The following is a 53,068-nucleotide window of genomic DNA, read 5'->3' as shown; positions in this document are numbered from 1 at the left end:
GATCTGGCGCGCGAACGCGGCCGCGACTTCCGGTGCCGCCTCGGGGTGATTCAACACGCGGCCGGCGTAACGGTCGTCGCTCAGCAGCGCGATGCGCACGGCCGGCCCGGCCGGCTGCGCCAGCTGCCACACGCCGTAGGCCAGCGCCGCAAGCGCGGGCACCGACCATGCGAGGGTCCCGGACAGGTCGCGCGGCTTCACGTACAGGACGGCGAGCCCGGCGGGAATGACGGCCGCAAGGAAGGAGAGGCCGGCCACGCCGGCCAGCGATGCCGTCTGCAGCAGCGGCGCGACGTCGACCAGCGTGTAGCCGAGGGCGAAGAAGCTGCCGTTCGGCGACACGAGGCTGTGCAGGTAATCGATGGCGGCGAGCATCGCGGCGAATCCGAGCGGGGCCGCGCCGGCCGGAAAGCGCCGATACAGGGCGCGCATGAACAGGGCCGCGAGCATGAACACGAGCGCCTGGGCGACCGCGAGGCCATACACCATCGGCAGGAGCCGGCCATAGAACCACATGGGACCCGCCTCGGCCATCCATGCGGGCACGAACAGCAGGAGGGCGACGTCCCGTGGGCGCGGCGCGCGCAGGGCCATCACCAGCAGCGGCACGAACGCCGCGAGCGCCAGCCAGCCGAACTGTCCCGTGTCGCGGCTGATTGCCAGCACGGCGCCGCACAGCAGCGCGGTAAGGATGTGCCATCGTGTCATTCCTGTCCTCCCTTCAGGTAGATGCGCGCCGCCGAGCGCAGGCACAGCGCCGTGAATTCGGTCCGCGACAGGTTGAACCGTCCGGAGCGGTGCAGGTCCACGAGTCCCTGCAGCACGCCCCACACGCCCATCGCCAGTTCCAGCGGCGGCCCGGCGCGCACGAGTCCCGCCGCCTGGCCCTCCGCGAGGCGCTGCGCGAAGCCGCCGATGACCGGCGAGCGTCCCGCTTCGAAGTCTTCCGGGTAGATGCGTTCGGCGCGTGTCTTGAGCACGAAGGCGGCGTCGAACAGCGCCGGTTCGTCCAGCGCGAAATCGACGAAGGCCGTCGCGAGGGCGTCGAATCCGGCCAGCAGCGGCAGGCCGGCGAACATCTGGACACGGCGTTGCCACATCTCGAGCGCATGCGCGCCCACGGCCTGCAACAGGGCGGCCTTGTCCGCGAAGTGGCGGTACACGGCCATCGGCGTGATGCCGGCTTTCTGGCCGACGGCGCGCAGGCTCAAGCCGTCCAGTCCCTTTGCTTCGAGTTCGCTGATGGCGATGGCCAAGATGCGTTCTTTAGTAGTCATGTATACACTGTATACATTCTTTTACCGCAACGCAAGGGATAGGACGTCACCGGTTTACCCACGAAAACCGGAAGGGTTCCCACGACGGGACCGGGACCTTGTCGATCGTGGCCGCCACGAAATGGCATTTGCGCGCAGTGGCCAGCGCGGTCCGGTCGAGGATGGGTTCACCGCTCGAGCGGGCGATGCGCGCATCCGTCACCCAGCCATCGACGTTGATCAGCACCGCCAGGATGACATCGCCGGCGACCCGGCGCTCTTCGGCGAACCGCGGCAGCCGCGGGCGTTCGCAGTTATCGGGATTGACGACGGCCCGCACCTTGACGGGGATGTGTCCGCCGCCACCGCCGGGGCCGTCAGGCTTGCCGCCGGCCAGTTCCACCGGCGTGGGAATAGCGACGATGGTGGCCGCCACTTCCGTGCGCGGCACGACCTCGATGTCGCGCGGCGGCGGCGCGGCGGTTTCCCGTGCCGGTGGCCGGGGCTTGTTCTTGCGCCGCGGCGGCAGCGGGGGAGATGGGGGCGGCTCGACGACCTGCGGCGCGACGTTGGACAGCAACATGACGGTGTACGGCGTCCGCGGAAGCACGATGCGATCGGCGGTCACGAAAACGAACAGGACCAGCGCGTGGAGGGCGGCGACGAAGGCAATCCGGGGCAGCGCGCGCCTCGCGCGGTCGAATGCGGTGGACGTTGGCACGAAATCCCCCTCTGCGACGGCGGCTGTCTATGTTATGGCAACAATGTCATGTTGCCAATGCGCTGGGCATGGAGTGGATCTGAAAAACCCTGGAAAACAAAAAGCCCACGGACCAGGCCGTGGGCTTTCTGAGTATTCGTGGTAGGCCGTGCTGGGCTCGAACCAGCGACCAACGGATTAAAAGTCCGCTGCTCTACCAACTGAGCTAACGACCCGAAGAGGCCGCATTATAGCGGCTCGGCCGCCGTCCGGCTAGCGTCCGCGCCGGTCCGGGCGTACGGGCGGCGTCGCGGCGGTGATCGCGAAGCTGCCCAGGACGAAGGCGGCGGCAAACGTGGCGGCAAGCAGGGTCGACAAGGTACGCATGATGGCTCCCGGCGAATGGCGGATGCGATGTTCGGTTTTCGTATTGACGCTACCAAGTATAGGTAGCCGGGGATGCCAATTGGTTGCTGAATGGCAACACGATGTTCTGAAAGGCAAAACAAAAACGCCAGCTCGTGAAAGCTGGCGTTTTCGCTGAATCTTGGTAGGCCGTGCTGGGCTCGAACCAGCGACCAACGGATTAAAATCTTTGAGTTGGTACGGACAACGCGGTGAATCAATGACTTGCAACGTTTGCCAGATACGATAACCAGCCACACCAAAAGGAGCCAGCCATACCAAAGGAGGGGCGGTAATTTATCAAGAGTTACGTTACAAGTGCGCCACATGGTGAACTGGAGGAACAGTTATCGAGTCCGTTCAGCCCACGCTGGCCCGGTGCGTGCCAATCAACTTGCATCCGCATTCCGTGACACAGCCTTCCACGGCTACCGCAATGCCTTCCACCGATAGAGTAGGGTGGGCAGTGACGATCTTGTTGACCCCGTGTGGTTTGCCGCCCGGATATTGCTGCGGGCAATCCACCGGGTCGCCAAGCCGCGCGATGGGCTTCCCGTCTACATCGTGCAGTGGAGAGCCGCTAATCACCTTGCCGCCGTGATCGGTGGAATCGCCTACGACGATGATATTCATTGACATGTTTCGTACACATCCCGTATTGATTTCACCATTTCGACCAAACCCCAAGCTCAATTCCGGAAGCGCAGACTGCTAAGAAGTTTGTCCCAGAGGGCCACAGCTTCGTCATCGGTTAGTGAGCTTTTTGTTGCGTACTTTGTGTTTGCAGCCACACCGGTATCGAGATTGATATCGACACTTGCGGGATGCCGCAAATCACCGGTCTTTCCGATAGCTTCCCACATGAACTCGTGGATCATTGCGCCATCTTTTCCATTGTGCCGCAACAAGACTTCTTCGCCATTCCAGCCATTAACGATATGCTTGCCGATGCGCAAACGTACCAGCTCCGAATCTATCGGAAAAACAACGCCTTGATCCCGCATGGCAGCCTCGTGGCGCGCGATGATGCCCACGCCATTTGGACCATCGGTGCTGGCGTTTTTATTTGACATCACGGAGAAACTTATATCTGGATGGCTTGGGAAATGAACTCCAGCCGAGAATATCTCCTGGAAGTTTCCGGTGGTTTCTGCAATGAACCCCGAGTCGATGCACACGCCAGGACCTTTCGGTACTTCCGAATTATCACGTGCGCGCAGGTTGCGTGCAATGTCAGCCGATTTTTTTATGATTTGATCGGCGCTCTCTTCATCTCCAGATCCCCAGCCAAACTCGAAAACATGGTTGCCTGCCCGGACGAAACTCCTAATCCCCTCGCTACCAACCGACTTCAGATAAGGACTTCCGAAATACCGCAGCAACATGCTGTTCTGAACCGGTCCTTCCACAACAGAGGTGAATTCCACTTCGGGGCGCCTAATTAGAGTCGCTTTGCGGAATGCGTTTATCAGCTCCTTTTCTTTTCCAGCAGCATCTTCATGGGTAATGATTTTTGCTGGAATTTCTTGATAGCCCAGAATAAGCTGTGCTTCTTCAGGGACGTCGAGCACATACCGACCGAAACAGACCGCTTTTGTTTTTGCAAACAATTTTTCCAATCGTGGAGATATTTCGGTTTGAGTTGGCACGCCAGTGTCCTTGTAAGAATAGGGCTGATGATGAAGAAAGAGATAGAAGCCTGCAGCGGCAATAATGCCAGTCCAGGTCATTAAGATAAACCGCTTTTTTAATTCCGGGCTTGAAGTGTGGCTAGTCATTTTTGACGATGATAAAATCACTCGAGCAGCGATTCCAAGATTCTATTCGGATTGCCGAATCAGAACTTTACTATGCAGTATGCAACATACGTATTAGGCCTTCCACCATTCGGCGGTGTTTGCAATTTTTATCATCGCATATAACATGGAGACACTTACTGAATCCGCCTTGTAGCTCCCTTGGTGGTCATATCCGCTCTGGGTGAAGTGCACAGTCGCTTTCACTTTCGCTGCTGAATACTCGGAAGGGACAGTGCCATCTCCCGCGTCCTGCGGAGGCAGGAGTTTTAATTTAAACTTACGTTGGTCGCTTAATGCAACAATCAAATCACCTTTGCCGTCCTCGCTTACTAGTTTCCACAGCAATGGCGACTCTTTTGCAGCTGCAAGTGCCGTGTTGACGTTAATGTCTTCATAGGATAAGGGCTCGATTTTATAAATTACGTTGCCATGTGTTGGATTTTTCACATCGGCTGAGTAACTGGCGTATGTATGGGGGTGAAACGTTTTTTTGATCTTGGCGTGAAATGCTTGAGCATCGGCAATCCTTTCGTTAACTGATTCCTTTGCAGATGAATCGTCGAAGGTCTTCCCTGCCGGGTTTGTCCACTGAGGATTAATCAAGCGCCACCAGTTTTCGGGTGCCTGAGTGTAAATATCGGCTATTGGTGCTCCACTCATCGTCACCGCTTTGGTTGCGGTAGAGGGTGCCGCCGACGCGCCTGCGTTTGCTGGCCATTGTGCTAGGATTTTTCCGTTGCGGTCTTGGACTTTCAACCAGTTTTGGCCATACTCTGGCGTTGGTAAGAGTTCAAGAGGACCTGGCGCGTTGGCAAATACCGCAGTGACGTCTTGGCCCGTATTTCCGATGATGGCCGCAGCAGGAGAATGGCCGTCTACTCCGCTACGGACTCGTTTGTATGCTGCCGCAGAACCGTACACCGGTTGTACGCTGTGATAGATGCCTAGAACGGAGTCATTCAAGCCACCCATTTCAGGATGGATTAGAGCGCGTGCCAGAATTCCCCCCATTGAATGAGTAACCAGAATTACTTTGTCGCACTTGTGGCCATGCGTTTGATATGTCTTGATGAGATCTCTGATACGGGTAGCCGTTTTCTTGGCGGACACAGCATTGCTTTGGAGCCAGTTATAACCCATTGCATGGACTGGATAGAGACAGTTGGCCACACGTAAAACTTCTTTCTCGTCAAGCACGGCCGCATTAGGTGCTCCCCATCGTTTCGGTGAGGCGCCTGTCACAGAGATAAGTTGGCCGTTAGGATTCTCATTTGAGATCCAGAACATATCCAGCTGATTGCGACCTGTTTTATCTTTATACTGAGCGTACCATGAGCTGATAATACGATTCAGCTTGTCCTCCAGGGTAGATAGTGCCCCGCTATAGTCGCCGAACGAAATTTCGCTCCAGCCGCGCCATCGGGCTTTTTGTGCTGCTGTCGCCGCATTTGGGTTCTTTTTTGATAGATCCAATCCTACGAAGGCTTGGTCACTTTTCAGCAAACCAACGTCTTGCAAAGTTTCAGGTACATTGTTGTGTCGAATATCGGACTGCTGACTGAGCGTCCCGCTTGGGTCAAACCTGCCCTGGTCTTCGGTATACCGGTAATAGTCCACTTCAGTGTCGGCAGGGTCGAGCTTCATTTGACGTTCCCGCGGGCTTAAATAGGCGGTTTTTCGTACATTGCTAACCAACGTGGAGGCACCAAGATTATCTGGTCGCCAGGCGATATCGTCTTTACTTTTGAGGTCTGCTTTTCTTCTCCTACTCATGCGCAGATTGCTGCCCATGACACCAGGCAAGAATATAATAGGGATGACCCTGTTGGGCGGCGCTATGAAAATTGTTTCCCGCTGGTCGCTATCCACTGGCGTGAGATGGAATTCTCCTTCCATCGCGCCTCCCACGCTTTGTGTCATCGTTTTAACGTTACGAGTTTCTTCACCCATTTTATTCGCCCAATATTCTTAATTTGGCAGTTGCCATATCGATGCCTTTTTGTGTAGGCATACGACCCTCGGCATCGGTGATGCCCCTGATGATCGTTCCATCTTCGCGCGTTAGCTCAAACTTGCGATTTGCTAACGGCCCATCGAGATCGTGCAAGATCGGGGTCTGATCGAAGTGGCCTTTCTCCATCTCATTCGAGGCAAGCGCGAGGCTCTTTGGATCGACGAAGCTATGGGAGGCGGCATGGGCCACAAATGTGCCTGCTGTGCCGTGTTCAATCCCGGCCTTACTGAATTTGACGTAGCTGCCACCGCCATTGATAATGATGTCTTCCTTGGCATTGATAACAATTCGGTTGCCTGCTTGTGTAATGTTCAATTTCGCGAATAAATTGATACTGTTGGAAAGGGTCTGCACGTCGATATCGCCTGCCGTTGCGACCAGTTTTATGCCAGCTCTTTGAGCGAACAGGCGGAGCGTAGTGACGACACTCGCGAAGAAACCTTCTCCGGCTGCAATCGCGACGCTTTTTCCCGTTGTGATCGCGGTGTCCACCTCGCTCGAGATGTGTGTAGACTGAGCCGTGGTAGTAGCAATTCCAGCGGCGCTCGCCATTATTAAATGGGGCTGGGAGAGTTCCGGGAAGCTGCGTTTTGCGTAGTTGGCGCCATCACCCCGAACCGCGTCGTTTTGCGCCTTGAGCGACGCAGCGACACGTGATTGCTGGCCGTTTTCCTGTGCCCGGTTTTTCTCTGCTACTTCCGCATGGTTTTTTTGTCTTTGTTGGGCGGACGAGAGACGTTGAATGGACTCGCCCATGTCTTTAATGTGGGAGCTCGCGTTGGAGCGCGCCTCAGTGGTGATCAGCATGCCTTTTCCGGCCCGGGCGACGCCCCAGGCATCGGTAGCGATTTCCCAGCCTTCGCCTCGTTCGTCCCGGCGCCCATGATGATCTTCGATGCGGGTGATGTGCCCAAGCGATAGCTGGCTGCACTGATGATCGCTCTTCAGTTGCGCTTGGATCTTGTCTGGGGTATCGTCCAGCACCAAGTGATTACCGCGCCTGCTGCCTTCACCCGACTGCAGTTCGCGGCTGCGTAGACCGCTCAGGGCCTGCTGCTCCGGCAGCTGCCACGGCGGCATGTGCGTGTAGTTGTACAGCACACCGAGAATCAGCGGATGGTCGATGTTCCCGTTGACGAAGACCACGCCCACTTCTTCGCCGACCCGCGGCAGGCGAATATGCCCGAACTCGACACCGGCGCCCGGCGACATTACGCGCAGCCAGGGCGAGCTGTTCTCGTCGTATTTGCCGAGCCGGTCCCAGTGGAACTGGACCTTGACCCGCCCACAGCCGTCGGAATGGATTTCGGCGCCAGCCGGCCCGACCACGATGGCGGTCTGGATGCCGTGATAGGTGCAGGGCTGGCTGTTGTAGTGACGACCCGGGCGCCACTGGATAGTCTTGCGCACGCAGTGAAACGTGTTCTCGTAGTTCGATGGTGCGCCCGGTCCGGCTTGGTAGTTGTTGCTGGCTTCGTGGTCGACGGAGAGGATCAGGTAGTCGCGGTCGCGGATGCTGGGCTGGGCCGGTTCGCCACGCTTGGGGACGCGCAGCTCGGCGCTGAAGTGGTCGGCGAGCTTGAAGCACCGGCCCGGCTGGGCGGTACGATCGTTGCCGCGGGCTTTGAAGGTCTGCGTGTTCGCGTCGCGCTCGCTCATGCGCCGCTGCGCGAGCTGTTCGCCCTCGTCACGGGTGCGGAAACCGTATGATCCGGTGTCTTCGTAGATTTCGTAGGGGAAGACGTCACCCTGGTTGTTCAGGGACTCCGCGGTCGAGCGCTGCGCGACCGGGTTCTTGTAATCGAAGCTGGCCAGGGTCGTCTGGCCTGATCCGAGGCGACGCACGGGACTCCATTCGCGGATGCCGTCCTCTTCGAGCGAGCCCGCTTTGTCGCGGAACGGAATTTCGCCAGAATCGTCGATCCCGGTCGGATCGATGGGCTGCGCAAGCGTGCTCCTGTCGCTGAGCCAGAGCGTATGCCCATCCGCCCGGTGCTCGTACCAGTAGTGCAGCCCGAGTTCCTCCCAGCGGCGGTGCAGGTGGTTGTAGTCGGTTTCGTCATACTGGTTTGCGCAGGTCATGCGCGGATACTGTCCGACGATGACCGGATTCCAGTCGGCCTGGCGGTAATGCGCGAACGTCAGTTCGGTCAATTCGATGACGCTCTTGCCGTGGAAGGACACGTTGTCCTTACGGAGCTTTGCGAAGGCCAACCAAGGTTCGAGAACCATGTGGTAGAACGCGAAGCCGCCGTCAGCGTGTATGAAACGGAATTCAGTGACATAGCCGTTGAAGTAGCGCAGTGACCCATCTTCGCGCGCGAGGGAAATCGTCACCATCCTGCCCATCATCGCCTTCAAGGGAATCCGTGCGTCATCAGACAGGAGTTCGACCTCGAAGCGGAAGCAACGAGAGATTTCTTCGTGCGCGCTCAATCGGTTCGGCAGAAGGATCGCCTCCGGCCCATCGTCTCGGGGAAAGTCCAGACGCATCAGGCGGTCGTGCTGCGCATCGTAACTGAACGCCGACAGCGCAGCTCTTGCCGAGATCGCTTGGCCTCCGCCCATGTGCTGCCTCCGCATGGTTATCAGGGATTAGAAATTCCATCGGATAAGGTAACCAACACGTCTTGGGCCACCTTGACCAAAAGCAAGAGTCGGACTCTGCGTTTGTCATGAATAGCGTCAGAGAAGCGGAAGTCCGTTGCCTGCGCTTATCATGCTGAGCTTGAATAAGCTCAAAGTGAGCTGACGGGGGCTATATTTGCCGGCGCAGATGGCGCGTTATACGGTGGGGAGAAGGACTGCTGCGCGTCAGGAGCACAGCACAGTAGGTAGTAGAGGGGACTGCTGCAGATACAAAAAAAGGTGTCACGATCACTCGTAACGCCTTGATTTGATACTGCAAATTCGTGGTAGGCCGTGCTGGGCTCGAACCAGCGGCCAACGGATTAAAAGTCACTGGGTCGGCACGGATAACCTTTATTAATCAAAGACTTGCAACGCTTGTCAGATGCGATAACCAGTCAGCCAAAGGGGAGGGATGGTAACTTATCAGGAGGGACGTCACAAGTACGTCACATAGTGAGGCATGCATCCTTACGGCTGGACAGCAGGCACTGTACAACGTGAATAATTGAGGACATTCCTCTAATCTGATCTTGCCCCGCCATTCCCGGACACAGCCTGATGCTTAGTTAGCGTCAGTTTCCAGAGCCTGACGCCGTCGCTCTTTCCTAAACATGCGCGGCGATTTGTAGCCCAGCGCCGAATGTGGATGCACCTCGTTGAAATGCCTGAATGCGTCGGGCAATTGGGCCAGCACGGCAGCGCCGTTGCTACGGTCCATGCAGCCGACGTAATCGCGTTTAAACGTGTTCACGAAGCTCTCTGCCATGCCGTTCGACTGCGGGCTGTTCACAGGCGTATGCACCGGCTTGATGCCCAGTTCACGGGCCAGGGCGTGCGTCTCGATGGCCCGGAAAGCACCGCCATTGTCACTCAAAAATTCGACGGTAATCGTCCGCTCGTCCGTACTGCCGAAACGCGCTTCGACGGCCTCGATCATCATGTCGCGCACCGGCTCACCCGGCAAACCTCGGCCGATCCAGGCACGCCAGGCGATGATCTCGCGGTCGCAGCAGTCCTTCATGAAAACGCCAGTCACCACTTTGCCGTTGTCGCAGGCGATCTCGAAGCCGTCCGAGCACCAGCGCTGGTTCGATTCCTCGACCATCACTTTGCCATCGTGAGCGCGGCCGCTCTCATTACGCTTGGGCGATTTCGGCAGCAGCAAACCCTGCGCTTTCATCACGCGGTACATGCGCTTGTGGTTCACGGGATGCAGGCCCATCAGGCTGCGCGTACGGTTGACCAAGGCGCCAGCGCGACGGTAGCCGTAGGTCGGCAGTGCCGTGATTTCGGCACGTACAGCGTCGACAAGCATCGCGTCGGCGACCGGATCAAGTCTGGCCACGGTACGCCTGTCGATCCAATCCGCAGGTCGGGCAAGGAGGTCAATCACGTGCGAGCGCGCTACACCAAGAGCGACGCAGACAGGCTTTACTGCCCGTCCTTGTCCAATAAGGGCGAGCGCGCAATCCACTTTTTTTCGCGGGCCAGCTCGACTGCTTCGCGCAGGATCTCCGCTTCCATCGTTTTCTTGCCCAGCATGCGCTGCAGTTGCGCGATCTGGGCCCGGGCCGCGGCCAGTTCGCTCGCCGGCACGACTGATTCTCCAGAATGCACCGCGACCAGGGCGCCTTCACGCTCGAGCTTGTGCCAGTTGAACAGCTGGCTGGCACTGATACCGTGCTTGCGGGCCACCAGCGATACGCTCATGCCCGGCTCGTACGTTTCCTTGACCAGCGCAGCCTTTTCCTGCACTGACCAGCGGCGGCGTCGCTCTTCGGACACCGTCACGACTTCGATGGTTTGCTTGTTATTAGTCATACTCACAGTCTTACTCCTATCCGTAAGGATACAGCATCGACTGTGTCTGGCGAATCAAGGGGCTATCTCAAATCGGCCAGGCTCGACGCCTATCGAGCTCGGGCGGCGAACTCATGTGAATACCGCCTGTGCGGCCCATACTCTTGGGCGACAGCCGCAGACGTTGCAAGCACGGACATCTGCTCAGCGGTCAAATCACAATGACGCTATCAATTTTGCGCCGCATTCGGTCACGTCTCCGTCATAGGCATAGGACTTGCCTTCATGTCGCGCACCTGCTCCATCAGGTTTGATTGCAAAGTTACCTTTACACTTTGGGCACTGTGTCATGTCAGATTGAAGTGCTGCGATCACACCCATCACAGTTGTGCCCGAGGATGCGCTGATGACCTGGCCACCGTGATCGGTTTTGTCGTTGAGGCGAATGACGCCACGTCCTTGATGTTTCATTTGTGAGTTCTATTCGTTTATCGCTGCAGCTCGAAATTTAACCGCGAGTGGCTTGCGGATGCAATCCCTATCTTTACTTGATTATATAAATCAAAAGATTTTGACCAATACCAGTGCATTGATCTTGAATTCAGGCGTGAGACTAATAAGATGTGGTATAAATCTTTATCTGTTCAATTGTTGCCGATTCGCTTTTTCCATTTAGGTGTAAGTCGATCATGCTGCCGGGGCCAAATATCCCGCTAGGGAACTCGCAGCTTCTTAATCCACAGCTCAGATTCCGACGAGTGTCGATGTTCGATTGAACCTCCCAGAATTTCGTTTCTTTATCAATTCCGAATCCATCTATTTCTAGATAGCCGGTGAAAGGGTGGCGTGCTAGCCAGTCAGCCTTCGGTGTGTTATCAGGCGTTCCATCAGGATATGGCGTTCTTGTTTCCGTAAGTAAACGCTCAGGAATGCTTAAATTAATAGTAATAGTGCTGACGCTAAGTTTATTTTCCCAGCTTGTAGATGCCGTGAGTCCTAAATCTTCCCATACACACCATTCGGTCCCGGTCTCGTCACAATGTGGCTTTCTCTTAAGTATATTTTTCCATGTTGTTAACGGACGACCGAATTCTAGAAGTTTCCCGTCAAAAAAAATACGTGATTCCTTTATAATGATTTCCGGTTTTGCGTATCTTTTCACACGCCGGGCAGGTGGAGGGACTTTTATAGCACCTGTCGCTAGCGCAGCTTGACGTTGGACTTCGTTCCACCGATCTAACATCGTAGGTCCTCCTTCTTTCGTGGGAGGTGATTGGCCAGGAGGTTCCGCGCCTTTGGAAATGGCGATGAACAAAGATAGCACAAGTATTGATCCACTAAGGATTATTTTATTCATTTTTTAATTTGATTCTTTTCGTTGAAAAGCACGGTAAAATTTTTATTTATGTAATCCCAAGATTCTTGATTTGCTTTTTTGGCGCTGTTTATAGAGTCGAGAATTTCCTTTTTATGTGCTTTTTCGAGCGCCTCCCACTCTGTAGCAGACTCTCCCCGTTTCACCTCCTGCGGATGTCTTTTTGCCCAATCTGCTACTAATTTGTCTTGCCAATTCGTATCGAATGGATGAACCAGAAAACCTCGAGCGATCAGTGCTGGATCGGCTGTTGCGTCTCCTTTCCACCAATGGGCAGCAACGGCTGATCCAACTTTTTTCACCGCTTCTTTCGCCAATTCGGCTGCTAGGGTGTGGAATGGATGATTGTCATGGTCTTTTGCTAGTTGAGAATGTGTTGGATTTGTCGATCCGTTTGTATTAGGGTCGCCTGCGCGGACGATTTGTTGATCGTCAACGCTATTTCCAACAAGGTGAAGCAAGGTGCTGTAGACGAAGTTATAAATATTGGAGATCAATCCAACAGTGTAAAAAGGGATTGCTTCGATGTATTTAAATGCCGGTTTTTCTGCAAGCCAATCTCTTCCTCCTAGAAAATATTCATAAGCCTTCAGTACGCGTGGATCACTATGCGCACGCAGTAAGATAAGTATGATTCGATCTGCTTTCGTGCGCTCACCAGGTTCGGTTGGTTTGAACTTCCATTCAATCTTGAATAATATATCTGCGATAGTTCCTGCTGTGCTGGCAATAACGTCATCAGAATCAAACATCCCAGTAACGACGGGAAGACTATGCTTCCCAGGTGCGGATGATGTCCATGGGAGAACATGAACGTGTCCCACTTTCCTTAAGCTAAGTTCGACAAAATTACTGTGCGCGAAGTAATCTTCAAGTACATGAAGTGCTGCGCCAAAGTGTCTGTATCCCTCCGGCCCTGGGCCAGCGGTTAGCGCCTTGTTTATCTCGCTAGACATGTATGCGGCGGAAGAATCGATATACCTCTTCATTGATTTTTGCGGATCTATCGAAGTATATTCTATGGAAGCTATCGGCTGGAAATCTTTGTCGATTGCATGCGGATCAGACGCGTTAGTGGAGTTGTTGGTTGGATTGTCGATATGTTCTACAGGACGGTACACTCCTAACATGGAAGGAGTTACTTTGAAAATATTTTTTTGCTCTGGACTTTTGACAAATTCGGCTTCGGCAAAAATGTCTACTAGCTCTGTTAGCTCTTGGCGAGAAAACGCTGCGGGAAAATTTCGTGGTGCTTCAGGCATTCGGACGATAGAAGGATCGAGTAATTGTGAGTAATCGCGCAACCAGTTTCCGAAGTAAATCTGCTTGATTATATTTTTTCCTTGAAAATGTATAGAGGCTTCAAATATGGCATGCTCGATCGACTGATGGCCAAACGACGAAGTTGGTCGTTCTTGATTATGTTCACCCATGCCTGCGCCAAAAAATTCGATATTGCCATTCTTGCCTTCGTTACGCTGTGCATCTTCGTTTTGGGATTTTTGTATGGCTTGCTGTACCGCGTGGTAATCGACTTTAAGTTCGCCGTTAAAAGTGGGGGAGCGATAACTTGCATATGGTGTGGAGCTGCTATTGCAAAAATCAAAAAAGGCAATGTTATAGGCGAATTTCGCACCCTCATCGCCTTCTGCATCTGGCGCAATTGCGGAAGTGCCGTCCGGATTTTTCTCAGCCAAATCGCTACGTAGTACTAAATCAATATAGTGGCCAAATTCATGTAGTAGCGCGGTCAGCAGTTCCCATGAGTCGTCGTTACCCGCTGCAGCGCGATCAGCAGCCGCCCGATGTACCAGAATTTCACGTGTTTCGTTGTCGAATGAAGCCGGATAATGGCAACTCATCATTACCTTAATGGTCGGTTGTTTGAGTGAACCATTTTTCAGTCCTTCGTATAGCTTGATATAGGTTTCTGCAGGGATGTCGTAGCCAAATATAGGCGCCAAAAACATAACGAATTCGGCGTGTGTAAAGTTTTTTGCTACCTGCTTGATCTGATTAAATGCAAACGAACTTTCGAGGTGTCGATCGGTTTCTACAACTGCATTGGCGTTGGGAGCGAGCGAGAAAGCTTGTCTTTTCTTGTTAGGCTCAACAGCGACACTTTTCGAAGGCAAGGTCTCAAGATTGCCGTGGAAAAGAACAGGCGATGAAGTGAAGAACTGCGTTTGATCGCTAATTTCGAGCATGTGATTAGCGCCCTGCAGCCTCACCCCTTTCTTGCCCCTGATCGTCACCCAGTCCGACTCGCTCAAGAGCGCAAGCACCTTGTTGGCGATGATCTCCACGTCGTCCTCTTGCGCCTGTACGGACACCTTGCCGCCGGCGGCGATCAGCTTCATCCCAGCCTTGTGCACGAACAGCCGGAAGGTCTTGCCGATGCTTGCGAACACTCCTTCAGTGCTAGCAATCGATAAACTTTTGCCACTGGTAATGGCCGTATGACGGCTGCTGGCGATGTGAGTGGACTGTGCAGAGCTCAGCTCGATACCTGCCGGACTGGCGACGACCAGATGTGGTTCGGCCAACTCTTTGAACTTTCCTGTGCCGCATCCCTGGATGCCTTGGCTCTGGGATTTAAGGTCCTTAACCGTATCCTCTTGCTGAAGTTCTTGCTTCTCCTGCGCGCCGTAGTGCTGTGCTAACCCGACCAGTTGTTCCTGTAAGTCCGCGGCGGTCGATAGCCGCTTAATCGTTTCGCCCATATCCTTGATATGGGATGCGGCGTTCGGCCGTGTTTCCGTCGTTATAAGCATGCCTTGGCTAGCACGCGCCACGCCCCAGGCATTGGTCGCGATTTCCCAGCCTTCGCCACGTGCATCTTTGCGCCCGCTAGTGTCTTCGATGCGCGTAATATGTCCAAGCGACAGCTGGCTGCACTGATGATCGCTCTTCAACTGCGCCTGGATCTTGCCTGGGGTGTCGTCCAGCACCAGATGGTTGCCACGCCCACTCGCTTCGCCCGCCCGCAGTTCGCGGCTGCGCAGACCACTCAGGGGCTGTTGCTCCGGCAGCTGCCACGGCGGCATGTGCGTGTAGTTGTACAGCACACCAAGGATCAGCGGATGGTCGATATTCCCGTTCACGAAGACCACGCCCACTTCCTCGCCGACCCGCGGCAGGCGAATAAGCCCGAACTCGACACCGGCGCCCGGCGACATTACGCGCAGCCAGGGCGAGCTGTTCTCGTCGTATTTGCCGAGCCGGTCCCAGTGGAACTGGACCTTGACCCGCCCATAGCCATCGGTATGGATCTCGGCGCCGGCCGGCCCGACCACGATGGCGGTCTGGATGCCGTGATAGGTGCACGGCTGGCTGTTGTAGTGACGGCCCGGGCGCCACTGGATATCCTTGCGCACGCAGTGAAACGAGTTCTCGTAGTTCGATGGCGCGCCCGGCCCGGCCTGGTAATTGTTGCTGGCTTCGTGGTCGACGGAGAGGATCAGGTAGTCGCGATCACGGATGCTGGGCTGGGCCGGCTCGCCGCGCTTGGGAACGCGCAGCTCGGCGCTGAAGTGGTCGGCAAGCTTGAAGCACCGGCCCGGCTGGGCGGTACGATCGTTGCCGCGGGCTTCGAAGCTCTGCGTGTTCGCGTCGCGCTCGCCCATGCGCTGCTGCGCGAGCTGTTCGCCCTCGTCATGGGTGCGGAAACCGTACGATCCGGTGTCTTCGTAGATTTCGTAGGGGAAGACGTCACCCTGGTTATTCAGGGACTCGGCGGTCGAGCGCTGCGCGACCGGGCTCTTGTAATCGAAGCTGGCCAGGGTCGTCTGGCCTGATCCGAGGCGACGCACGGGACTCCATTCGCGGATGCCGTCCTCTTCGAGCGAGCCCGCTTTGTCGCGGAACGGAATTTCGCCAGAATCGTCGATCCCGGTCGGATCGATGGGTTGCGCGAGCGTGCTCCTGTCGCTGAGCCAGAGCGTGTGCCCATCCGCCCGGTGCTCGTACCAGTAGTGCAGCCCGAGTTCCTCCCAGCGGCGGTGCAGGTGGTTGTAGTCGGTTTCGTCATACTGGTTCGCGCAGGTCATGCGCGGGTACTCAGCGACGATGACCGGATTCCAGTCGGCCTGGCGGTAGTGGGCAAAGGTCAGCTCGGTCAATTCGATGGCGCTCTTGCCGTGGAACGACCGGTTGTCCTTGCGCAGCTTGGCGAATGCCAGCCATGGCTCGAGGACCATGTGGTAGAACGCGAAGCCGCCGTCGGTGCGAAGGAAACGGAATTCAGTGACATAGCCGTTGAAGTAGCGCAGCGAGCCGTCTTTGCGCACGAGCGAGATCGTGACCATCCTGGCCATCATCGCCTTCAGCGGAATCTGCGCGTCGTCCGACAGGAGTTCGACCTCGAAGCGGAAGCACCGCGAGACTTCCTCGTGCGCCTTGAGCCGGTTCGGCAGGAGAATGCGATCCGGACCGTCGTTGTAGGGGAATTCCAGACGCATCAGGCGGTCGTGCTGCGCATCGTGACTGAACGCCGAGAGCGCAGCTCCCGCCGCGATCGCTTGGCTTTCGCCCATGTGTTACCTCCGATGGGTTATCAGGTATCAGATTTTCCATCGGCTAAGGTAACCAACCGCTTTTCGGGAGACCTTGATTTTAAGTAATTAGGAACTGAGCTGTTGTCCCGATGGGCAGCGACATTGCAGCGAACTTTCGCCACGCATGCTGATTTTGCTCAGCTTGATTGATCTCAAGGCGAGCTGACGAGCGGGTTCTACATTTTTCCTTTGGTTGCCAGCAGGGGCAGCCGATCAGGTACGTGAACACGAAGGCCTCGCGCAATGCGCTGAAGCGGGCCAGCATAACGGACTTCCGCTGGCATGACCTACGGCACACCTGGGCCAGTTGGCGGATCCAAAACGGCACGCCGTTGTACGACGTGCAGGAGATGGGCGGCTGGAAGTCAGCCGCAATGGTGCGGCGGTACGCGCACTTGGCGCCGGCACACATGGCGCGGCACGCGGCGGTAGTAGACGGACTGCTGCGCGTCACAAGTACGGCACAGTATGTAGAAGAGCGGACTGCCGCAGATACAAAAAAAGGCGTCACGATCACTCGTAACGCCTTGATTTGATACTGCAAATTCGTGGTAGGCCGTGCTGGGCTCGAACCAGCGACCAACGGATTAAAAGTCCGCTGCTCTACCAACTGAGCTAACGACCCGAAGAAGGCACGCATTATAGCGGGCCGTTTTGATTTACGCCAGAGCTAACGTAAATCAGTGCGCCACGGTGGACTTCAGCACTTCCTCAGCCGTCGTCACGCCCTCGGCCACCTTGTAGGCACCGGCGATGCGCAGCGGCTTCATGCCGTCGGCCACGCTTTGCTGGCGCAGCGCGGCCAGGTCCGTTTTTTCCTGCAGCAGTTGCGAGAAGGTTTCCGTCACCGTGACGAGTTCGTACAGGCCCGTGCGGCCGCGGAATCCCGTGTGGCGGCATTCCGGACAGCCGATCGGCCGGTAGACGGTCGTCGGCTTCGGCAGGTTCCAGGTGCCGCCCAGGGCCTGCCAGACGTCGTCCGACAGTTCGCCGTCCGCGGCCTTGCAGTGCGGGCACAGCGTGCGCACCAGGCGCTGGGCCATGATGCCGATCAGCGTTGCTTCCAGCAGGTAGTAGGGCACGCCCAGTTCCAGCAGGCGCATGACGGCGGACGGGGCGTCGTTCGTGTGCAAGGTCGACAGCACGAGATGGCCCGTCAGCGCGGCCTGGATCGCCATCTCGGCCGTCTCCAGGTCGCGGATCTCGCCGACCATGATGATGTCCGGGTCCTGCCGCATCAGCGCGCGCACGCCGTCGGCGAACGACAGGTCGATGCCCGGCTGTACCTGCATCTGGTTGAACGACGCCTCGACCATCTCGATCGGATCTTCGACCGTGCACACGTTGACTTCGCTCGTGGCGAGCGCCTTCAGCGTGGTGTACAACGTCGTCGTCTTGCCGGAGCCGGTCGGGCCCGTGACGAGGATGATGCCGTGCGCGCGCTTCGTCAGCGCATCCCAGCGTGCCGCGTCGTCCGGCGGGAAGCCCAGTTCCGGCAGCGTCTTGACGACGACTTCCGGGTCGAAGATGCGCATCACGAGTTTTTCGCCGAACGCCGTCGGCATCGTGGACAGGCGCAGCTCGACTTCCTGGCCGTCGTTCGTGCGCGTCTTGATGCGGCCGTCCTGCGGGCGGCGTTTCTCGATGACGTCCATGCGGCCCAGCAGCTTGATGCGGGCCGTCATGGCGATCATCACGACGGCCGGCACCTGGTACACCTGGTGCAGCACGCCGTCGATGCGGAAGCGGATCGCGCCGGCGTCGCGCTTCGGCTCCAGGTGGATGTCGGACGCGCGCTGCTCGAACGCGTAACTCCACAGCCAGTCGACGATGTTGACGATGTGCTGGTCGTTCGCGTCGACCTGTTTATTCGTCTTGCCCAGTTCGACCAGTTGCTCGAAGTTGTTGCGCAGCGCGAGGTCCTGGCCGCTGGACTTGTTCGCGTCACGGATGGATTTCGCGAGGCTGAAGAATTGCGAGATGTATTGCGCGATGTCGAGCGGATTCGCGATCACGAGCTCGATGCGGCGGCGCGAGAGGCGCGCGATCTCGTCCTGCCATTCGGTGCGGAACGGATCGGCCGTCGCCACGACCAGCGTGCCCGGTCCCAGTTCCACCGGCAGGATATTAAAACGCGCCGCATAGCTGGCCGACATCACGTCCGCGACCTTGGTGAAATCGATCTTGAGCGGATCGATGCGGAAGAAGGGCAGGCCGACCTTGCCGGCGCACCATTCGCTGAGCACGTCCAGCGTGAGCAGTTTATGGGGAGCCTTTGCCGACACGATCTTGCACTGCGCGACCGCCGTCAGCGGGTGCATCGACCCGACCGCATTCTTGAGGAGGCTTTGCGCCTGGGCGAAGTGCGGCTTGACGGTCGATTTCTCGACGATGCCGTCGGCCAGCAGCCACGAAAAGATGGCTTGCAGGTCGAGGGCCTTTGGTTTTTGCATGTCAGTTCGCGCCGGCCGCCGCGATGCCCTTGACCCAGGACTTGGCCGGCAGCTTCGTCGCGGCCACGATCTGCGCGGCGCGTGCGGCGAGGCGGTCCTTGTCGAGATCCGGCTTCTTCTTGAAGCACAGCGCGACGACGTTGCCGTCGTGGACCTCCGGCAGGCAGATCACGTGGGCGAACGCGAAGCGCATGGCCTTGATGTTCTTCGCGAAGCTGGGGTGGTCGCCGAACAGGTTGACGGTCATGACGCCGCGGTCCGTCAGGCAGGCGTCGCAGGCCCGGTAGAACTCGGGCGTGTCGAGCACGGGGCCGCGCGCGGTGGCGTCGTACAGGTCGCACTGCAGGGCATCGATCGTGTCGTGGTTGGCCTCGTCGAGCACGAAGTCCATCGCGTCCATCTCGCGTACGCGCAGGCGTTCGTCTTCCGGCGGCAGTTTGAACATCGAATTACAGATCGCGATCACGGAGGGATTCAGTTCCACCGCGGTTACCTGCGCCTGCGGGAACTGGCGATATGAGAACTTGGTCAAAGCCGCTGCGCCCAGGCCAAGCTGGACGATGGCGTGCGGCTCGTCGATGAACAGCATCCAGGCCATCATCTGCTGAGCGTACTCGAGTTCAGGCCAGTCCGGCTTGCGGATGCGCATGGCACCTTGCACCCATTCGGTACCGAAATGGAGGTAGCGCACACCGTCCTGTTCGGACAGGGTGACGGGCGCAAACTTGGGCTTGCGGGCGGGACGGCGCGACGATTCGGCCTGTTCGATGGATTTGCGTTTGATGAGCATAGGATGAGCGAAAGAAGCATCCTATTATCGGCGGGAAGGAATCCGCAGCGCAAGAAGCGCTGCGGATGGCAGCAGACGCTGCGGAGGAAGCCGACGGCTCGGGGAAGGGGGCGGTCCCCCGCGCCGGAAGATGTGTTACTGGTATTGATCCGGTTCGACCGACACGCGCAGGCGCACACGGTTGCCCGGGTCGCGGTTCATGACCGTCGTGTAGGTGTGGCCGCGGTAATCGTAGGTTACGTCGTAGCCGTTCGTGCGCTCCTGGATGGAGTCGACGGTGCGGCAGCGCTGCACGGCCTGTTCCTGCACTTGCGGGCCGTAGTTGCGGCCGTTGTTGTCGACGTTGTCGCCGACCATGCCGCCCGCGATCGCACCGGCCGCGGCAGCCGCGACGCGACCGTTGCCGCCACCCACCTGGCTGCCCAGCAGGGCGCCGGCGATGCCGCCGATGACGGTGCCCGCCTGGCTGCGCTGTTGCGGCACCTGGGCCTGCACGTAATCGGTACGGCATTCCTGGCGCGGCGTACGCACCTGCTCGATGCGCGGCTGGACGCGCGTCACGCGGCCGAAGTCCTCGAAATCGCCGGCCTGTGCCTGGGCCAGCGGCAGGGCGCACACGCCCAGGGCGGAGAGAATCAGTTTGGCTTTGACGTTCATGCTCATACCTCGTTTGGTGGTGCTTCTGATCTGTTGGTATCGAAAGGCGTTTCGCCCACCACTGAATCTTAGCGCTGGTTGGCCCGCATTTCCGATCCGTGTGGCAACAAAATGTAACAGCAGGTATACGCGCCAAAACGCCCGGTTCAGAGGAGAAAAGCGTGGAAAAAGCGCCAACAATGGATGAAAAAACTCGTCTTTTTTTACAAATATGAGCGACTCGTCCATATTCGGGTTGATTCGCTTACCACAAAACGTTACCCTTAGGAGACTTAGGGTTTTATTGGCGCGTGGAAATCAGACCAGGAGAAAGCGAACAACCCCGCCGCTTCCGCAAACCACCGCGCGCTGGAGCAGCAGAACCAGACTGGGTGACTTGAGGAAAAAATGAGTTTGTTGATGAGAGTACCGCCGAATCTTGTGCAGTCCATCCGCGCTTACCGTGCACCGGAGCTGCAGAAGGAGGCGATGCGCCTTGGTCATCATTTTCTCTATGCCCTGTGCACGAATGCGCTGACGAAGCAGCAGGTCTGTGCCCGCATCGGCGAGCAATTCTTCTTCCCCAAACCCTGCAGCAAGAATTTCGACGCGCTGCGCAACTGTCTCACCGAAGTCATCGCCGAGGCCGGACCGCAGCCCGGCTTCATCGCCGTGCTCGATCAATTGCCGAATACGCAAAAATTCGACAAGGAAGCGCGCGAAACCCTGCTCGACGTCTTCCGCGACGCGGCCGAATTCTGGGCCGAGAAAAAAGTCCCGTTCCGCGTATTTTATTCCTTCGAAGAGCCGCAATCGCCCCAACCCGTGGGGTGGGTGGGGCCCCACGCGTTCAAGTAAGCGCGGCGTTGCCGTCATTTCCTTCCTTGGGTCCGCCCATCGGCTCGGGTTACAATGCGCGCTTATGAAAAATATCGTGATCCTTATTTCTGGCCGCGGCAGCAACATGGAAGCCATCGTGCGCGCGCAGCAGGCCGAAGCCTGGCCGGCCCGTATCGCCGCCGTGATCAGCAATAAGCCGGACGCCAAGGGCCTGGCATTCGCGGCGTCCCACGGCATTCCGACCGCCGTCGTCCCCAACAAGGAATTCCCGACCCGCGAAGCGTTCGACGCCGCCCTGCAGGAAACGATCGACCGGTTCAATCCGGACCTCGTCGTGCTGGCCGGCTTCATGCGCATCCTGACGGCGCCGTTCGTCGAACACTACGCGGGCCGCATGCTGAACATCCACCCGTCGCTGCTGCCGCTGTTCCCCGGACTGCACACGCACCGGCAGGCGCTGGACGCGGGCGTGGCGGAACACGGCGCGACCGTGCATTTCGTCACCGCCGAGCTGGACCACGGTCCGGCCGTGATCCAGGCGCGCATCCCCGTGCTGCCGGGCGATACGGAAGACAGCCTGGCCGAACGCCTGCTGGCGGAGGAACACGTCATATATCCGAAAGCGGTGCGCCTGTTCATCGAAGACAGGCTCTGCATCGAAAACGGCGAGGTCCGGATCGCCGTGACTCCCTGAATCCACCAAGGAACACCCATGAGATTGCCACCCGCGATACTCGGCAATGCTGAAGAGGTATTGCGCGAGATCCTGCGCTTTACTTCCCCTGCCGACGTCACCCTGTCGCGCTACTTCAAGGACCACCCCCGTCTCGGCGGACGCGAACGCGGCGCCATCGCCGAATGCGTCTATGCCGTCCTGCGTCATAAATCGTTCTTCACCGATTTCGCCGGTACCGGCGCGTCGATGCGCCGCCTCACGGTGCTCGGCATGGCCGAAGCCATCGGCGCCGACTCGCTGGGCGGCCTGTCGGAAGACGAAACGGCCCTGCTGACGCGCATCAAGGAGATCGACCGTTCGCTGCTGCCGCCGAAGAAACTGGCGAACCTGCCCGACTGGCTGTACGACAAATTCGTCGCCCAGTACGGCGAGGAAGAGACGCTGGCGCTGGCCGCCGTGCTGAACACGCCGGCGCCGCTGGACCTGCGCGTGAACTCGCTGAAGACCGACCGCGACAAGGTCATCGCCGAACTGGCGACGGCACCGATCGCGGCCGAACCGACGCCGTACTCGGCGCTGGGCCTGCGCATCTGGAAGAAGCCGACGCTGCAGAACCTGCCGCTGTTCAAGGAAGGCGCGATCGAAGTGCAGGACGAGGGCAGCCAGGTGCTCGCCCAGCTGCTGGGCGCGCGCCGCGGCGAGATGGTCGTCGACTTCTGCGCCGGTGCCGGCGGCAAGACACTGGCCATCGGCGCCATCATGCGCAGCACGGGCCGCCTGTACGCCTTCGACGTGTCGGAAAAGCGCCTGACCAAGCTGAAGCCGAGGCTGGCGCGCAGCGGGCTGTCGAACGTGCATCCAGTCGTCATCGCGCACGAACGTGACGCCAAAGTGAAGCGTTTGGCCGGCAAGATCGACCGCGTGCTCGTCGACGCGCCATGCTCCGGCATGGGCACCCTGCGCCGCAATCCGGACGTGAAATGGCGCCAGCAGCCGCAAGATATCGTCGAATTGACGGAAAAACAGGCATCGATCCTGGACGGCGCCGCGCGCCTCGTGAAATTCGGCGGCCGCCTCGTCTACGCGACCTGCAGCCTGCTGGACGAAGAAAACACGGGCATCGTGCAGGGCTTCCTCGCCACGCATCCGGATTTCGAGCTGGTGCCGATGCACAAGGTCCTGGCCGAGCAGCGCATCCCGCTGGAGATGGGCGATTACCTCAAGATGCTGCCGCACAAGCACGGTACGGACGGCTTCTTTGCCGCCGTGCTGGAGCGCAAGGCCGCGCCCGCCAAGGCCGTTGCCGACGAGTCCGACGAAGACGCTGCTTCGGAGTAATTGGGGCCGATGCCGCTGACCAACCTGATCGACGACCTGTTGGATGACCTGAGCCGCCCCGGCATGCCGTGGCAGGTCGGGTCCATCGTCGCTTCGATCCTGTTCGGCTGGCTCAGCGCGCAACTGGTCCGCGTGTGGTGGCGCCGCCGCCGCGGCGAGGACGGCAGCCTGCTGCACACGGGCGTGGAAAGTTTTACGCGCGTCGTGGCGCCGCTGCTCGTCGTCGGGTTGCTGTACCTGGCGCAGGTGGTGCTAACCAAAACCCACTTCCACACGAACATCGTCAAGGTGGCGATCCCCGTGTTCTGGTCGCTGGCCGCCATCCGCCTCGTGTTCTACCTGCTGCGCCGCGTGTTCGCGCGCCGCGGACAGCTGGGGCAGACGCTCGTCACGTTCGAAAAGATCTTCGCGCTCGTCGCGTGGCTTGCGGTGGCGTTGTACATCACGGGCCTGTGGCCGGATATCTTCGATTTCCTCGACAGCTACAAGATCCAGTTCGGTCCGAAAAAATCCAGCAGCGTCACCCTGGCCGACATCGCGCAGGCCGTCGCGTCCGTCGTCGTGATGCTGATGCTGGCCCTGTGGGCCGGCGCCGCGCTGGAAGAGCGGCTGATGGGCGTGCACGCGCTGCACAGCTCGCTGCGGGTGGCGCTGGCGCGCCTGAGCCGCGCGCTGATGATCGTCGGCGCCGTGCTGCTGAGCCTGAACCTGGTCGGCATCGATTTGACCGTGCTGTCCGTGTTCGGCGGCGCCCTGGGCGTCGGCCTCGGTCTCGGCATGCAGAGAATCGCCAGCAACTACGTGTCCGGTTTCATCATCCTGCTCGAACGGAGCCTGTCCATCGGCGACATGATCACGGTCAGCACGTTCACGGGAAAGGTCACCCAGATCAACACGCGCTACACCGTGTTGCAGGGCCTGGACGGCGTCGAGACCGTGTTGCCGAACGAGTTACTCATTTCCGGCCCCGTGCAGAACCAGTCGCTGACGACGCGCAGGGTGCGCGCGTCGACGAAGATCACGGTCGCCTACGGTTCCGACCTGGAGCAGGTGATGCCGTTGCTGGTGGCGCAGGCCGTCGGCACGCCGCGCGTGCTGGAAGATCCGGCGCCCGGCATTTCGCTGTCGCGCTTCGGTCCGGACGGCTACGAGCTCGACCTGGGTTTCTGGATCGCCGATCCGGAGAACGGGCAGGGCGGTGTCGTTTCGGAAATCAATAAAAAGGTGTATGCCCTGGTGCAGTCCGGTACCGTCAAACTGGGCTTTCCATCTGTTGATACCCGCCTCCTCGACTCCCATATAGCATCGGTTGTGGCGCGGATCACGCAGCCGGCGCAGAATTCTTAGCCGGGTGCGCGTCGATTGCGTCACGGCGTGCCGTGCGGCACCGGTTACGCGTAAAATGCATCTTTGCGTCATGCACGAAAGCGTGACACTCTTGTCATAGTGACTGTTTCATAGAAAGAACAGCATCCTCTCATCCTTAGTGGAGTATCGATGAATTTTCTCAGCAACATCCTGCACGCCGTGCTGTCCTTCCTGGATGGCGGTCTGTTCGACCTGTCGGTCTGGCAGATGGTCGTGTACACGCTGGTCGTCACGCACATCACGATCGCCGGCGTGACGATTTACCTGCACCGCCACCAGGCGCACCGCGCGCTGGACCTGCACCCGATCGTGAGTCACTTCTTCCGCTTCTGGCTGTGGCTGACCACGGGCCAGGTAACCAAGGAATGGGCTGCGGTGCACCGCAAGCACCATGCCAAGTGCGAAACGGTGGACGACCCGCATAGCCCGGTGACGCGCGGCATCAAGGAAGTGTTGCTGCGTGGCGCGGAGCTGTATCGCGCCGAAACGAAGAACCAGGAAACGCTGGACAAGTACGGCCACGGCTGCCCGAACGACTGGATGGAGAACAACCTGTACACGAAGTACAGCTGGCTGGGCGTGTCGATGCTGCTGCCGCTGAGCGTCGCGCTGTTCGGCGTCGCCGGCATCACGATCTGGGCCGTGCAGATGCTGTGGATCCCGATCACGGCGGCCGGCATCATCAACGGCATCGGCCACTACTGGGGCTACCGCAACTACGACTGCAATGATGCGGCCCGGAACATCATGCCGTGGGGCATCCTCATCGGTGGTGAAGAGCTGCACAACAACCACCACACGTTCGCCACGTCGGCCAAGCTGTCGAGCAAGTGGTACGAGTTCGACATTGGCTGGGCGTACATCCGCCTGATGGAAATGGTGGGCCTCGCCAAGGTCAAGAAGACGATTCCGAAGCCGAAACTGCAAAAGAACAAGCTGGAAGCCGACTTCGACACCCTGCAGGCCGTCATCGCCAACCGCTACGACGTGATGGCGAAATATGCCAAGTCCGTCAAGTACGCATTCCGCGAAGAAGTGGAACACCTGAAGCAAAAGGCCGAGCTGGAATCCCGCTTCCTGAAGAGCTCGCGCAAGCTGATGCAGCGCGAACCGGCCAAGCTGCAGGCACCGCAACAGGCCCAGCTGGTCGAACTGTTCCAGCACAGCAAAGCCCTGGAAACGATGCACCAGATGCGCGTGGAACTGGGCGCGATCTGGGAACGCTCGCACTCGACCCGCGACCAGCTGCTGCACCAGCTGCAGGACTGGTGCACCCGCGCCGAAGCGTCGGGCATCAAGGCGCTGCAAGAGTTTTCGATGCGCCTGCGCAGCTATGCGTAAGCAGGCATGACATGGCCGGCATGGCCGCCCCATGACGAACACCCCTCATGCAGGGGTGTTTTGTTTTCCGGGGCCCGATCGGCGGCCGTGCCTGAAATGGCTGGTGCATCGAACAGCGCGCGCGTATGATCGCCGAAAGGGAGGGTATCGGCGTCAATCGGGCGTGTCCTGCCAAGTCCGGAGAACCTGTCATGATAGAACGTCAACGCCGTTCTGACGAAGCGACCGCAAACGCCGTCGCGCGCGGCCTGAATATCCTTTACGTCCGTAACGCGGACCTCGCCCAACGCTACATGGAACACAAACATGTTCCACTCCAGGTTATCCACCGGGTACTGACCCGCCCTGACTTGCGCCGCCGGCTCAGCCCGGAGCAATCGATTTCGGAAGCCATCACGCCTTCGCCGCCGGACGAGTCCGGGCGATAGGCCGCGCCCGCACTAGGTGGCGTGCTGTCCAGACTCGGGCGACAGGAGCTCGGCGTCGGCGTCTTCCCGCGCGGTGGCATGTTCGGCCCCCATGCTGTCATCGATCGACTGGCGCTCCTCGGCGGCCAGCTCGGGCGGATCCAGCATGTCCGCTAGCATGGCGGCGAGTTCAGGCGTGTCCCACGGGGTGCCGCTGCGTTCCTTGATGTGGATATAGTGCCGGATTTCGCTGTCCTGCTCGGACGTGAGCGGCAATCCGCGAAAGGTATTGGAAGGTCTGGATTCTTTCATGATGCTCTCGATTCATATCCCGTTTCCGGGCCTGGCGTGAGGGCGCTCTATGCGCGTCATCGAGATGGCATGGGGCGGTGCTGGTGGTCATTCGACTCTACGCGCATCCGTCACGGGCGGGCGCACGGCAGTTCGGCGTGACGATCAGCGGCAGAACGCTACCGGCGGATATCCGCAAGCGATCATCGTTCCGACGTCCGGATTTGCCAGGTAATCCAGGTGCGCCGTCACCGGGTTTTCGATCAAGCCCAGCCACGTGCTGTCGTTCGACACGAGCACGTCGGCGACAGCCACGTCCGGCGCCGCGTAGCGGGCGGGCAGCAGGCGGTAGGACAGCAAATCGTTTGGATCGGTGAAGGCGACGACGGCCAGGCGCTGCAGGGTGTCCGCGCGACGGTTGGGCTGGCGCCGGCGCAGTTCCAGGAAGCGCTGCAAGGCGTCGGCCAACCGCATGTCCTGCGTGGCGATCGCCCGCTGTGCCGCCGCCGACTGCTCGGCCAGGCCCAGGATGGGCAACTGGTTGCCGGCCATGAACAGCAGTCCCAGCCGGCGCGCTGCCTGCTGGCCCAGCGCCCGCGTCTGCGGTTGCCACGATTCCAGCATGGCGCTCAGGGCGTCGAACAGCATCTTGCTGCCCAGGCTTTCCGCGACGACGACGAGCGGTGCCTCGCTGTCGGGATCCTGCTCGAGCACCTGCGCGATCGTCCGCACCATCGCATCGCGGATCGCGACGTGGCTTTCGCCCTGGTAGATGACGGCGTCGGACAGGCAATCGTTCAGCAGGTTGTCCTTGACGTAGCCGTTCAGCGAGGCGCGCTTCGGCTTGCATGCGCCGGCCGCGGTGCAATCCGTCGGCTTGCCCGTCATGTCGACGTCGAGCTGGTGCTTCAGGCCGGCCGTCAGCGGCGACCACACGAGGGCGTGGAAGCGGACCGTGCCGCCGGCAAGCCTGCGCGTGCGCTCGACGACTTCCACGCGCGGCGGCGCCGTGGTGCTGGCAGGTGCCGGCGCGTGCGCTTCGACGATGCCCGTGATGCGGTCGATCTGGCGCTCGGCCCAGGCCGTATCGTGGGTGCACATGCCGTGGACGAGGAGCACGTCGACGGGGCGCGTGCCGGCTTCCGCGACGCTGCTGGCAATGCCGGGAAAGGTCGCGCTGCCATGCACGACGACGGGAGGGCGGTAGGGCGTGGAGCAGGCGGCGAGGCCGGCAAGGGCGGCCAGGGCAGGCAGGAGCGACAGTCGGGTAGGCCACAGGTTGTGCCACATAAGGCGATTCTCCAGCGAAGGTGGACGATCGACTATAACGACGCGGGAGAGTGGATCAAATGACCCCAATCAATGGCACAGAAAAACAAAAAAGCCGCGCGCGGTGAAGCGGGCGGCTTTCTTTGAAAAGAACCAGATTACTTGATCTTGGTTTCTTTGTAGACCACGTGCTTGCGAGCTTTCGGGTCGAATTTGGTGATTTCCATCTTCGCCGGCATCGTGCGCTTGTTCTTGGTCGTGGTGTAGAAGTGACCGGTACCTGCGGTCGATTCCAGTTTGATCTTGTCGCGGCCAGTTTTTGCCATGATGACTCCCTAATTAGATTTTCTCGCCGCGGGCGCGCATATCGGCCAGCACAGCGTCGATGCCGAGCTTGTCGATGACGCGCAGGCCGGCGTTCGAAATACGCAGGGAGACCCAGCGGTTTTCGGATTCTACGAAGATGCGGCGGTTCTGCAGGTTCGGCAGAAAACGACGCTTGGTTTTGTTGTTGGCGTGGGAGACGTTGTTGCCAACCATCGGACCCTTGCCAGTAACTTGGCAAACACGTGCCATAGCGCACTCCTTGAATAAACTTCCACAATCGGAAAAACGAGAGTATAGCTCGAAAACCGTCGAGTAATCAACAACTTGCGGAAAAAAATTGTTAATCGATAAATCGACGAAATTTAACAATCGTGAAGTTTCGCAATGTTTGCTTCGTAAGGGCTTGTTTACACACTGTTATTCGCGCGTCCGACGTGCGCAACGAGCGCCCGCAGGGCGGCTGCGATCGGCGCCGCGAAGCGTGGTTCCGACGCAATCCGGTCCGGATCGACGCGGGAGCCGATGACGGGAATGCGCAGGCAGGCGTCGAGGACGAGGTCGGCCGACATCGTGCGCAGCGTCTCTTTCAGCGCCTCGTCGGCATGAAACGATTGGTACGACGGATTCAGCACGGCGACCGGCTTCCCCGCGAACGGCGCGTGGTTCACGACCCAGTCCAGCGTGTTCTTGATGGTGCCCGTGACCCCGTGCGCGTACTCGGGGCTGGCGATGAGGAGGGCGTCGGCCGCCGTGATCGCCTCCTGCAGGGCCAGCACGCCGGCAGGGATCTCGGTGCGCTCGGGACTGAACAGCGGGAAATCCAGGTGGTGTTCGAAGAGGTGGATGGCGACACCGTCGGGCGCGAGGTCGCGGCAGGCGCGCAGCAGGCCGCCGCTCATCGAACGGGTGCGCTGGCTGCCGCAGAGGGCGAGGATACGGATGGGCATGAGAGCATCTTAGCTCAGATGAGCTCAGATCTGCCCGTGCTCCGCGAAGGAATGGATGAGCGGCCCGGCCACGATGAAATGGTCGAGCACGCGGATGTCCACGAGACTGAGCGCCTTGACCAGGGCGCCCGTGAGGCGCAGGTCGGCCTCGCTCGGCTCCGGCACGCCGGACGGGTGATTGTGCGCGAGGATCACGCTGGCCGCGTTGTAGTCCAGCGCCTCGATGACGACTTCGCGCGGGTAGACGCTCGTCTGCGCGAGCGTGCCGCGGAACAGTTCACGGTCGGCGATCAGGCGGTTCTTGACGTCCAGGAACAGGACGACGAACGATTCGTGACGCTGGCCGCCCAGCTTCATGCGCAGGTAGCGCTTGACGAGCTCGGGCGAGCCGAACGCCTCGCCCGCCTGCAATTGTTCGGCGATGGCGCGGCGGGCCAGTTCCATCACGGCCTGCAATTGCGCATATTTCGCCATGCCGAGGCCGTGCACCTCGGCACAATCGCCCAGGGTCGCGCCGAACAGGCCGTGCAGCGAGCCGAAGTGTTGCAGGATGTCGCGGCCCAACTCGACCGCGCTCTTGCCGCGCACACCCACGCGCAGCAGCAGCGCCAGCAGTTCCGGATCCGACAACGCCTGCGCGCCCTCGCGCACGAGCCGTTCGCGCGGCCGGGTCTGCTCCGGCCAGTCTTCGATTCCCATCCGACCCTCCATGCAAGATCGTGCATTATTCGCGCGACGGGAGCAGGGCGGTTTGGGCATGCGCAAGCCCGTGATCGTAACGTTTTTGCATGTGCAACAGATCGGCGACAGAAATCGCACCGGCTGAGGCGGGACGGGCACAGGTGGCTTACAATAGCGGTTTGCACGTCAACCGAACACGCAACAATGTCCTCCACTAACGCTCCCGTCGTCACCGAATCGTCGTACCTGACCCTCCATTACCGTCTTGCCACCGCCGACGGCAAGGACATCGTCACGACCTTCGGCAGCACCCCGGCCACCCTGCTGCTGGGCCAGGGCCAGCTCGCCCCGTTCCTGGAGCAGCGCCTGCTCGGCCTGGCCGAAGGCACGCACACGACGTTCGACCTGACCGCCGCTGAAGGATTCGGGGAGCGCAATCCCGACCTGATCCAGGTCGTGACGAAAAAGACCCTGGACGAGAACTCGGAACCGGATGCCGATTACCAGGTCGGCGACCTCGTCGACTTTCGCGCGCCGGGCGGCGGCCGCTTTGCCGGCGTGCTGCGCGAGATGCGCGCCAACGACGCCGTGTTCGACTTCAACCACCCGCTGGCCGGCCAGCCGCTGAAGTTCGAAGTCCAGCTGATTTCCGTACTCTGACCACAGCCATCACCGAACCATGGACAACGAGATCCTGTTAGCCCAGCCGCGCGGCTTTTGCGCCGGCGTCGACCGTGCGATCGAGATCGTCGAGCGTGCCCTGCAGCAGTTCGGCGCGCCCATCTACGTGCGCCACGAAATCGTCCACAACGCCTACGTCGTCAACGACCTGCGCAACAAGGGCGCGATCTTCATCGAAGACCTGGACGATGTCCCGGCCGGCAATACGCTCGTGTTTTCCGCGCACGGCGTGTCGAAGGCCGTGCGCGAGGAAGCCGAGTCGCGCGGCCTGAAGGTCTATGACGCCACCTGCCCGCTGGTCACCAAGGTGCACGTGGAAGTGGCCAAGATGCGCAAGCAGGGCGCCGAAATCGTCATGATCGGCCACGCCGGCCACCCGGAAGTCGAGGGCACGATGGGCCAGGCGGAAGAGGGCATGCACCTCGTCGAGACGGTCGACGATGTAGCGAAACTGAACGTCGGCAATCCCGACCTGCTGGCCTATGTGTCGCAGACGACCCTGTCCGTCGACGACACCGCGGAGATCATCGCCGCGCTGAAGGCCCGTTTCCCGAACATCGTGGAGCCGAAGAAGGGCGACATCTGCTACGCGACGACGAACCGCCAGGAAGCCGTGAAATTCATGGCGCCGCAGGTGGAAGTCGTGATCGTCGTCGGCAGCCCGAACAGCTCCAATTCGAACCGCCTGCGCGAAGTGGCGGAAAAGAAGGGCACGCCGGCCTACATGGTCGACAACGCCGCCGGCATCGATCCGGCCTGGATCGCCGGCAGGAAGCGCATCGGCGTCACGGCCGGCGCGTCGGCCCCGGAAGTGCTCGTGCAAGCCGTCATCGAGCGCCTGAAAGACTTGGGTGCCGCCAGCGTGCGCGCGCTCGAGGGCGTCGAAGAGCACGTCACGTTCCCGCTGCCCAAGGGCCTGGACGGCGGCAAGGCCGCGGCCTGAATCACCCCTGGTTTGATCCAATGAACGTATTCGACCTGCGCCCGCGCTCGCCCTCCGGTTTCGACACCATCCCGCTGGAATTCTTCCAGGATTACCCGGAACCGGGCGTCAATTTCATCGACGTGGGCTGCGTCTTCGACAACCCGACCCACTGGCAGCTCGCCATCGACGCGCTGACCGAACGCACGGCCCACCTCGACGTCGACTTCCTCCTCGCGATGGACGCGCGCGGCTTCATGCTCGCGGGCGCGCTCGCGTACCAGCGCGGCATCGGCTTCGCGATGGCGCGCAAACCGGGCAAGCTGCCGGGCGCCGCGATCGGCATCGATTACCGCCGCGAGTACGGCAGCGCCACGATCGAGATCCAGCCGGAGCGCATCAAGGGCCAGCGCGTGCTGATCGTCGACGACGTGCTGGCGACCGGCGGCACCATCGAGGCGGCGGCCACGCTGCTGCGCCGCATCGGCAAGGATGTCGTCGGTGCTGCCGCCCTGTTCGACGTCGCGTTTTTCAAGGACAAACGCAACCTGACCATGCCGGTGGTGACCCTGCGCGACGTGTAAATCCCGGCAACGCATCTGTTATGATGACGCTCGGAATTATGTTGCTTGGCTAGCGGCACTCGTACCACGGGTGCCGTTTTTGTTAGTTCGAAAGGAAACCACACAAGCATGGAAACTTTTGTCCAACAGATCCTGAACGGGCTGGTGCTGGGCAGCATGTATGCGCTCGTCGCACTCGGCTACACGATGGTCTACGGCGTGCTCAACCTCATCAACTTCGCCCATGGCGACGTGCTGATGATCGGCGCCATGGTCGGCCTGTCGATCCTGAAACTGCTGGACGGCGTCTTTCCCGGCCTGCCCGGCGGCGTGCAGCTCGCCATCGCCATCGTCGGCGCGATCCCCGTCACGATGCTCGTGAACGTCCTCATCGAACGCATCGCCTACCGCCGCCTGCGCAACGCGCCGCGCCTGGCCCCGCTGATCACCGCGATCGGCGTGTCGATCCTGCTGCAGACCTTCGCCATGATGATCTGGGGCCGCAGCCCGCTGCCGTTCCCGCAACTGCTGTCGTCCGACCCGGTCAATGTCGGTGGCGCCGTGATCTCGCACACGCAGATCTTGCTGCTCGTGCTGGCCGCCGCCGCGATGGTCGGCCTCGTGTTCCTCGTCGAGAAGACCCGCATGGGCCGCGCGATGCGCGCCGTCGCCGAGAATCCGCGCGTGGCCGGGTTGATGGGTGTGGACTCCAACCGCGTCATCGTCGCCACGTTTGCCATCGGCGCCGCGCTGGCGGCCGTCGCCGGCGTGATGTGGGGCGCGAATTACGCATCGATCCAGTTCGCGATGGGCACCGTGCCGGGCATGAAGGCGTTCTCTGCCGCCGTGCTGGGCGGTATCGGCAATATCTACGGCGCTATGATCGGCGGGATCGTCCTCGGCATCATCGAGAGCCTCGGTGCCGGCTACATCGGTGACCTGACCGGCGGCTTCCTCGGCAGCCATTACCAGGACATCTTCGCGTTCATCGTGCTGATCCTCGTGCTGACCGTGCGTCCGTCCGGCATCATGGGCGAGCGCGTGGCCGACCGCGCGTAAGGAGATCGCCCATGTCTCTCCTGACTTTCGACACCGTCCACAAACCGCGGCAATCGTACGCCAGCATGGCCGTGCTGCTGGCCGTGATGCTCATCTTCCCATTTGTCGCCGCCCAGTTCGGCAACTCGTGGGTGCGCATCCTCGACATGGCGCTGCTGTACATCATGCTGGCGCTGGGCCTGAACATCGTCGTCGGCTTCGCCGGCCTGCTCGACCTGGGCTATATCGCGTTCTTCGCCGTCGGCGCGTACCTGACGGGCCTGTTCGCGTCGCCGCAGTTCGCCGCGCTGCTGGAATCCATCGTGAACTACCACCCCGAACTGCAGGACGCCATCGTGCGCACCTTCGGCGAGGACGTGCGCACCAACGGTATTCATCTCTCCGTCTGGTTCGTCGTGCCGCTGGCGGGGCTGACGGCCGCGCTGTTCGGCGCGCTGCTGGGCGCCCCGACGCTGAAGCTGCGCGGCGACTACCTCGCCATCGTCACGCTGGGCTTCGGCGAGATCATCCGGATCTTCATGAACAACCTGAACGATCCGATCAATTTCACCAACGGTCCGCAAGGCATCAACCTGATCGATCCGGTCCGCATCTTCGGCGTGTCGCTGGCCGGCGAGGCGGGGTCGCGCGCGACGGTGTACATCGGCGGCTACGGCATCCCGTCCGTCAACGCCTACTATTTCCTGTTCCTGCTGCTGTGCATGGTGACGATCTTCATGACGAGCCGGTTGCAGCATTCGCGCCTGGGCCGCGCGTGGGTCGCGATCCGCGAAGACGAGATCGCCGCGAAGGCGATGGGCATCAACACCCGCAACGTCAAATTGCTCGCGTTCTCGATGGGTGCGTCGTTCGGCGGCGTGGCGGGCGCCATGTTCGCGGCCTTCCAGGGTTTTGTCTCTCCGGAATCGTTCTCGCTGACGGAATCCATCGCCGTGCTGGCGATGGTCGTACTGGGCGGCATTGGCCATATCCCCGGCGTCGTGATGGGCGGCGTGCTGCTGGCCGCGTTGCCGGAAGTGCTGCGCCACATCGTCGAACCGGCGCAGCAGGCGCTGTTCGGCAAGGTCGTCATCGAGGCCGAGGTGCTGCGCCAGCTGCTGTACGGCCTGGCCATGGTCTTGATCATGCTGAACCGTCCGGCGGGCCTGTGGCCGTCGCCGGTCAAGGAAGACCGCCCCAATGCGGCCATCGCCAAAGAGGAAGAGAGCGAGGCATGAGCGACATCCTGCTGAACATCTCCGGCGTCAACAAACGCTTCGGTGGCCTGCAAGCCCTGACGGACGTCGGCATCAAGATCATGAAAGGCCAGATCTATGGCCTGATCGGCCCGAACGGCGCCGGCAAGACGACCTTCTTCAACGTGATCACGGGCCTGTATCAACCGGACACGGGCACGTTCCAGCTGGACGGCAAGCCGTATTCGCCGTCGGCGCCGCATGCCGTCGCCAAGGCCGGCATCGCGCGCACGTTCCAGAACATCCGCCTGTTCGGTGAAATGTCCGCGCTGGAAAACGTGATGGTGGGACGCCACGTGCGCACGCACCAGGGCGTGTTCGGCGCCATCTTCCGGCACGGCGCCGCGCGCCGGGAAGAGGCCGCGATCCGCGCCCGCGCGCAAGAGTTGCTGGGCTTCGTCGGCATCGGGCAGTTTTCCCAGCGCACGGCGCGCTTCCTGTCGTACGGCGACCAGCGCCGCCTGGAGATCGCCCGCGCGCTGGCGACGGAACCGAAGCTGCTCGCGCTGGACGAGCCCGCGGCCGGCATGAATGCGACGGAAAAGGTCGCGCTGCGCGAGCTGCTGGTCAAGATCCAGGGCGCGGGCGTCACGATCCTGCTGATCGAACACGACGTGAAACTCATGATGGGGCTGTGCGACCGCATTTCGGTGCTGGAGTACGGCAAGCTGATCGCGGAAGGGCTGCCGGCCGAGATCCAGAAGAACCAGGCCGTCATCGAAGCCTATCTCGGAGGTGCCCACTGATGGTCGATCATGTTCTGAAAATTTCTGGCCTGAAGGTGGCGTACGGCGGCATCAAGGCCGTCAAAGGGATCGACCTGGAAGTCAACCGAGGCGAACTCGTCACGCTGATCGGCGCCAACGGCGCGGGCAAGACGACGACCTTGAAAGCGATCACGGGCACGCTGCCGCCGTGCAAGGTGGAAGGCACGATCGCCTATCTCGGCCAGCCTTTGAGCGCCAATAAATCGTTCAAACTGGTCGAGCAAAAGCTGGCAATGGTGCCGGAAGGCCGCGGCGTGTTCACGCGCATGACCATCCACGAAAACCTGCTGATGGGCGCGTACACGCGCAACGACAAGGCTGCCATCGAGGACGACATCGAGAAGTGGTACACGGTGTTCCCGCGCCTGAAGGAGCGCTCCGGCCAGCTGGCCGGCACGTTGTCCGGCGGCGAGCAGCAGATGCTGGCGATGGCGCGCGCGCTGATGTGCCATCCCACGCTGCTGTTGCTGGACGAGCCGTCGATGGGTCTTGCGCCGATCATGGTCGAGAAGATCTTCGAGGTGATCCGCGACGTGTCGAAGCAGGGCATCACCGTCCTGCTCGTGGAGCAGAACGCGAAGCTGGCGCTGCAGGCGGCGCACCGCGCTTATGTGATGGAGTCGGGCGCGATCACCATGACGGGGAATGCGCAGGACATGCTGCATGATCCGCGCGTGCAGGCGGCGTATCTGGGCGAATAGTCTCGCACGAAATGGTGGGCACCCCGTGCCCACGCGTAAGGCCAACAAAACAAACGGCCCGGAACCGCTTGCGCGGTCCGGGCCGTTCGGCTTCCGTGGGAGGGGAAGCAGCGGTGTGATCTTACAGCTTAGGCAGCAGCAGCCGAGTTGGCGGCAGCGCCAGCCTTGCGGGTGGCTTGCGTGAACTGCGACACGGCGGCGTTCAGGTTCGATTCGATCGCCTCGACGGCCTGCTTGGTCGTCTTGGTGAACTGCTCGTAGCCGGCGTTGGCGTTGCTGATGGCGGTTTTCAGGGCCGAGACATAGGTCTCCGAACCGGCCGGGGCGTTCTTGGTCACTTCGTCGACCAGCGAGATCACCTTGCGGTTGACTTCGGCGAACTGGCTTTCGGCGGCTTTCGAGAATTCGGCGCCGGTGTCGGCGGCGATCGATGCCACCTGGCGGCTGTAGGCCAGGGCTTTTTCAGCAGCCGGTTGGGCTTGCGAAGCCGACACGGCGAAGAATTCCTGGGCATCCTTGACAGCCAGCAGCTGGCGCGTGGTTGCCGACGAGTCTTCGATGGCGGCCTTGACGGTGTTGATGTTCAGGTCCACCAGCTTTTCCACGCCTTCGAAAGTCTTGGAGGTCAGGGCCGAAAACAGGGCAAACTGGGATTCGAGGTTGGCTTTGGTCGCGTTCGAAAACTGCTCAGGGAATGCAAACATATGGTTCTCCAGTAATGGATCGTTATGAACTTTTGCTTTTCAGGTGTCTTGGGACACCTGCATGGACCAGTGAAGCGATGAAACAAGGAAAAACCTGGCACTGCTTGATAAAGCGCGTTGATTGTGCGCCGCAACATGAAGCCATTTTTCCCGGTTTTCGATTATGCGTCAAGCACTTTTGATGCGTCGCACAATTCAACCGCACTCTCTTGAGTAAGATCAATAGATACAAACGTTTGCACCGTTTTTGTTTGCGCCGTTACAACACTTTAGTGCTTTGCAGCAAGCGCAAATGGGTAAGGTCAGCCATGCTAGACTTGCCGAATGATCATTCGACCGATGCCGCTGTTTTTCGTTGTTCTATGGAGCACCGGTTTCATCGCCGCGAAATACGGTTTGCCGTATGCGCCGCCGATGTCCTTCCTCATCCTGCGCTGCCTGGGTGCCGTCCTGATCCTGTTGCCCGTCGTGCTGTTGACGGGTGCCGCCTGGCCACGCGGGCGCATCCGTCACGTGGCGGTGGCCGGGCTGCTGCTGCAGGCGGGCTACCTGGGCGGCGTGTGGGGCGCGATCAAGCTCGGCATGCCGGCCGGGCTGTCCGCGCTGATCGTGGGCATGCAGCCGATCCTGACGGCCATCGCCGCGCCATTGATCGGCGAAAAGGTCCGCCCGCGCCAATGGCTGGGGCTGGGCCTCGGGTTGTGCGGCGTCGGCCTCGTCGTGGCCGCGAAGATCCATCTGAACGGCCTGGCGCCGGCCGCGATCGCGCTGTGCGTGCTGGCCCTGCTGTCGATCACGGCGGGCACGATGTACCAGAAGCGCTTCTGTCCGACATTCGACCTGCGCACCGGCACGGTGATCCAGTACGCGACGTCCGCGCTCGCGCTGCTGCCGTTTGCGGTGCTGCTGGAAGGCTTCGGCCCGCGCATGGAGAACATCCAGTGGACGCCGCAATTCCTGGGGGCGCTGCTGTGGGCGATCCTGGCGCTGTCGATCGGCGCCATCTTCCTGCTGTTCCGCCTCATCAGCCGCAACGACGCGACCCGCGTGACGAGCCTGCTGTACCTGACGCCGCCCACCACCGCCCTGATGGCCTGGCTGATGTTCGGCGAGAAGCTCAGCATGCTCGGCCTGGCCGGCATGGTCGTCGCGGTGCTGGGCGTCGCATTCGTCGTCAAAAAATAAAAGGAGAGTGCATGATCACGAGCGCACAACAACAGGCGGTGGACGCCGCCATCACCTCGCGGCGTTCGATCCGCGCGTACCTGGAGACTCCGGTCGCGCGCGAGGATATCGAAGCCATCCTGGAAGTGGCGGCGCGGGCGCCGTCCGGCACGAACACGCAGCCGTGGAAAGTCCACGTGCTGACGGGCGCCGCCAAGGAACGCCTGTCCGGCCGCATCCTGGCCGCCTACGCGGACCCGGCGCAGAGCCGCGAGCACGTCGAGGAATACGCGTACTACCCGCGCGAATGGGTGTCGCCGTTCGTCGACCGGCGCCGCAAGGTCGGCTGGGATTTATATGCGCTGCTGGGCCTCACGCGCGACAACAAGGCCGGCATGGCGGCCCAGCACGGCCGCAACTACCGCTTCTTCGACGCCCCCGTCGGCATGATCTTCACCATCGACCGCATCATGGAGCAGGGCTCCTGGCTCGACTACGGCATGTTCCTGCAAAACATCATGGTCGCCGCGCGCGGCCGCGGCCTCGACACGTGCCCGCAGGCCGCGTTCACGCAATTCCACCGCATCATTTCCGACGAGCTCGGTCTGCCCGAAAACGAGATGGTCGTGTGCGGCATGGCGCTCGGATTTGCCGATCCGGACAAGGTGGAAAATACGTTGGTCACGGAACGCGAACCGGTGCCGTCCTTTGCCCGTTTCCTGGACTAGCACGCTATACTTGCCTTCGCAAGCTATTGAAAAATCAAGAGATTTCTACAACGCATCTCATTTTGCGTTGTAGGAAAAAATGGGCGTAGATGGTACAGTCGTCGGGTGCGCACTTGCGCTCCCCACGTCATCCGCTACACTGCATTCAGTGCTCTTCAGTTCGCGTTCAAGGATTTTCAGATGCTTAAGCTCGCGTTGGCAGCCGCCATTTCCATGATGTTCGTGCTCGAACCCGCAGCAGCCGCGACCAAGCACAAGGGGCATGCGGCCGCGACGAAGCGCGTCAAGGCCAAGCGCACCAACCTGGCCAAGGTCATCGCCGACGACAACCGCCAGCGCATGGTGCGCCGCATCGAGATGGTCCATGGCAAGCGCCGCGTCGTCTATCAGCGCGTCCGCCGCGCCGCGCCGGCCGTCGCCATGCTCAGCGCGGGCGACATCGCGGGCCTGAGCCGCACGCATGATCCGCTCGACCTGCGTTCCAACGTCGCGTACGTGCTGGACCAGCAGAGCTCGGAAGTGCTGTTCGAAAAGAATGCCGCCGTCGCGCTGCCGATCGCTTCCATCACCAAGCTGATGACGGGCCTGCTCGTCGTCGAGGCCCGGCAAGACCTGGACGAAGTGCTGACGATTACCGAGGCCGACGTCGACCGTCACAAATTCACCAGCTCGCGCCTGCCCGTCGGTGCGCGCATGACGCGCGGTAACCTGCTGCATATCGCACTGATGAGCTCGGAGAACCGCGCCGCCGCCGCGCTGGGCCGCAATTATCCGGGCGGGATCAATGCCTTCGTCGACGCGATGAATGCGAAGGCGCGCGAACTCGGCATGAACGACACGCATTACGTGGATTCGAGCGGCCTGTCGAGCCAGAACATTTCGAGCGCGCGCGACCTGGCCAAGCTTGTCAAAGTGGCGCACCAGGAGCCGCTGCTGCGCCAGTACACGACGGATCCGAACTACGTCGTCCAGGCGAGCGGCCGGGCGCTGCAGTACCACAACACCAACTACCTCGTCGCGTCGCCCGACTGGAACATCGGCCTGCAGAAGACGGGATTCATCAACGAAGCGGGGCGCTGCCTCGTGATGCAGGCCATGATCCAGGGCCGCAACGTGATCATGGTGTTCCTCGATTCGAAGGGCAAGCAGTCGCGTACCGCGGATGCGGGCCGCATGCGCCGCTGGCTCGAAGCGCTCAAGCCAGCCGCCTTGCCGGCCAATATGTCGCCCACTGCAGCCGCAGGCGTGCCCGTGACCGTGTCGGCGACGGTGCCGGCGTCGGTGTCCGCCGGGACGGCGGTGCCGGTTGTTCAGTAACGGTCAGCTCGTCCCACCGACACGGTGGCCCAGGGTCGCGGAAATCTGCGCCGCCGTGTTCACCAGATCTTCCAGCCAGTCGTCCTGCAGGCGGTCCGCCGGCGCCGAAATGGACAGTCCTGCGACCAGCTTGCCGCTGTCGTCATGGATGCCGGCGGCCATGCAGCGCACGCCCAGTTCCAGTTCCTCGTTGTCGCGCGCATAGCCGCGGGCGCGCACGAGCGACAGTTCGCGCTCCAGGCGCGTCAGGTCCGTGATCGAGTTCTTGTTGTGGCCCGCGAGGCCCGTGCGCGTGGCATAGGCGCGAATCGCCTTCGGCTCGTCGATCGACAGGAACAGCTTGCCGGTCGACGTCAGGTGCAGCGGACCACGGCCACCGATCGCGCGCACGACCTGCATGCCGGAACGCTCGGAGAAGGCGCGGTCGATGTAGACGATCTCGTCGCCCTGGCGCACCGACAGGTTGACCGTCTGCTTGGTCTTGTTGTGCAGCGCCCGCATCAGGTCGACGGCCGCTTCGCGCACGGACAGCCGGCTCTTGACCACGTTGCCCAGTTCGAGCAGCCGCATGCCGAGGCGGTAGGTGCCCGGTTCCACGCGGTCGACGAAACGCGTCACGACCATGTCGTTCAGGATGCGGTGCGCCGTCGACGGGTGCAGGCCCGAAACCTTCGACAACTCTTTCAGGCTCACGGGGTCGGGATAACTGGCCAGTACGTCGAGCAGCGCCACCATGCGCTCGATGACCTGGATGGAAGTCTTGGCCGGTTCAGGGGTTTCCAGTTTCGTCATGTGGTTGGTGCAGTGCGGTATATTTCTCTACTTTATACCATAATGTGAAAATATTAGGTAATGATGTTGCGTAGGGGCCGAGCTGTGTGGGCATAATGGCGTTTCTGTACAGATTGTCGAACATACATGGATCAACCGAGCAGCGAGTTCAAGAGTAAGGGCGGCCTGGGCCGTATTGCGGGCGCGTTCCGCTATTCGATGCAGGGCTTCCAGACCGCCTGGAAGAACGAGCACGCGTTCCGGCAGGAGGTGATGGTCGCGGTGCCGCTCACCGTCGTCGCGCTGCTGCTGAAGGTTTCGGCGTTCCAGAAGCTGGCGCTGATCGCCGTGCTCGGGCTCGTGCTGCTCGTGGAGCTGATCAATGCGGCCATCGAGGCCGTGGTCGACCGCGTGTCGCTGGAGCGCCATCCGCTGTCCAAGGCCGCCAAGGACCTGGGCAGCGCGGCGGTGGCGCTGGCGATCACGATGGCGGGCGCGACCTGGGCCGTCGTCCTGTACAACCGTTTTTTATGACGTACCCTCTCACACTAAGGAGAACAAGATGACTTTACGCCTGGGCGACACGGCTCCGGATTTCGAACAGGATTCCACCATCGGCCGCATCCGCTTCCACGAGTGGGCGGGCGATTCGTGGGTGGTGCTGTTCTCGCACCCGGCCGACTTCACGCCGGTGTGCACCACCGAGCTGGGCCTGACCGCGAAACTGAAGCCGGAATTCGACAAGCGCAACGTCAAGGCGATCGCGCTGTCCGTCGACCCGGCCGAGCAGCACAAGGCATGGATCAAGGATATCGAGGAGACCCAGCAGACCGTCGTCGGCTTCCCGATCATCGCCGATGCCGATAAATCGGTCTCGCAACTGTACGACATGATCCATCCGAACCAGTCGGCCACCGCGACCGTGCGCTCGCTGTTCGTGATCGATCCGGCCAAGAAAGTCCGCCTGACCATCACCTACCCGATGAGCACCGGCCGCAACTTCGACGAAGTGCTGCGCGTGATCGACGCCCTGCAGCTGACCGACGGCTACACCGTCGCGACGCCGGGCAACTGGAAGGATGGCGATGACGTGATCATCCCGCTGACCATTCAGGATCCGGAGCAGCTCAAGCAGAAATATCCGAAGGGTTTCAACGCGCCGAAGCCGTATCTCCGTCTGACCCCGCAGCCGAACAAGTAAGCCGGCACATCAAAGGCCGCATAAGCAAATAAGGAACGTGTTGTTTGTTTTGCGGCTGAGGACCATTACCCTTGGAGCCATTCTGGGGGTAAAGCATGTCCATTCAATACATTTTGTCGGGATTCGCCGTTGGCTTGCTGGTCGGCATGACCGGGGTCGGCGGCGGTTCGCTGATGACGCCGCTGTTGACGCTGCTGTTCGGCGTCACGCCATCCGTCGCCGTCGGCACCGACCTCGCCTTCGCCTCGATCACCAAGACTGCCGGCACCGTCACCCACCGTTCGCGCGGCACCGTGCACTGGGACATCGTCGGCCGCCTGTGCCTTGGCGCGCTGCCGGCTGCGCTCGTCGCCACGCTCGCCCTGCAATATTTCGGTCCGCTCAATGCATCCATCGGCAAGGTGATCCGCTATTCGATCGCCGTGTCCGTGCTGCTGACCGTCGTCGCGATCCTGTTCCGCGGCAAGATGCTCGCCTGGGTCAACGCCAAGCCGTCGCGCCAGCTGCAGGGCCGCAGCCTCTTCGCTGCCACGGTCGTGTCCGGCGCGGTGCTGGGCACGCTCGTGACGATCTCGTCGATCGGCGCGGGTGCGATCGGCGCCACCTTGCTCGTCATGCTGTACCCGCACCTGACGCCGGCCGAGGTGGCCGGCACCGACATCGCCTATGCCGTGCCGCTGACCGCGATCGCCGCGTTCGGCCACTGGTGGCTGGGCTCGATCAACTGGGCGCTGTTGTCGGCGCTGCTGATCGGCTCGCTGCCCGGCATCACGATCGGCTCATGGGCGGCCCGGGCCGTGCCCGAGAAAGTGCTGAGAGGATTGCTGGCGATGACGCTGGCGGGAGTGGCGGTCAAGCTGCTCCACTGACGAGAAAGGCGCCGCGAGGCGCCTTTCCTGCTTTTTGGATCTTGCTAATGCGGGAAACGTCTATGCAAATGAGGAATGCTTCGTTTGTAATATGTCTTTCCAGTGAGATTATTTCGTTCCGTTAGAAGAAATTGTAATAAGGCGTAAGATGACCACTTTACTATCGCGAAACAGCGCCAACCGGGTGATTCCCGGCTTTGGGCTCTCGCTCGGGTTCACGATTTTCTATCTGGCGCTGCTGGTGCTGATCCCGCTGTCGGCCATCTTCCTGAAGACGTTCACGATGAGCTGGGACGCGTTCGTGAGCGCCGTGACGTCGCCGCGCGTGATGGCGTCGTACCGCCTGAGCTTCGGCGCCGCGCTGATCGGCGCCGCCATCAACGTCGTGTTCGGCGGCATCGTCGCGTGGGTGCTCGTGCGTTACCAGTTCCCCGGCAAGCGCTTCGTCGATGCGCTGGTCGACCTGCCGTTCGCGCTGCCGACCGCGGTCGCCGGCATCACCCTGACGGCGCTGTATTCGTCCAACGGCTGGATCGGCAAGCACCTGGAACCGCTCGGCATCAAGGTCGCGTTCACGCCGCTGGGCGTCGTCATCGCGCTGACCTTCATCGGCCTGCCGTTCGTCGTGCGCACGGTACAGCCGGTGCTGGAAGACGCGGAGCGCGAACTGGAAGAGGCCGCCGCGAGCCTGGGCGCCAGCCCGTGGCAGACCTTTACCCGCGTGATCCTGCCGAGTGTCGTGCCGGCGCTGCTGACGGGCTTCGCCCTCGCGTTCGCCCGCGCCACCGGCGAATACGGTTCCGTCATCTTCATCGCCGGCAATATGCCGATGGTCTCCGAGATCACGCCGCTGTTCATCATCACCAAGCTGGAGCAATACGACTACACGGGCGCCACGGCCATCGCCGTCGTGATGCTGCTCGTGTCGTTCATCCTCCTGCTGGCCATCAACCTGCTGCAGGCCTGGGCGCGCAAGCGTGCGGGCAAATAATATGAGTGCCGTTCTCGACGATCACCTGAAAGACAAGACCGCCGCGGTGGCGAATGCGCCGCGCAAGGCCACCAATACGCTCGAGCCAAGCTGGGTGCGCTATGCGCTGATCGCCGTCGCGCTGATCTTCCTCACGCTGTTCCTGTTCGTCCCGCTCGTGGCCGTGTTCACCGAAGCCCTGAAGAAGGGCTGGGATGTGTACAAGGAGTCCGTGCTCGACCCGGACGCGCTGTCCGCCATCAAGCTGACGTTCATCGCCGCCGGCATCGCCGTGCCGCTGAACCTCGTGTTCGGCGTGGCGGCCGCGTGGACGATCGCCAAGTTCGACTTCCCCGGCAAGAGCATCCTGCTGTCGCTGATCGACCTGCCATTCTCGGTCTCGCCCGTGATCGCGGGCCTGATCTATGTGCTGCTGTTCGGCTCGCAGGGCTGGTTCGGCCCGTGGCTGATGGACCACGACATCAAGATCCTGTTCGCCGTGCCCGGCATCGTGCTGGCGACCGTCTTCGTCACGTTCCCGTTCGTCGCCCGCGAACTGATCCCGCTGATGCAGGCGCAGGGCAGCGAAGAGGAAGAGGCGGCCCTCGTGCTGGGTGCGTCCGGCTGGAAGACCTTCTTCAAGGTCACGCTCCCGAACATCAAGTGGGGCCTGCTGTACGGCGTGATCCTGTGTAACGCCCGGGCGATGGGCGAGTTCGGCGCCGTGTCGGTCGTCTCCGGCCACATCCGCGGCGAGACGAACACGATGCCGTTGCAGGTCGAGATCCTCTACAACGAATACAACTTCACGGCCGCGTTCGCGATCGCGTCGCTGCTGGCACTGCTGGCCCTCGTGACCCTGGCGGTGAAAACCTTTATCGAATGGCGCATGCACCAGGCACAGAAAGCCAGCGTGCAGGTCCACACCACGGAGTAAGACATGACGATCGAAGTCCAACACATCCGCAAGCAGTTCGGCCAGTTCACGGCCCTGGACGACGTGTCGCTGAAGTTTGCCGACGGCGAGCTGACGGCGCTGCTGGGTCCGTCCGGCTGCGGCAAAACGACGCTGTTGCGCATCATCGCCGGCCTCGAATTCCCCGATGCGGGCCGCGTGCTGCTCGACGGCGACGACGCCTCGAACCGTCACGTGCGCGAGCGCCAGGTCGGCTTCGTGTTCCAGCATTACGCGCTGTTCAAGCACATGACCGTGTTCGAGAACGTCGCCTTCGGCCTGCGCGTGAAGCCGCGCAAGGAGCGTCCGTCGGAAGCGGTGATCCGCGAGAAAGTGAAGAAGCTGCTGGAGCTCGTGCAGCTGGACTGGATCGCCGACCGCTATCCGCCGCAGTTGTCCGGCGGCCAGCGCCAGCGCATCGCCCTGGCGCGTGCCCTCGCGGTGGAACCCCGCGTGCTGCTGCTGGACGAACCGTTCGGCGCGCTCGATGCGAAAGTGCGCAAGGAACTGCGCCGCTGGCTGCGCCAGCTGCACGACGAGCTGCACGTGACGTCGATCTTCGTCACCCACGACCAGGAAGAGGCGCTCGAAGTGGCGGACCAGGTCGTCCTGATGAACAAGGGCCATATCGAGCAGCTGGGTACGCCCAGCGACGTGTACAACCATCCGGCGTCGCCATTCGTCTACGGCTTCCTGGGCAACGTCAACCTGTTCCATGGCCGCGTGAACGACGGCGTGCTGGCCAGCGGCGACGCCACGTTCCACGCGCCGCAGTTCGCGGACGTGAAGAACGGCGAAGGCATCGCCTACGTCCGTCCCCACGACCTCGACGTCGAGCGCTATGTCGCGGGCGGGGAGGGCGTCGCCGTGAAGCTGCGCCGTGCGCACGCGATCGGTCCGCTGGCCCAGCTGGACCTGGAGCGCGCCGACAATGCCCAGATCATCGAAGCCGTCATCCCCAACGAGCGCTACCGCGAACTGGGACTGCGCGACGGCGAGACGCTGCTGGTGAAACCCAGGCGCATGCACGTATTCGTCGACCAAGGAGAAGGCATTTGAATTTCCAACAGCTGCGTTCGGTGCGCGAAGCCGCGCGCCGCAATTTCAATCTGACGGACGTGGCCAACGCCCTGTTCACGTCGCAGCCGGGCGTGTCGCGCCAGATCCGCGAGCTGGAGGACGAACTGGGCGTCGTCATCTTCGAGCGCAACGGCAAGCGCCTGACCGGCCTGACGGATCCGGGCAAGGGCATCCTGAAGATCATCGAGCGCCTGCTCGTCGAGGCGGAGAACCTGCAGCAGGCCAGCAGCGAATACGCCGCGCAGGACAGCGGCACGCTCACGGTCGCCGTCACCCACACGCAGGCGCGCTACGCGCTGCCGCAGGTGGTGCAGGCGTTCCGCACGGCGTTCCCGGGCGTGCGCATCGCCCTGCAGCAGAGCGCGCCGGATCACATCGCGGAATGGGTGCTGTCGGGCCGCGCCGACATCGGTATCGCGACGGAAGGCCTGTCGACGTTCCCCGACCTCGTGTCGTTCCCGTGCTACCGCTGGAGCCACCTCGTCGTCGTACCGGATGGGCATCCGCTGCTGCAGCGGTCGCCGATCAAGCTGTCCGACCTGGCCGAATTCCCGCTGATCACGTACGACGTGGGCTTTACCGGCCGCAGCCACATCGACGCGGCGTTCGCCGCCGCCGGCGTGAGCCCGGACATCATGCTGACGGCGATGGACTCCGACGTCATCAAGCAGTACGTGTCGCTGGGGATGGGTGTAGGTATCGTCGCTTCGATGGCGTTCGACCACGGCCGCGACCGCGGGCTGCGCGCGATCGAGTCGTCGCACTTGTTCGCGCCGAACGTGACGCGGCTTGCGGTGCGCCGCGGCGCCTACCTGCGCGCGTACGCCTACGACTTCATCGAGCGCTTCGCGCAGGGTTTCACGAAGTCGGATATCGAGAAGGCGCTGCATCCGGTTGTAGCGGATTAAAAGCCGCTACACACAATCGAACGCAACATAAAACAACGTCGTCCCTGCGAAGGCAGGGACCCAAGTCTGCTCGCGCAGCCGGCACGCAAAATTGGGTTCCCGCCTTCGCGGGAACGACGTTCTCTTTTTAGCGCTGCCCACGCAACGCGTCCGCGCACTCGCGCACGAGCGCGGGACCCCGGTAGATCAGGCCGCTGTACAACTGCACGAGCTGGGCGCCCGCATCGATCTTGGCCTTCGCATCGCGTCCGCTCAGGATGCCGCCCACGCCGATGATCGGCACGGCATTGCCCACTTCCGCCTTCAGCGCACGGATCACGATGGTCGACTGTTCGAACACGGGCGCGCCCGACAGGCCGCCCTGTTCGGCCGCATGGCGCATGCCTTCCACGTCGCGGCGGGCCAGCGTGGTATTGGTGGCGATCACGCCGTCGATGCCGTGGCGGACGAGGGCGCCGCCGATGTTGCGGATCTGGTCGCCATCGACGTCCGGCGCGATCTTCAGCGCCAGCGGCACATAGTGGCCGTACTTGTCGGCCAGGCGCGACTGTTCTTCCTTCAGCTGCGACAGCAGGGCATCCAGTTCGGATGCGCCCTGCAGCTGGCGCAGGTTCTTCGTGTTCGGCGACGAGATGTTGACGGTGACATAGCTGGCGTACGGATACACCTTTTGCAGGCATGCGACGTAATCGTCGGCCGCGCGCTCGATGGGCGTGTCGGCGTTCTTGCCGATGTTCAGGCCCAGTACGCCCTGGCGTTCCTGGTAGAAGCGCGACGCCTGGACGTTGGCGACGAAGGCGTCGACGCCGCCGTTGTTGAAGCCCATGCGGTTGATGATGCCGCGCGCGGCCGGCAGGCGGAACATGCGCGGGCGCGGGTTGCCGGGCTGGGCGCGCGGCGTCACGGTGCCGATTTCGATGGAGCCGAAGCCGAGCGCGGCCAGGCCGTCGATGTAGGCGCCGTCCTTGTCCAGGCCGGCAGCCAGGCCGACCGGGTTCGGGAACGTGATGCCCATGACCGTGCGCGGATCGGGCTTCGGTTTGCGGACGATGCCCGTCAACCCCAGCGCGGCGGCGCGGCGCAGGGCGGGGAGCGTGACGTTGTGGGCCGTTTCGGGGTCGAGGGAGAACAGCAGCGGGCGGGCGAGGGCGTACAGGAGTTTATCGGACATGGTCGGCTATCGAGAATTCGCGACATTTTACCTTGTGTGGCAGCAATACCGCATGTCCTTGGGGGCTTCAACGATCCAGAACACCCCATGCGCCGTCAATACGGGCTTCCAACGGCCTGAAATTGATCTTGTACGCCATCTTCGGGCTCTGCTCGATCCAGTAACCGAGGTAGACGTAGGGCAGGCCCAGTTCGCGCGCCTGGCCGATCTGCCACATCACGTTGTACGTGCCGAACGACGCACCGGCCACGTCCGGGTCGAAGAACGTGTAGACGGACGACAGGCCGTCCGACAGCACGTCGATGATCGACACCATGCGGAGCAGCCCGTCCGGTTCGCGGAATTCCACGAGGCGCGTGTTGACGCGGCTCTGCAGCAGGAATTGCGCGTACTGGTCGCGGCTGTCCTGGTCCATGCCGCCGCCCACGTGGCGCGTGGTCTGGTAGCGCAGGTACAGCGCATAGTGCTCGTCGGAGAACGACAGGTTGGCCACCATCGCCGTCAGGTCCTCGTGGCGCTTCCATGCGCGCCGCTGGCTGCGGTTGGGCGTGAAGCGCTCGGCGGCGACGCGCACCGGGATGCAGGCCCGGCAGCCGTCGCAATAGGGACGGTAGGTGAAGATGCCGCTGCGGCGGAAACCGTTGCGCACGAGTTCCGAATACACGTCCGCATTGATCAGGTGCGACGGCGTGGCGACCTGCGAGCGGGCCTGGCGTGCGTCGAGGTAGCTGCAAGGATACGGTGCCGTCGTATAGAACTGCAGCGTGGAAAATGGCAGATCATTCAGGTGCGTCATGCAAAGCTCTCGGAACGACGTGTGTTGAACCCATTGTAGCCAAAGACGGCGCCGCGCACCGTTAGGCCGTCAACGGTGGCGCGACTTCCCAACGTTCGATCGGCGGTTCCTGGATCGCCTGGCGCAGGTGCTGCAGGAAATCCCGGCGCGGGATCGGCACCGCGCCCAGCGAGGCCAGGTGGCCCGTCTCCTGCTGGCAGTCGACCATGTTCACGCCGTGGCTGCGCAGGAAGGCGACGAGGTACGCGAGCGCGACCTTCGACGCATCCGACACGCGCGCGAACATCGATTCGCCGTAGAACATGCGGCCGATGCACACGCCATAGGCGCCGCCGACCAGTTCGCCGTCCAGCCAGACCTCGGACGAGTGCGCATACCCCATGCGGTGCAGGCCCGTGTAGCCGGCGATGATGTCTTCCGAGATCCACGTGCCCGGCCCGTCCTTGCGGGGCGCGGCGCAGGCGCGCATCACCGCTTCGAAGGCGCCGTCGAAGCGCACGACCCACGGCCCGGCGGCCTGGCGGCTGCGCTCGATCTTGCGCAGTGTTTTCTTCAGGCTGTCGCTGACCTTGAAGCGGTCGGTGTACAGCACCATGCGCGGGTCGGTGCTCCACCAGAGGATCGGCTGGCCCTCGGAAAACCAGGGGAAGATGCCGTTCCGGTACGCCTCCAGCAGGCGCTGCGGCGAGAGGTCCGCCCCGGCCGCGAGCAGGCCCGGCGCGTCGGTCGTCAACGCTTCGGACACGTCGGGGAACGGCGTATGGGCCTCGAGCCAGGGAATCATCGTCGTACGCCCTGTCAGTCGGGTTGGACGGGCGCCCGCATCGGACCCGCGATGTCGCGGGTGTGGAATCCATAGGTGCTGCCGGCCTCGCGCATCTGCGCGCGGTCGGCGAAGAACAGTTCGAGCGTCGTGCGGATCGTGGGGAAGGCCAGGTCGGCCCACGGGATCTCGGCTTCGCTGAACAATTGCACGTCCAGGCTTTCGATGCCCGGTGCAAAGTCCAGGTCGACGAGGCGCGCCAGATAGAACATATGGACCTGGTGCACGTGCACGACGTTCAGCAGGGTGAACAGATTGCCCAGCTCGATGTTGGCGCCCGCTTCCTCTTCCGTCTCGCGCGCGGCGGCCGCGCTCGTGGTCTCGCCGTTTTCCATGAAACCGGCCGGCAGCGTCCAGTAGCCGTAGCGCGGCTCGATGGCGCGCTTGCACAGCAGGACCTTCAGTTCGCCGTCCTGTTCCCACACGGGGATCGAGCCGATCACCATCTTCGGGTTCTGGTAGTGGATCGTGCCGCAATGGGTGCACACGTAACGCGGACGGTTGTCGCCTTCGGGGATGGCCACCGTGACCGGGTGGGCGCACTCGGAGCAGAATTTCATAGGAAGCAGATAAATTAAGTTGCCCTTACTTTACCACTGTATTGGGAGCGACTGGGCCGCAATCCGCCCGCGATGCGCGCCTCGGCGGAGGCGGCTTATGCTGCGATCCGGGCGAGCCGGAGAACTTCGATTGCCTAAAGTGTGGAAGGTGCGTATAATACGAATCATCAGACGCGGGGTGGAGCAGTCTGGCAGCTCGTCGGGCTCATAACCCGAAGGTCACAGGTTCAAATCCTGTCCCCGCAACCAGATTCCAAAGCCGCTGATCCTGTTCCGGATCAGCGGCTTTTTCGTTTTGGGTCGTCTGCTCGACTCGCCTCAACCATTCCAGCAATCCTCGCAACGCCCGCCGCCCGGCCCGGTCGAAGTCTCCGTGTGCGTTGAAAGCGGAGCCAACGAATGATTACTGTGGAAGACATCAACGAGGCGTGGGGCTGGACCGGCCTCCACGCGGTCGAGGTGCTGGGAGAGAACGCCTTCGGCAATCTGATCGTCCGCGACGAGGACGGCATGTACTGGCGCCTGTCGCCGCAAGACCTGCGCTGCGAACCGGTGGCCGAGGACCGCGCCGCCCTCGACGCCCTGTCGTACAACCAGGAATTCCTCGACGGCTGGTACATGCACGACCAGGTGCGCCTCGCGGAGACCACGCTGGGCCCGCTGACCGCCGGACGCAAGTATTGTCTGAAAATACCCAGTGCGCTGGGCGGGCACTACGGGCGCGACAACCTGGCCATGGTGCCCTTGCCCGAACTGATCCGGTTCGCGGGCGAGGGCGCGCAGCAGTTCGACGGGCTGCCGCGCTGGCAGGACTATCACTAGGACCTAGAACCGCCGCAGCACGCCGACCTGGAACAGGTCGCGGTCGTTCGTCTTGCGGAACGTCTTGATGCGGTTGAAGTTGACGATGGCGCGCGTGCGCGCGGACAGCGCGCGCTCGGCCTGGAAGCTGATCAGGAGATTGGTGGCCGTGCGATTGCCGTCGCGCCGGTTCGCGGCGAAATAGGGGCCGAGGCCGGCGCTCATCGAAAAACGCGGCGTTACGGGCTGCTCGTACCACAGCTGCGCCGCGGCGCCGCGCCGGTCGACCCGCGCGCCGTCGTCGCCTTCGAACAGGAATTTGGTGCCGACGCCCCAGCGGTCCGCATACTGCCTGGCCTCGATCACGCCCGCGTGCGCGCCATGGGTACCGGACATGTTCGTGATCGACGTGCCGAACGTGCCGCCGATCCATATATGCCCGTCCGGCACCACGTCGGGCGCCGGCTCGGCCGGGCCGAACTGGCGTCCCACGCCGAGCACGAGCGCGTCCGACCGGTGCACATGGCGCATGGCCACATGGTTGTAGCCGAGGCGCAGATGGGTGCCGGGCGGTCCGGGCACGGTGAGGCGCAGGCCGGCGCTGAGGAGCACGCCGAGACGGGCATCGTCGATCTGGCGGCCGGCGATCTCCGTGGTGTTCATGCTGAGATACGGTCCCGCGCCCAGCTCGCCCGTCCACGCGTGGGAAAAGCGGTGGGCGGCCAGCCATTGCAGCGCGAACCCGTCGCGGTGGTTGTTGTCCGGATGGCCTTCGTTGTAATGGACGAAGTCGGTCCGCATGGCACCCTGCTCGCGTCCGGCGCGGACTTCGAACGTGCGCCCGCGCATCCACTGGTAGCCGGTCGCGTTGCCGCCGTAGATGCGGCCGTTGCCGAATGCCAGCGACAGATAGGCGCCGCGATCGTCGGGATCTTGCGTGTCGGCGTGGGCCAGGGCGGCGTGGACCAGCAGCACCGCCGCCACGCATGTCTGTGCTTTCATGATGCGCTCCGCTTGTTTCAGGCTACGAGCAGTCTGGACAAGCGGAGGGGCCGCGCCTTGTGGCGGCACAAAGCGGCGTCAGCCGGCGGGCTGGTTCAGGCTGGCCCAGAGGTAGGCTGCGGCCATCGTGCGGTGCGGGCGGTAGGCTTCGAGAAATTCTTCGGCCTCGCGCATGCCGGGCCGCTCGCCGCCCGTCAGCCGGCCGATGGCGTTGCGCACGGCCACGTCGCCGTGCAGCGAACAGTCGGCGTAGCCCCAGCCGCGCAGCAGCGCATAGTTGACGGTCCACGGGCCGATGCCCTTGACCGCGAGCAGGCGCTCGCTCACGCCGGCCGGTTCATCCGTGCGGTCCAGCGGCAGCGTGCCGTCGGCCACGAGACGGGCGAAGCGCAACAAGGTCTCCGCCTTCGCGCCGGAAAACTTACGGCTGGTCAGTTGTTCGATGTCGAGACGGACCACGTCGGCCGCTTCCGGATAACACCAGAGGCCGCTCGAATGCGCGCGTCCCGCCAGGCCGATGAACGTGCGGCGCAGGGAAATGGCGAACGGCAGGTTGATCTGCTGGCCGATGATGGCCCACGTCAGCGCTTCGAACACGGTGGCCGACTGGATCACGCGCAGGCCAGGCTGGCGCGCGACGACGGGGCCGAGCAGCGGATCGGCGCGCACGGCCTGTTCGAACGGCGCGGGGTCGATGCGCAGGCCCAGCATGTTCACGAGGGCGTCCTGGACCGCAGCCTCCGAGGTGGCGCCGTCGCTGTCGACGACGCACTCGGCACGGTCCGCGTGCAGCGCGATGTCGAGCAGCGTCGGCACGCCGTCCAGCAGCACGCCCTTGCGGATGCGTCCCGCCTGCGCATCGACGACTTCGGCCAGCGCATCGGCATCGCGGCCGTGGAATGTGTACGCGTCCGCGTGGCGATAGCCGGCCGGCAGCGCGATCGTGTGGCGGCTCATTTGCTGCTCATTTTGGTGGGTACCGGCACGGGCGCATCGCGGCCGAAGCGCGGGACGAAACCCGTGACGAACGCGGTGCCGACCAGCGTGATGGCCGAGCCCACGATCGTGTACCAGCCGATCGCCTCGCCGAGGAACAGCGCGCCCCACAGGATGCCGAAGACGGGGCTCAGGAACGTGACCGTCAGGGCGGACGTCGTGCCGACTTCCTCGATCAATTTGAAATACAGGATGTACGCGATGCCGCTGCACAGCACGCCCAGTGCGATCACGGCGCCGACGATGCCCACGGTCGGCGCGCCGGCCGGTGGGAACAGGGGCAGGACGGGCAGCACCATCAGCGCGGACGTCCACATCGTGCCGTGCGCGTTGGCGAACGGCTCCACGCTTTGCGCCGTGCGCGCATACAGGCTCGCGACGCTGTAGCTCAACGCGGCCACCAGCGCGGCGGCGACGGCGAGGC

At 61.7% G+C, this 53,068-nt stretch carries 54 protein-coding genes and 3 tRNA genes; 25 read left to right on the top strand and 32 right to left on the bottom strand.

Annotation, left to right across the window (positions count from 1 at the left end; genetic code table 11):
* The 12 genes from ACEN88_RS01525 to tssI all read right to left on the bottom strand — a co-directional run.
* Window positions 1-708: hypothetical protein (locus ACEN88_RS01525; protein ID WP_413337060.1), on the bottom strand; the 708-nt coding region annotated here is incomplete at its 3' end.
* Window positions 705-1,256, bottom strand: coding sequence for a TetR/AcrR family transcriptional regulator (locus ACEN88_RS01520; RefSeq protein ID WP_413337059.1), 552 nt, complete (start codon window positions 1,254-1,256; stop codon window positions 705-707). The genes ACEN88_RS01520 and ACEN88_RS01525, both read right to left, overlap by 4 nt.
* Before the next feature lie 67 nt (window positions 1,257-1,323).
* Complete coding sequence (locus tag ACEN88_RS01515) at window positions 1,324-1,977, bottom strand: energy transducer TonB (protein ID WP_413337058.1); 654 nt, start codon at window positions 1,975-1,977, stop codon at window positions 1,324-1,326.
* A gap of 139 nt (window positions 1,978-2,116) precedes the next feature.
* Window positions 2,117-2,192: transfer RNA gene (locus tag ACEN88_RS01510), tRNA-Lys, on the bottom strand.
* Between the two features lie 529 nt (window positions 2,193-2,721).
* Window positions 2,722-3,000 carry a PAAR domain-containing protein gene (locus tag ACEN88_RS01505; RefSeq protein ID WP_413337057.1) on the bottom strand — a complete coding sequence of 93 codons (279 nt, stop codon included), beginning with the start codon at window positions 2,998-3,000 and terminating at the stop codon, window positions 2,722-2,724.
* A gap of 50 nt (window positions 3,001-3,050) precedes the next feature.
* Window positions 3,051-4,139, bottom strand: coding sequence for a T6SS immunity protein Tli4 family protein (locus ACEN88_RS01500; protein WP_413337056.1), 1,089 nt, complete (start codon window positions 4,137-4,139; stop codon window positions 3,051-3,053).
* A gap of 93 nt (window positions 4,140-4,232) precedes the next feature.
* Window positions 4,233-6,110: an esterase/lipase family protein gene (locus ACEN88_RS01495; RefSeq protein ID WP_413337055.1), complete on the bottom strand. Its 1,878-nt coding sequence runs from the start codon at window positions 6,108-6,110 to the stop codon at window positions 4,233-4,235.
* A 1-nt stretch (window position 6,111) separates the two neighbouring features.
* Complete coding sequence (locus tag ACEN88_RS01490) at window positions 6,112-8,742, bottom strand: type VI secretion system Vgr family protein (protein ID WP_413337054.1); 2,631 nt, start codon at window positions 8,740-8,742, stop codon at window positions 6,112-6,114.
* 625 nt (window positions 8,743-9,367) lie between these two features.
* Window positions 9,368-10,626 (bottom strand): IS3 family transposase gene (locus ACEN88_RS01485; RefSeq protein WP_413337053.1). Its coding sequence is split into 2 segments (ribosomal slippage): window positions 9,368-10,287 and window positions 10,287-10,626, totalling 1,260 coding nucleotides; the frame shifts between segments, so codons are not numbered across the junction.
* Between the two features lie 195 nt (window positions 10,627-10,821).
* Window positions 10,822-11,076: a PAAR domain-containing protein gene (locus tag ACEN88_RS01480; protein ID WP_413337052.1), complete on the bottom strand. Its 255-nt coding sequence runs from the start codon at window positions 11,074-11,076 to the stop codon at window positions 10,822-10,824.
* Window positions 11,077-11,218: 142 nt separating this feature from the next.
* Window positions 11,219-11,848: a hypothetical protein gene (locus ACEN88_RS01475; protein ID WP_156650916.1), complete on the bottom strand. Its 630-nt coding sequence runs from the start codon at window positions 11,846-11,848 to the stop codon at window positions 11,219-11,221.
* Window positions 11,849-11,958: 110 nt separating this feature from the next.
* Complete coding sequence (gene tssI / locus ACEN88_RS01470; RefSeq protein ID WP_413337051.1) at window positions 11,959-16,515, bottom strand: type VI secretion system tip protein TssI/VgrG; 4,557 nt, start codon at window positions 16,513-16,515, stop codon at window positions 11,959-11,961.
* Between the two features lie 242 nt (window positions 16,516-16,757).
* Between tssI and ACEN88_RS01465 the strand changes: the two genes are divergently transcribed.
* Window positions 16,758-17,072: a tyrosine-type recombinase/integrase gene (locus tag ACEN88_RS01465; protein WP_413337050.1), complete on the top strand. Its 315-nt coding sequence runs from the start codon at window positions 16,758-16,760 to the stop codon at window positions 17,070-17,072.
* Between the two features lie 13 nt (window positions 17,073-17,085).
* Here the strand turns inward: ACEN88_RS01465 and ACEN88_RS01460 are convergent.
* The 4 genes from ACEN88_RS01460 to ACEN88_RS01445 all read right to left on the bottom strand — a co-directional run bounded on the left by ACEN88_RS01460 (window position 17,086) and on the right by ACEN88_RS01445 (window position 20,436).
* Window positions 17,086-17,161: transfer RNA gene (locus ACEN88_RS01460), tRNA-Lys, on the bottom strand.
* Window positions 17,162-17,216: 55 nt separating this feature from the next.
* Window positions 17,217-18,989, bottom strand: coding sequence for a GspE/PulE family protein (locus ACEN88_RS01455; protein WP_413337049.1), 1,773 nt, complete (start codon window positions 18,987-18,989; stop codon window positions 17,217-17,219).
* A 1-nt stretch (window position 18,990) separates the two neighbouring features.
* Window positions 18,991-19,779, bottom strand: a complete 789-nt coding sequence (locus ACEN88_RS01450) for a spermidine synthase (RefSeq protein WP_413337048.1) — start codon at window positions 19,777-19,779, stop codon at window positions 18,991-18,993.
* Between the two features lie 135 nt (window positions 19,780-19,914).
* Window positions 19,915-20,436 (bottom strand): glycine zipper 2TM domain-containing protein, encoded by a 522-nt coding sequence (locus tag ACEN88_RS01445; RefSeq protein WP_413337047.1) that lies wholly within the window; start codon window positions 20,434-20,436, stop codon window positions 19,915-19,917.
* A 387-nt stretch (window positions 20,437-20,823) separates the two neighbouring features.
* Between ACEN88_RS01445 and ACEN88_RS01440 the strand changes: the two genes are divergently transcribed.
* The 5 genes from ACEN88_RS01440 (at window position 20,824) to ACEN88_RS01420 (ending at window position 25,978) form a co-directional block, all read left to right on the top strand.
* Window positions 20,824-21,273, top strand: a complete 450-nt coding sequence (locus ACEN88_RS01440; RefSeq protein ID WP_049809485.1) for a barstar family protein — start codon at window positions 20,824-20,826, stop codon at window positions 21,271-21,273.
* 64 nt (window positions 21,274-21,337) lie between these two features.
* The gene (gene purN / locus ACEN88_RS01435; protein WP_413337046.1) at window positions 21,338-21,949 is read left to right on the top strand and encodes a phosphoribosylglycinamide formyltransferase; all 612 of its coding nucleotides are present in this window, start codon (window positions 21,338-21,340) and stop codon (window positions 21,947-21,949) included.
* Window positions 21,950-21,967: 18 nt separating this feature from the next.
* The gene (locus ACEN88_RS01430) at window positions 21,968-23,269 is read left to right on the top strand and encodes an RsmB/NOP family class I SAM-dependent RNA methyltransferase (protein ID WP_413337045.1); all 1,302 of its coding nucleotides are present in this window, start codon (window positions 21,968-21,970) and stop codon (window positions 23,267-23,269) included.
* Window positions 23,270-23,278: 9 nt separating this feature from the next.
* The gene (locus ACEN88_RS01425; RefSeq protein ID WP_413337044.1) at window positions 23,279-24,616 is read left to right on the top strand and encodes a mechanosensitive ion channel family protein; all 1,338 of its coding nucleotides are present in this window, start codon (window positions 23,279-23,281) and stop codon (window positions 24,614-24,616) included.
* 150 nt (window positions 24,617-24,766) lie between these two features.
* Window positions 24,767-25,978, top strand: a complete 1,212-nt coding sequence (locus tag ACEN88_RS01420; RefSeq protein ID WP_413337043.1) for a fatty acid desaturase — start codon at window positions 24,767-24,769, stop codon at window positions 25,976-25,978.
* Here the strand turns inward: ACEN88_RS01420 and ACEN88_RS01415 are convergent.
* From ACEN88_RS01415 to radC, 7 genes are all read right to left on the bottom strand, one after another.
* Window positions 25,969-26,286: a hypothetical protein gene (locus tag ACEN88_RS01415; protein WP_413337042.1), complete on the bottom strand. Its 318-nt coding sequence runs from the start codon at window positions 26,284-26,286 to the stop codon at window positions 25,969-25,971. The two genes, ACEN88_RS01420 and ACEN88_RS01415, sit on opposite strands and share 10 nt — an antisense overlap.
* Window positions 26,287-26,418: 132 nt before the next feature.
* Window positions 26,419-26,697 carry a hypothetical protein gene (locus ACEN88_RS01410; RefSeq protein WP_413337041.1) on the bottom strand — a complete coding sequence of 93 codons (279 nt, stop codon included), beginning with the start codon at window positions 26,695-26,697 and terminating at the stop codon, window positions 26,419-26,421.
* Window positions 26,698-26,841: 144 nt separating this feature from the next.
* The gene (locus ACEN88_RS01405; protein ID WP_413337040.1) at window positions 26,842-27,966 is read right to left on the bottom strand and encodes a hypothetical protein; all 1,125 of its coding nucleotides are present in this window, start codon (window positions 27,964-27,966) and stop codon (window positions 26,842-26,844) included.
* A gap of 137 nt (window positions 27,967-28,103) precedes the next feature.
* Complete coding sequence (rpmG, locus tag ACEN88_RS01400) at window positions 28,104-28,271, bottom strand: 50S ribosomal protein L33 (RefSeq protein ID WP_029755886.1); 168 nt, start codon at window positions 28,269-28,271, stop codon at window positions 28,104-28,106.
* A 13-nt stretch (window positions 28,272-28,284) separates the two neighbouring features.
* Window positions 28,285-28,521, bottom strand: coding sequence for a 50S ribosomal protein L28 (rpmB, locus tag ACEN88_RS01395; protein ID WP_025511730.1), 237 nt, complete (start codon window positions 28,519-28,521; stop codon window positions 28,285-28,287).
* A 158-nt stretch (window positions 28,522-28,679) separates the two neighbouring features.
* Window positions 28,680-29,219 (bottom strand): NADPH-dependent FMN reductase, encoded by a 540-nt coding sequence (locus ACEN88_RS01390; protein WP_413337039.1) that lies wholly within the window; start codon window positions 29,217-29,219, stop codon window positions 28,680-28,682.
* A gap of 24 nt (window positions 29,220-29,243) precedes the next feature.
* Complete coding sequence (gene radC / locus ACEN88_RS01385) at window positions 29,244-29,918, bottom strand: RadC family protein (RefSeq protein ID WP_413337038.1); 675 nt, start codon at window positions 29,916-29,918, stop codon at window positions 29,244-29,246.
* Window positions 29,919-30,104: 186 nt separating this feature from the next.
* Here radC and ACEN88_RS01380 point away from each other — a divergent pair, with 186 nt between their 5' ends.
* The 7 genes from ACEN88_RS01380 to ACEN88_RS01350 all read left to right on the top strand — a co-directional run bounded on the left by ACEN88_RS01380 (window position 30,105) and on the right by ACEN88_RS01350 (window position 35,828).
* Window positions 30,105-30,560 carry an FKBP-type peptidyl-prolyl cis-trans isomerase gene (locus ACEN88_RS01380; RefSeq protein WP_025511734.1) on the top strand — a complete coding sequence of 152 codons (456 nt, stop codon included), beginning with the start codon at window positions 30,105-30,107 and terminating at the stop codon, window positions 30,558-30,560.
* A gap of 19 nt (window positions 30,561-30,579) precedes the next feature.
* Complete coding sequence (ispH, locus tag ACEN88_RS01375) at window positions 30,580-31,524, top strand: 4-hydroxy-3-methylbut-2-enyl diphosphate reductase (protein WP_413337037.1); 945 nt, start codon at window positions 30,580-30,582, stop codon at window positions 31,522-31,524.
* Between the two features lie 20 nt (window positions 31,525-31,544).
* Entirely contained in the window at window positions 31,545-32,087 is a 543-nt protein-coding gene (locus ACEN88_RS01370) for an adenine phosphoribosyltransferase (protein WP_413337036.1), read from the top strand.
* Window positions 32,088-32,195: 108 nt separating this feature from the next.
* Window positions 32,196-33,125 carry a branched-chain amino acid ABC transporter permease gene (locus ACEN88_RS01365; protein ID WP_056136098.1) on the top strand — a complete coding sequence of 310 codons (930 nt, stop codon included), beginning with the start codon at window positions 32,196-32,198 and terminating at the stop codon, window positions 33,123-33,125.
* 11 nt (window positions 33,126-33,136) lie between these two features.
* Window positions 33,137-34,342, top strand: coding sequence for an ABC transporter permease subunit (locus tag ACEN88_RS01360; protein WP_413337035.1), 1,206 nt, complete (start codon window positions 33,137-33,139; stop codon window positions 34,340-34,342).
* Complete coding sequence (locus ACEN88_RS01355; RefSeq protein ID WP_413337034.1) at window positions 34,339-35,106, top strand: ABC transporter ATP-binding protein; 768 nt, start codon at window positions 34,339-34,341, stop codon at window positions 35,104-35,106. Before ACEN88_RS01360 ends, ACEN88_RS01355 begins: the two co-directional genes overlap by 4 nt.
* On the top strand, window positions 35,106-35,828 hold the full coding sequence (locus tag ACEN88_RS01350) for an ABC transporter ATP-binding protein (protein WP_413337033.1): 723 nt from the start codon (window positions 35,106-35,108) through the stop codon (window positions 35,826-35,828). Before ACEN88_RS01355 ends, ACEN88_RS01350 begins: the two co-directional genes overlap by 1 nt.
* 128 nt (window positions 35,829-35,956) lie before the next feature.
* Here the strand turns inward: ACEN88_RS01350 and phaP are convergent, their stop codons facing one another.
* Window positions 35,957-36,532, bottom strand: a complete 576-nt coding sequence (gene phaP, locus ACEN88_RS01345; protein WP_036239861.1) for a TIGR01841 family phasin — start codon at window positions 36,530-36,532, stop codon at window positions 35,957-35,959.
* A 339-nt stretch (window positions 36,533-36,871) separates the two neighbouring features.
* Here phaP and ACEN88_RS01340 point away from each other — a divergent pair, with 339 nt between their 5' ends.
* The 3 genes from ACEN88_RS01340 to pbpG all read left to right on the top strand — a co-directional run bounded on the left by ACEN88_RS01340 (window position 36,872) and on the right by pbpG (window position 39,741).
* The gene (locus tag ACEN88_RS01340; RefSeq protein ID WP_413337032.1) at window positions 36,872-37,717 is read left to right on the top strand and encodes a DMT family transporter; all 846 of its coding nucleotides are present in this window, start codon (window positions 36,872-36,874) and stop codon (window positions 37,715-37,717) included.
* Between the two features lie 11 nt (window positions 37,718-37,728).
* The gene (locus ACEN88_RS01335) at window positions 37,729-38,424 is read left to right on the top strand and encodes a nitroreductase (protein ID WP_413337031.1); all 696 of its coding nucleotides are present in this window, start codon (window positions 37,729-37,731) and stop codon (window positions 38,422-38,424) included.
* A gap of 180 nt (window positions 38,425-38,604) precedes the next feature.
* Window positions 38,605-39,741, top strand: coding sequence for a D-alanyl-D-alanine endopeptidase (gene pbpG, locus ACEN88_RS01330; RefSeq protein ID WP_413337030.1), 1,137 nt, complete (start codon window positions 38,605-38,607; stop codon window positions 39,739-39,741).
* Window positions 39,742-39,744: 3 nt separating this feature from the next.
* Here pbpG and ACEN88_RS01325 read toward each other — a convergent pair whose 3' ends face one another.
* A complete protein-coding gene (locus ACEN88_RS01325; RefSeq protein WP_056136110.1) occupies window positions 39,745-40,533 on the bottom strand; it encodes an IclR family transcriptional regulator in 789 nt (262 codons plus the stop codon).
* A 126-nt stretch (window positions 40,534-40,659) separates the two neighbouring features.
* Here ACEN88_RS01325 and ACEN88_RS01320 point away from each other — a divergent pair, with 126 nt between their 5' ends.
* The 7 genes from ACEN88_RS01320 (at window position 40,660) to ACEN88_RS01290 (ending at window position 46,495) form a co-directional block, all read left to right on the top strand.
* Complete coding sequence (locus ACEN88_RS01320; protein WP_413337029.1) at window positions 40,660-41,046, top strand: diacylglycerol kinase; 387 nt, start codon at window positions 40,660-40,662, stop codon at window positions 41,044-41,046.
* 28 nt (window positions 41,047-41,074) lie between these two features.
* The gene (locus ACEN88_RS01315) at window positions 41,075-41,713 is read left to right on the top strand and encodes a peroxiredoxin (protein ID WP_413337028.1); all 639 of its coding nucleotides are present in this window, start codon (window positions 41,075-41,077) and stop codon (window positions 41,711-41,713) included.
* A 95-nt stretch (window positions 41,714-41,808) separates the two neighbouring features.
* Window positions 41,809-42,582 carry a sulfite exporter TauE/SafE family protein gene (locus ACEN88_RS01310; protein WP_413337027.1) on the top strand — a complete coding sequence of 258 codons (774 nt, stop codon included), beginning with the start codon at window positions 41,809-41,811 and terminating at the stop codon, window positions 42,580-42,582.
* Window positions 42,583-42,730: 148 nt separating this feature from the next.
* Window positions 42,731-43,573 carry a sulfate ABC transporter permease subunit CysT gene (gene cysT / locus ACEN88_RS01305; protein ID WP_413337026.1) on the top strand — a complete coding sequence of 281 codons (843 nt, stop codon included), beginning with the start codon at window positions 42,731-42,733 and terminating at the stop codon, window positions 43,571-43,573.
* 1 nt (window position 43,574) lies between these two features.
* Window positions 43,575-44,489: a sulfate ABC transporter permease subunit CysW gene (gene cysW / locus ACEN88_RS01300; RefSeq protein ID WP_413337025.1), complete on the top strand. Its 915-nt coding sequence runs from the start codon at window positions 43,575-43,577 to the stop codon at window positions 44,487-44,489.
* A gap of 3 nt (window positions 44,490-44,492) precedes the next feature.
* The gene (locus ACEN88_RS01295) at window positions 44,493-45,566 is read left to right on the top strand and encodes a sulfate/molybdate ABC transporter ATP-binding protein (protein WP_413337024.1); all 1,074 of its coding nucleotides are present in this window, start codon (window positions 44,493-44,495) and stop codon (window positions 45,564-45,566) included.
* Entirely contained in the window at window positions 45,563-46,495 is a 933-nt protein-coding gene (locus ACEN88_RS01290) for a CysB family HTH-type transcriptional regulator (protein WP_413337023.1), read from the top strand. Before ACEN88_RS01295 ends, ACEN88_RS01290 begins: the two co-directional genes overlap by 4 nt.
* Before the next feature lie 127 nt (window positions 46,496-46,622).
* Here ACEN88_RS01290 and ACEN88_RS01285 read toward each other — a convergent pair whose 3' ends face one another.
* The 4 genes from ACEN88_RS01285 to ACEN88_RS01270 all read right to left on the bottom strand — a co-directional run bounded on the left by ACEN88_RS01285 (window position 46,623) and on the right by ACEN88_RS01270 (window position 49,845).
* Window positions 46,623-47,666 carry a quinone-dependent dihydroorotate dehydrogenase gene (locus ACEN88_RS01285; RefSeq protein WP_413337022.1) on the bottom strand — a complete coding sequence of 348 codons (1,044 nt, stop codon included), beginning with the start codon at window positions 47,664-47,666 and terminating at the stop codon, window positions 46,623-46,625.
* A 67-nt stretch (window positions 47,667-47,733) separates the two neighbouring features.
* Window positions 47,734-48,462 carry an arginyltransferase gene (locus tag ACEN88_RS01280; RefSeq protein WP_413337021.1) on the bottom strand — a complete coding sequence of 243 codons (729 nt, stop codon included), beginning with the start codon at window positions 48,460-48,462 and terminating at the stop codon, window positions 47,734-47,736.
* Window positions 48,463-48,523: 61 nt separating this feature from the next.
* Window positions 48,524-49,246, bottom strand: a complete 723-nt coding sequence (gene aat / locus ACEN88_RS01275; RefSeq protein WP_413337020.1) for a leucyl/phenylalanyl-tRNA--protein transferase — start codon at window positions 49,244-49,246, stop codon at window positions 48,524-48,526.
* A 14-nt stretch (window positions 49,247-49,260) separates the two neighbouring features.
* Window positions 49,261-49,845: an NUDIX hydrolase gene (locus tag ACEN88_RS01270; RefSeq protein WP_413337019.1), complete on the bottom strand. Its 585-nt coding sequence runs from the start codon at window positions 49,843-49,845 to the stop codon at window positions 49,261-49,263.
* Between the two features lie 172 nt (window positions 49,846-50,017).
* Here ACEN88_RS01270 and ACEN88_RS01265 point away from each other — a divergent pair.
* Both ACEN88_RS01265 and ACEN88_RS01260 read left to right on the top strand, forming a co-directional pair.
* Window positions 50,018-50,094 (top strand) — tRNA-Met (locus ACEN88_RS01265).
* 150 nt (window positions 50,095-50,244) lie between these two features.
* Window positions 50,245-50,667 (top strand): T6SS immunity protein Tdi1 domain-containing protein, encoded by a 423-nt coding sequence (locus tag ACEN88_RS01260; protein ID WP_413337018.1) that lies wholly within the window; start codon window positions 50,245-50,247, stop codon window positions 50,665-50,667.
* A 3-nt stretch (window positions 50,668-50,670) separates the two neighbouring features.
* Here the strand turns inward: ACEN88_RS01260 and ACEN88_RS01255 are convergent, their stop codons facing one another.
* From ACEN88_RS01255 to ACEN88_RS01245, 3 genes are all read right to left on the bottom strand, one after another.
* The gene (locus ACEN88_RS01255; protein WP_413337017.1) at window positions 50,671-51,648 is read right to left on the bottom strand and encodes a hypothetical protein; all 978 of its coding nucleotides are present in this window, start codon (window positions 51,646-51,648) and stop codon (window positions 50,671-50,673) included.
* Window positions 51,649-51,726: 78 nt separating this feature from the next.
* Window positions 51,727-52,605 carry a DNA-3-methyladenine glycosylase family protein gene (locus ACEN88_RS01250; RefSeq protein ID WP_413337016.1) on the bottom strand — a complete coding sequence of 293 codons (879 nt, stop codon included), beginning with the start codon at window positions 52,603-52,605 and terminating at the stop codon, window positions 51,727-51,729.
* A partial coding sequence (locus ACEN88_RS01245; RefSeq protein ID WP_413337015.1) for a DMT family transporter occupies window positions 52,602-53,068 on the bottom strand: 467 nt, incomplete at its 5' end. The genes ACEN88_RS01250 and ACEN88_RS01245, both read right to left, overlap by 4 nt.

This window comes from Massilia sp. CT11-108 (genome assembly GCF_047302915.1).
In the GTDB taxonomy this organism is placed as follows: domain Bacteria; phylum Pseudomonadota; class Gammaproteobacteria; order Burkholderiales; family Burkholderiaceae_D; genus Telluria; species Telluria orientalis.
Note: the sequence above shows the minus strand (reverse complement) of the source record. Positions and strands in the feature narration are given on the sequence as shown.

Coding starts and splice junctions, on each gene's coding strand:
- ACEN88_RS01280 (WP_413337021.1), bottom strand. CDS start 48,462: ATGACGCACCTGAATGATCTGCCATTTTCCACGCTGCAGTTCTATACG.
- ACEN88_RS01440 (WP_049809485.1), top strand. CDS start 20,824: ATGAGTTTGTTGATGAGAGTACCGCCGAATCTTGTGCAGTCCATCCGC.
- ACEN88_RS01480 (WP_413337052.1), bottom strand. CDS start 11,076: ATGAAACATCAAGGACGTGGCGTCATTCGCCTCAACGACAAAACCGAT.
- ACEN88_RS01495 (WP_413337055.1), bottom strand. CDS start 6,110: ATGGGTGAAGAAACTCGTAACGTTAAAACGATGACACAAAGCGTGGGA.
- ACEN88_RS01350 (WP_413337033.1), top strand. CDS start 35,106: ATGGTCGATCATGTTCTGAAAATTTCTGGCCTGAAGGTGGCGTACGGC.
- ACEN88_RS01250 (WP_413337016.1), bottom strand. CDS start 52,605: ATGAGCCGCCACACGATCGCGCTGCCGGCCGGCTATCGCCACGCGGAC.
- ACEN88_RS01430 (WP_413337045.1), top strand. CDS start 21,968: ATGAGATTGCCACCCGCGATACTCGGCAATGCTGAAGAGGTATTGCGC.
- ACEN88_RS01260 (WP_413337018.1), top strand. CDS start 50,245: ATGATTACTGTGGAAGACATCAACGAGGCGTGGGGCTGGACCGGCCTC.
- ACEN88_RS01475 (WP_156650916.1), bottom strand. CDS start 11,848: ATGTTAGATCGGTGGAACGAAGTCCAACGTCAAGCTGCGCTAGCGACA.
- ACEN88_RS01320 (WP_413337029.1), top strand. CDS start 40,660: ATGGATCAACCGAGCAGCGAGTTCAAGAGTAAGGGCGGCCTGGGCCGT.
- tssI (WP_413337051.1), bottom strand. CDS start 16,515: ATGGGCGAAAGCCAAGCGATCGCGGCGGGAGCTGCGCTCTCGGCGTTC.
- ACEN88_RS01310 (WP_413337027.1), top strand. CDS start 41,809: ATGTCCATTCAATACATTTTGTCGGGATTCGCCGTTGGCTTGCTGGTC.
- ACEN88_RS01505 (WP_413337057.1), bottom strand. CDS start 3,000: ATGTCAATGAATATCATCGTCGTAGGCGATTCCACCGATCACGGCGGC.
- ACEN88_RS01410 (WP_413337041.1), bottom strand. CDS start 26,697: ATGAAAGAATCCAGACCTTCCAATACCTTTCGCGGATTGCCGCTCACG.
- ACEN88_RS01335 (WP_413337031.1), top strand. CDS start 37,729: ATGATCACGAGCGCACAACAACAGGCGGTGGACGCCGCCATCACCTCG.
- cysW (WP_413337025.1), top strand. CDS start 43,575: ATGAGTGCCGTTCTCGACGATCACCTGAAAGACAAGACCGCCGCGGTG.
- ispH (WP_413337037.1), top strand. CDS start 30,580: ATGGACAACGAGATCCTGTTAGCCCAGCCGCGCGGCTTTTGCGCCGGC.
- purN (WP_413337046.1), top strand. CDS start 21,338: ATGAAAAATATCGTGATCCTTATTTCTGGCCGCGGCAGCAACATGGAA.
- ACEN88_RS01370 (WP_413337036.1), top strand. CDS start 31,545: ATGAACGTATTCGACCTGCGCCCGCGCTCGCCCTCCGGTTTCGACACC.
- ACEN88_RS01365 (WP_056136098.1), top strand. CDS start 32,196: ATGGAAACTTTTGTCCAACAGATCCTGAACGGGCTGGTGCTGGGCAGC.
- ACEN88_RS01445 (WP_413337047.1), bottom strand. CDS start 20,436: ATGAACGTCAAAGCCAAACTGATTCTCTCCGCCCTGGGCGTGTGCGCC.
- phaP (WP_036239861.1), bottom strand. CDS start 36,532: ATGTTTGCATTCCCTGAGCAGTTTTCGAACGCGACCAAAGCCAACCTC.
- ACEN88_RS01340 (WP_413337032.1), top strand. CDS start 36,872: ATGCCGCTGTTTTTCGTTGTTCTATGGAGCACCGGTTTCATCGCCGCG.
- ACEN88_RS01255 (WP_413337017.1), bottom strand. CDS start 51,648: ATGAAAGCACAGACATGCGTGGCGGCGGTGCTGCTGGTCCACGCCGCC.
- cysT (WP_413337026.1), top strand. CDS start 42,731: ATGACCACTTTACTATCGCGAAACAGCGCCAACCGGGTGATTCCCGGC.
- radC (WP_413337038.1), bottom strand. CDS start 29,918: ATGGGAATCGAAGACTGGCCGGAGCAGACCCGGCCGCGCGAACGGCTC.
- ACEN88_RS01285 (WP_413337022.1), bottom strand. CDS start 47,666: ATGTCCGATAAACTCCTGTACGCCCTCGCCCGCCCGCTGCTGTTCTCC.
- ACEN88_RS01390 (WP_413337039.1), bottom strand. CDS start 29,219: ATGCCCATCCGTATCCTCGCCCTCTGCGGCAGCCAGCGCACCCGTTCG.
- ACEN88_RS01455 (WP_413337049.1), bottom strand. CDS start 18,989: ATGCAAAAACCAAAGGCCCTCGACCTGCAAGCCATCTTTTCGTGGCTG.
- ACEN88_RS01425 (WP_413337044.1), top strand. CDS start 23,279: ATGCCGCTGACCAACCTGATCGACGACCTGTTGGATGACCTGAGCCGC.
- pbpG (WP_413337030.1), top strand. CDS start 38,605: ATGCTTAAGCTCGCGTTGGCAGCCGCCATTTCCATGATGTTCGTGCTC.
- ACEN88_RS01315 (WP_413337028.1), top strand. CDS start 41,075: ATGACTTTACGCCTGGGCGACACGGCTCCGGATTTCGAACAGGATTCC.
- ACEN88_RS01415 (WP_413337042.1), bottom strand. CDS start 26,286: ATGTTTGTGTTCCATGTAGCGTTGGGCGAGGTCCGCGTTACGGACGTA.
- ACEN88_RS01295 (WP_413337024.1), top strand. CDS start 44,493: ATGACGATCGAAGTCCAACACATCCGCAAGCAGTTCGGCCAGTTCACG.
- ACEN88_RS01325 (WP_056136110.1), bottom strand. CDS start 40,533: ATGACGAAACTGGAAACCCCTGAACCGGCCAAGACTTCCATCCAGGTC.
- aat (WP_413337020.1), bottom strand. CDS start 49,246: ATGATTCCCTGGCTCGAGGCCCATACGCCGTTCCCCGACGTGTCCGAA.
- ACEN88_RS01270 (WP_413337019.1), bottom strand. CDS start 49,845: ATGAAATTCTGCTCCGAGTGCGCCCACCCGGTCACGGTGGCCATCCCC.
- ACEN88_RS01500 (WP_413337056.1), bottom strand. CDS start 4,139: ATGACTAGCCACACTTCAAGCCCGGAATTAAAAAAGCGGTTTATCTTA.
- ACEN88_RS01490 (WP_413337054.1), bottom strand. CDS start 8,742: ATGGGCGGAGGCCAAGCGATCTCGGCAAGAGCTGCGCTGTCGGCGTTC.
- ACEN88_RS01360 (WP_413337035.1), top strand. CDS start 33,137: ATGTCTCTCCTGACTTTCGACACCGTCCACAAACCGCGGCAATCGTAC.
- rpmG (WP_029755886.1), bottom strand. CDS start 28,271: ATGGCAAAAACTGGCCGCGACAAGATCAAACTGGAATCGACCGCAGGT.
- ACEN88_RS01405 (WP_413337040.1), bottom strand. CDS start 27,966: ATGTGGCACAACCTGTGGCCTACCCGACTGTCGCTCCTGCCTGCCCTG.
- ACEN88_RS01355 (WP_413337034.1), top strand. CDS start 34,339: ATGAGCGACATCCTGCTGAACATCTCCGGCGTCAACAAACGCTTCGGT.
- ACEN88_RS01380 (WP_025511734.1), top strand. CDS start 30,105: ATGTCCTCCACTAACGCTCCCGTCGTCACCGAATCGTCGTACCTGACC.
- rpmB (WP_025511730.1), bottom strand. CDS start 28,521: ATGGCACGTGTTTGCCAAGTTACTGGCAAGGGTCCGATGGTTGGCAAC.
- ACEN88_RS01420 (WP_413337043.1), top strand. CDS start 24,767: ATGAATTTTCTCAGCAACATCCTGCACGCCGTGCTGTCCTTCCTGGAT.
- ACEN88_RS01450 (WP_413337048.1), bottom strand. CDS start 19,779: ATGCTCATCAAACGCAAATCCATCGAACAGGCCGAATCGTCGCGCCGT.